The 56,372-nt window shown below is 59.9% G+C and carries 55 protein-coding genes and 5 pseudogenes (1 of these 60 running past the window's edge); 17 read left to right on the top strand and 43 right to left on the bottom strand.

Annotated features, from left to right (window positions below; genetic code table 11):
- A protein-coding gene (locus YUA_RS0135055; protein ID WP_084293073.1) for a PLP-dependent aminotransferase family protein crosses the window boundary here: on the top strand, positions 1-224 show its 3' end. The gene continues 1,303 nt to the left of window position 1, outside the view; 224 of the gene's 1,527 nt are visible here — the last part of the coding sequence; its start codon lies off the left edge, out of view; the stop codon is at positions 222-224.
- 539 nt (positions 225-763) lie between these two features.
- Here the strand turns inward: YUA_RS0135055 and YUA_RS46005 are convergent.
- Together YUA_RS46005 and YUA_RS0135045 are read right to left on the bottom strand one after the other, a co-directional pair.
- Positions 764-1,571: pseudogene (locus tag YUA_RS46005) on the bottom strand (polysaccharide deacetylase family protein).
- A gap of 62 nt (positions 1,572-1,633) precedes the next feature.
- Positions 1,634-1,837, bottom strand: a complete 204-nt coding sequence (locus tag YUA_RS0135045) for a hypothetical protein (RefSeq protein ID WP_027534860.1) — start codon at positions 1,835-1,837, stop codon at positions 1,634-1,636.
- A gap of 1,128 nt (positions 1,838-2,965) precedes the next feature.
- Here YUA_RS0135045 and YUA_RS50530 point away from each other — a divergent pair.
- Entirely contained in the window at positions 2,966-3,121 is a 156-nt protein-coding gene (locus YUA_RS50530) for a hypothetical protein (protein WP_156947478.1), read from the top strand.
- A gap of 167 nt (positions 3,122-3,288) precedes the next feature.
- Here YUA_RS50530 and YUA_RS0135030 read toward each other — a convergent pair whose 3' ends face one another.
- Positions 3,289-5,208: a methyl-accepting chemotaxis protein gene (locus YUA_RS0135030; protein ID WP_051383541.1), complete on the bottom strand. Its 1,920-nt coding sequence runs from the start codon at positions 5,206-5,208 to the stop codon at positions 3,289-3,291.
- Between the two features lie 415 nt (positions 5,209-5,623).
- Between YUA_RS0135030 and YUA_RS50525 the strand changes: the two genes are divergently transcribed.
- Positions 5,624-5,917: a hypothetical protein gene (locus YUA_RS50525; protein ID WP_156947476.1), complete on the top strand. Its 294-nt coding sequence runs from the start codon at positions 5,624-5,626 to the stop codon at positions 5,915-5,917.
- Between the two features lie 181 nt (positions 5,918-6,098).
- Here YUA_RS50525 and panC read toward each other — a convergent pair whose 3' ends face one another.
- From panC to bioB, 7 genes are all read right to left on the bottom strand, one after another.
- Positions 6,099-6,950 carry a pantoate--beta-alanine ligase gene (gene panC, locus YUA_RS0135020; protein ID WP_027534857.1) on the bottom strand — a complete coding sequence of 284 codons (852 nt, stop codon included), beginning with the start codon at positions 6,948-6,950 and terminating at the stop codon, positions 6,099-6,101.
- Between the two features lie 19 nt (positions 6,951-6,969).
- Complete coding sequence (gene panB, locus YUA_RS46000; RefSeq protein ID WP_035972536.1) at positions 6,970-7,833, bottom strand: 3-methyl-2-oxobutanoate hydroxymethyltransferase; 864 nt, start codon at positions 7,831-7,833, stop codon at positions 6,970-6,972.
- A gap of 399 nt (positions 7,834-8,232) precedes the next feature.
- Positions 8,233-9,498, bottom strand: coding sequence for an adenosylmethionine--8-amino-7-oxononanoate transaminase (locus YUA_RS0135005; protein ID WP_027534854.1), 1,266 nt, complete (start codon positions 9,496-9,498; stop codon positions 8,233-8,235).
- A complete protein-coding gene (gene bioD / locus YUA_RS0135000) occupies positions 9,495-10,127 on the bottom strand; it encodes a dethiobiotin synthase (RefSeq protein ID WP_027534853.1) in 633 nt (210 codons plus the stop codon). Before bioD ends, YUA_RS0135005 begins: the two co-directional genes overlap by 4 nt.
- Positions 10,124-11,278: an 8-amino-7-oxononanoate synthase gene (locus tag YUA_RS0134995; RefSeq protein WP_027534852.1), complete on the bottom strand. Its 1,155-nt coding sequence runs from the start codon at positions 11,276-11,278 to the stop codon at positions 10,124-10,126. The genes bioD and YUA_RS0134995 overlap by 4 nt, the downstream gene beginning before the upstream one ends.
- An 84-nt stretch (positions 11,279-11,362) precedes the next feature.
- Positions 11,363-11,716: an aspartate 1-decarboxylase gene (panD, locus tag YUA_RS0134990; protein ID WP_027534851.1), complete on the bottom strand. Its 354-nt coding sequence runs from the start codon at positions 11,714-11,716 to the stop codon at positions 11,363-11,365.
- Positions 11,717-11,719: 3 nt separating this feature from the next.
- Positions 11,720-12,757, bottom strand: a complete 1,038-nt coding sequence (gene bioB, locus YUA_RS0134985) for a biotin synthase BioB (protein ID WP_027534850.1) — start codon at positions 12,755-12,757, stop codon at positions 11,720-11,722.
- A gap of 122 nt (positions 12,758-12,879) precedes the next feature.
- Here bioB and YUA_RS0134980 point away from each other — a divergent pair, with 122 nt between their 5' ends.
- Positions 12,880-13,515 carry a GntR family transcriptional regulator gene (locus tag YUA_RS0134980; RefSeq protein WP_027534849.1) on the top strand — a complete coding sequence of 212 codons (636 nt, stop codon included), beginning with the start codon at positions 12,880-12,882 and terminating at the stop codon, positions 13,513-13,515.
- A 154-nt stretch (positions 13,516-13,669) separates the two neighbouring features.
- Here the strand turns inward: YUA_RS0134980 and YUA_RS0134975 are convergent, their stop codons facing one another.
- Complete coding sequence (locus YUA_RS0134975; protein ID WP_027534848.1) at positions 13,670-14,104, bottom strand: nuclear transport factor 2 family protein; 435 nt, start codon at positions 14,102-14,104, stop codon at positions 13,670-13,672.
- A 1,760-nt stretch (positions 14,105-15,864) separates the two neighbouring features.
- Between YUA_RS0134975 and YUA_RS0134970 the strand changes: the two genes are divergently transcribed.
- The 3 genes from YUA_RS0134970 (at position 15,865) to YUA_RS0134960 (ending at position 18,335) form a co-directional block, all read left to right on the top strand.
- Positions 15,865-16,224: a Dabb family protein gene (locus YUA_RS0134970; RefSeq protein ID WP_027534847.1), complete on the top strand. Its 360-nt coding sequence runs from the start codon at positions 15,865-15,867 to the stop codon at positions 16,222-16,224.
- Between the two features lie 114 nt (positions 16,225-16,338).
- Positions 16,339-17,733, top strand: coding sequence for an aminodeoxychorismate synthase component I (gene pabB, locus YUA_RS0134965; RefSeq protein WP_245285337.1), 1,395 nt, complete (start codon positions 16,339-16,341; stop codon positions 17,731-17,733).
- The gene (locus YUA_RS0134960) at positions 17,730-18,335 is read left to right on the top strand and encodes an aminodeoxychorismate/anthranilate synthase component II (RefSeq protein WP_027534845.1); all 606 of its coding nucleotides are present in this window, start codon (positions 17,730-17,732) and stop codon (positions 18,333-18,335) included. The genes pabB and YUA_RS0134960 overlap by 4 nt, the downstream gene beginning before the upstream one ends.
- A gap of 72 nt (positions 18,336-18,407) precedes the next feature.
- Here YUA_RS0134960 and YUA_RS47290 read toward each other — a convergent pair whose 3' ends face one another.
- The 4 genes from YUA_RS47290 to ald form a co-directional block, all read right to left on the bottom strand.
- Complete coding sequence (locus YUA_RS47290) at positions 18,408-19,193, bottom strand: restriction endonuclease (RefSeq protein ID WP_051383540.1); 786 nt, start codon at positions 19,191-19,193, stop codon at positions 18,408-18,410.
- A 126-nt stretch (positions 19,194-19,319) separates the two neighbouring features.
- Entirely contained in the window at positions 19,320-23,282 is a 3,963-nt protein-coding gene (locus YUA_RS0134945; RefSeq protein WP_027534843.1) for a hypothetical protein, read from the bottom strand.
- A 579-nt stretch (positions 23,283-23,861) separates the two neighbouring features.
- Positions 23,862-24,935, bottom strand: coding sequence for a trypsin-like peptidase domain-containing protein (locus YUA_RS0134940; protein WP_156947474.1), 1,074 nt, complete (start codon positions 24,933-24,935; stop codon positions 23,862-23,864).
- A gap of 328 nt (positions 24,936-25,263) precedes the next feature.
- Entirely contained in the window at positions 25,264-26,376 is a 1,113-nt protein-coding gene (ald, locus tag YUA_RS0134935; protein WP_027534841.1) for an alanine dehydrogenase, read from the bottom strand.
- A gap of 449 nt (positions 26,377-26,825) precedes the next feature.
- On the opposite strand from ald, the gene YUA_RS0134930 reads away from it, so the two are divergent.
- Complete coding sequence (locus YUA_RS0134930; protein ID WP_027534840.1) at positions 26,826-27,548, top strand: LuxR family transcriptional regulator; 723 nt, start codon at positions 26,826-26,828, stop codon at positions 27,546-27,548.
- A gap of 717 nt (positions 27,549-28,265) precedes the next feature.
- Here YUA_RS0134930 and YUA_RS0134925 read toward each other — a convergent pair.
- On the bottom strand, positions 28,266-28,916 hold the full coding sequence (locus tag YUA_RS0134925) for an effector protein NopP (protein WP_305728023.1): 651 nt from the start codon (positions 28,914-28,916) through the stop codon (positions 28,266-28,268).
- An 852-nt stretch (positions 28,917-29,768) separates the two neighbouring features.
- Here YUA_RS0134925 and YUA_RS0134915 point away from each other — a divergent pair.
- Both YUA_RS0134915 and YUA_RS0134910 read left to right on the top strand, forming a co-directional pair.
- Entirely contained in the window at positions 29,769-30,398 is a 630-nt protein-coding gene (locus YUA_RS0134915; RefSeq protein WP_027534838.1) for an acyl-homoserine-lactone synthase, read from the top strand.
- Between the two features lie 59 nt (positions 30,399-30,457).
- Positions 30,458-31,396 carry a LysR family transcriptional regulator gene (locus YUA_RS0134910; RefSeq protein WP_027534837.1) on the top strand — a complete coding sequence of 313 codons (939 nt, stop codon included), beginning with the start codon at positions 30,458-30,460 and terminating at the stop codon, positions 31,394-31,396.
- Here the strand turns inward: YUA_RS0134910 and YUA_RS49175 are convergent.
- From YUA_RS49175 to YUA_RS0134805, 22 genes are all read right to left on the bottom strand, one after another.
- Complete coding sequence (locus YUA_RS49175; protein WP_084293070.1) at positions 31,363-31,608, bottom strand: DUF2274 domain-containing protein; 246 nt, start codon at positions 31,606-31,608, stop codon at positions 31,363-31,365. The two genes, YUA_RS0134910 and YUA_RS49175, sit on opposite strands and share 34 nt — an antisense overlap.
- Positions 31,609-31,614: 6 nt before the next feature.
- Complete coding sequence (locus tag YUA_RS50520) at positions 31,615-32,829, bottom strand: TrbI/VirB10 family protein (protein WP_027534836.1); 1,215 nt, start codon at positions 32,827-32,829, stop codon at positions 31,615-31,617.
- Entirely contained in the window at positions 32,826-33,752 is a 927-nt protein-coding gene (trbG, locus tag YUA_RS0134900) for a P-type conjugative transfer protein TrbG (protein ID WP_245285336.1), read from the bottom strand. The genes YUA_RS50520 and trbG overlap by 4 nt, the downstream gene beginning before the upstream one ends.
- A 65-nt stretch (positions 33,753-33,817) precedes the next feature.
- The gene (trbF, locus tag YUA_RS0134895) at positions 33,818-34,501 is read right to left on the bottom strand and encodes a conjugal transfer protein TrbF (protein ID WP_027534834.1); all 684 of its coding nucleotides are present in this window, start codon (positions 34,499-34,501) and stop codon (positions 33,818-33,820) included.
- A gap of 484 nt (positions 34,502-34,985) precedes the next feature.
- Positions 34,986-36,215, bottom strand: a complete 1,230-nt coding sequence (gene trbL / locus YUA_RS0134890) for a P-type conjugative transfer protein TrbL (RefSeq protein ID WP_027534833.1) — start codon at positions 36,213-36,215, stop codon at positions 34,986-34,988.
- Positions 36,212-36,595: a putative entry exclusion protein TrbK-alt gene (gene trbK-alt / locus YUA_RS49165; protein WP_084293069.1), complete on the bottom strand. Its 384-nt coding sequence runs from the start codon at positions 36,593-36,595 to the stop codon at positions 36,212-36,214. The genes trbL and trbK-alt overlap by 4 nt, the downstream gene beginning before the upstream one ends.
- Complete coding sequence (trbJ, locus tag YUA_RS0134880) at positions 36,595-37,326, bottom strand: P-type conjugative transfer protein TrbJ (protein WP_027534832.1); 732 nt, start codon at positions 37,324-37,326, stop codon at positions 36,595-36,597. Before trbJ ends, trbK-alt begins: the two co-directional genes overlap by 1 nt.
- The gene (trbE, locus tag YUA_RS0134875) at positions 37,323-39,764 is read right to left on the bottom strand and encodes a conjugal transfer protein TrbE (RefSeq protein WP_027534831.1); all 2,442 of its coding nucleotides are present in this window, start codon (positions 39,762-39,764) and stop codon (positions 37,323-37,325) included. Before trbE ends, trbJ begins: the two co-directional genes overlap by 4 nt.
- Positions 39,765-39,773: 9 nt before the next feature.
- Positions 39,774-40,037 (bottom strand): VirB3 family type IV secretion system protein, encoded by a 264-nt coding sequence (locus YUA_RS0134870; protein WP_027534830.1) that lies wholly within the window; start codon positions 40,035-40,037, stop codon positions 39,774-39,776.
- Entirely contained in the window at positions 40,037-40,378 is a 342-nt protein-coding gene (locus tag YUA_RS45990) for a TrbC/VirB2 family protein (RefSeq protein WP_245285335.1), read from the bottom strand. Before YUA_RS45990 ends, YUA_RS0134870 begins: the two co-directional genes overlap by 1 nt.
- Positions 40,375-41,295 carry a P-type conjugative transfer ATPase TrbB gene (gene trbB, locus YUA_RS0134860; protein ID WP_051383545.1) on the bottom strand — a complete coding sequence of 307 codons (921 nt, stop codon included), beginning with the start codon at positions 41,293-41,295 and terminating at the stop codon, positions 40,375-40,377. Before trbB ends, YUA_RS45990 begins: the two co-directional genes overlap by 4 nt.
- A 199-nt stretch (positions 41,296-41,494) precedes the next feature.
- Entirely contained in the window at positions 41,495-41,923 is a 429-nt protein-coding gene (locus YUA_RS0134855; RefSeq protein WP_027534827.1) for a CopG family transcriptional regulator, read from the bottom strand.
- Between the two features lie 6 nt (positions 41,924-41,929).
- Positions 41,930-43,912 (bottom strand): conjugal transfer protein TraG, encoded by a 1,983-nt coding sequence (locus YUA_RS0134850; RefSeq protein ID WP_027534826.1) that lies wholly within the window; start codon positions 43,910-43,912, stop codon positions 41,930-41,932.
- Between the two features lie 32 nt (positions 43,913-43,944).
- Complete coding sequence (locus tag YUA_RS0134845; RefSeq protein WP_027534825.1) at positions 43,945-45,708, bottom strand: DUF3363 domain-containing protein; 1,764 nt, start codon at positions 45,706-45,708, stop codon at positions 43,945-43,947.
- 250 nt (positions 45,709-45,958) lie between these two features.
- Entirely contained in the window at positions 45,959-46,648 is a 690-nt protein-coding gene (locus YUA_RS0134840) for a lytic transglycosylase domain-containing protein (protein WP_027534824.1), read from the bottom strand.
- A gap of 230 nt (positions 46,649-46,878) precedes the next feature.
- Positions 46,879-47,391, bottom strand: a complete 513-nt coding sequence (locus tag YUA_RS0134835) for a S26 family signal peptidase (protein ID WP_027534823.1) — start codon at positions 47,389-47,391, stop codon at positions 46,879-46,881.
- Positions 47,388-47,852 (bottom strand): DUF2840 domain-containing protein, encoded by a 465-nt coding sequence (locus tag YUA_RS0134830; RefSeq protein ID WP_027534822.1) that lies wholly within the window; start codon positions 47,850-47,852, stop codon positions 47,388-47,390. Before YUA_RS0134830 ends, YUA_RS0134835 begins: the two co-directional genes overlap by 4 nt.
- A 295-nt stretch (positions 47,853-48,147) precedes the next feature.
- Entirely contained in the window at positions 48,148-49,029 is an 882-nt protein-coding gene (locus YUA_RS0134825; RefSeq protein ID WP_027534821.1) for a replication initiator protein A, read from the bottom strand.
- A 21-nt stretch (positions 49,030-49,050) separates the two neighbouring features.
- Positions 49,051-49,332 carry an AlpA family transcriptional regulator gene (locus YUA_RS0134820; RefSeq protein ID WP_027534820.1) on the bottom strand — a complete coding sequence of 94 codons (282 nt, stop codon included), beginning with the start codon at positions 49,330-49,332 and terminating at the stop codon, positions 49,051-49,053.
- Between the two features lie 132 nt (positions 49,333-49,464).
- Positions 49,465-49,974: a DUF2285 domain-containing protein gene (locus YUA_RS0134815; RefSeq protein ID WP_245285334.1), complete on the bottom strand. Its 510-nt coding sequence runs from the start codon at positions 49,972-49,974 to the stop codon at positions 49,465-49,467.
- Positions 49,975-50,041: 67 nt separating this feature from the next.
- Positions 50,042-50,236, bottom strand: coding sequence for a transcriptional regulator domain-containing protein (locus tag YUA_RS0134810; protein ID WP_027534818.1), 195 nt, complete (start codon positions 50,234-50,236; stop codon positions 50,042-50,044).
- A 164-nt stretch (positions 50,237-50,400) separates the two neighbouring features.
- Positions 50,401-50,673, bottom strand: coding sequence for a hypothetical protein (locus tag YUA_RS0134805; RefSeq protein ID WP_027534817.1), 273 nt, complete (start codon positions 50,671-50,673; stop codon positions 50,401-50,403).
- Between the two features lie 109 nt (positions 50,674-50,782).
- Between YUA_RS0134805 and YUA_RS0134800 the strand changes: the two genes are divergently transcribed.
- The 5 genes from YUA_RS0134800 to YUA_RS52085 all read left to right on the top strand — a co-directional run bounded on the left by YUA_RS0134800 (position 50,783) and on the right by YUA_RS52085 (position 52,989).
- Positions 50,783-51,064, top strand: coding sequence for a helix-turn-helix domain-containing protein (locus YUA_RS0134800; protein ID WP_027534816.1), 282 nt, complete (start codon positions 50,783-50,785; stop codon positions 51,062-51,064).
- Between the two features lie 229 nt (positions 51,065-51,293).
- Positions 51,294-51,470, top strand: a complete 177-nt coding sequence (locus YUA_RS50515; RefSeq protein ID WP_156947472.1) for a hypothetical protein — start codon at positions 51,294-51,296, stop codon at positions 51,468-51,470.
- Positions 51,471-51,597: 127 nt separating this feature from the next.
- Positions 51,598-51,720, top strand: a complete 123-nt coding sequence (locus YUA_RS52420) for a hypothetical protein (RefSeq protein WP_256375398.1) — start codon at positions 51,598-51,600, stop codon at positions 51,718-51,720.
- Between the two features lie 336 nt (positions 51,721-52,056).
- Positions 52,057-52,494, top strand: a complete 438-nt coding sequence (locus tag YUA_RS52090; protein ID WP_245285333.1) for a hypothetical protein — start codon at positions 52,057-52,059, stop codon at positions 52,492-52,494.
- A gap of 231 nt (positions 52,495-52,725) precedes the next feature.
- A complete protein-coding gene (locus YUA_RS52085; protein ID WP_245285332.1) occupies positions 52,726-52,989 on the top strand; it encodes a hypothetical protein in 264 nt (87 codons plus the stop codon).
- Here the strand turns inward: YUA_RS52085 and YUA_RS0134770 are convergent.
- From YUA_RS0134770 to YUA_RS49160, 4 genes and pseudogenes are all read right to left on the bottom strand, one after another.
- Complete coding sequence (locus YUA_RS0134770) at positions 52,986-53,414, bottom strand: hypothetical protein (RefSeq protein ID WP_156947470.1); 429 nt, start codon at positions 53,412-53,414, stop codon at positions 52,986-52,988. The two genes, YUA_RS52085 and YUA_RS0134770, sit on opposite strands and share 4 nt — an antisense overlap.
- Before the next feature lie 34 nt (positions 53,415-53,448).
- Complete coding sequence (locus YUA_RS50505; protein ID WP_156947468.1) at positions 53,449-53,988, bottom strand: hypothetical protein; 540 nt, start codon at positions 53,986-53,988, stop codon at positions 53,449-53,451.
- 427 nt (positions 53,989-54,415) lie between these two features.
- A pseudogene (locus tag YUA_RS50500) lies at positions 54,416-54,562 on the bottom strand (DUF932 domain-containing protein); the annotation flags it as partial.
- A gap of 1 nt (position 54,563) precedes the next feature.
- A pseudogene (locus YUA_RS49160) lies at positions 54,564-54,982 on the bottom strand (chromosome partitioning protein ParB); the annotation flags it as partial.
- Between the two features lie 114 nt (positions 54,983-55,096).
- Between YUA_RS49160 and YUA_RS0134750 the strand changes: the two are divergent.
- Positions 55,097-55,431, top strand: a pseudogene (locus tag YUA_RS0134750) (helix-turn-helix domain-containing protein).
- Positions 55,424-56,013 (top strand): annotated as a pseudogene (locus YUA_RS52080) (type II toxin-antitoxin system HipA family toxin); the annotation flags it as partial. The pseudogenes YUA_RS0134750 and YUA_RS52080, both read left to right, overlap by 8 nt.
- Before the next feature lie 89 nt (positions 56,014-56,102).
- Here the strand turns inward: YUA_RS52080 and YUA_RS0134735 are convergent.
- On the bottom strand, positions 56,103-56,372 hold a 270-nt coding region (locus tag YUA_RS0134735; RefSeq protein ID WP_027534808.1), incomplete at its 5' end, for a DUF736 domain-containing protein.

The raw sequence follows: 56,372 nt of genomic DNA, 5'->3' as shown, positions 1-56,372 counted from the left end.
ATGTGGTGGCCTGGTTCAAGAAACTCGATGCGGCGCAGGAAGACGCAATCGCACAAAACGCCCGGCACAAAGGCGTCGGCATTTATCCTGTTTCCGGACTATACGAGAATGGGCGAGGAAGCGCGAAACGGCGAGCTGGGTTTGTTTTCGGCTACGCAGCACTTGAAGCAAGACAGATCCGGCACGGTATTGCCCGCCTCGCCAGTGCACTGAGTGAACGATAGCACTTCCGCATCAGGCCCCATGCCGCTCCAAGCGTTGCTTGTCACGCGAGGACAACTGGGCGCAGAGCGCGGACTATGGTCGCGGATTATGATATTGCGTCCTCATCTGCCGCAGCGCGTGTCCCGCCTCAGAACATGTATTTTGGCACAGGTTATGCTAGTTTAGCGGCTACCGGGATTTTGCATCATCCTCCCGGGGCTGGAGCGACGCCGCTCGCACTCATTTCAAGCGAGCGGCGTTGTTGTTTCCTGAGGGGCTAACTGCCCGAAGCACTCCGGAGGAAAGCTCGACCTCCTCTTTCTGGTCGTTGCATCAGAGCGTCAGAAAATGCTCAGTTAGGCAAGTATGTCTGCACCAATTTGAATTGCGAGTGTCCCAATTGAGAACGGCGTCTGGCCTGTGCGACTGGCGATTGTCGCGGGGCGATGGCGATCTCGATGGCGCCTGATGCGAAGAAATCACCGTTTTGCAGCGGACGCAGCCGCACTCTACGCAACCCGCGATTCCGGAGCCGGAACTCAGAGCCGCTCTCGCACCATCAATGAGCTCCGTCGGCGTGCGTCTGAACCGGGGCAGCAGCCGGCACCAAGTGTACGATCCGATAGCCTTGGTCGTGCAGGTAGCGCAGGAACGTGGGCATCATAGCTGTCGTCCGCGGCTGCGGATCGAGCAGCAGAATGATTCCCCTTTTGGTGATCTCGAATTGCTCGATCATCTTCTTCAATTCCTGCTCCGGGGTCATGTTTTCCCAATCGGCCGCCCAAAGATCGGCGCCAAAGACAAGGATGCCACGTGACTGCAGGAGGTCGAGCGTCGCAGGCGTCGAGTCGAAATAGGGGAAGCGAAAGAACGGCGTTGAGGACGTTTTGGTCGACGTGCCGTTTAGCGCCATCTCATCGGCCGCGATTCCGCGATCGATGTCTTCCTTCGCCTGCTCGAAGCTGATCTGAGACATCATCGGATGCGACCAACTATGGTGCGCGACAGTGTGGCCCTCGGCAGCGATATGCAAGCTCGGGAAATTCGGCGGAAGACTTGCCGACGAGGAAGAAGGTGGCCCGCACGTACTCCTGCGTGAGCGCGGCCAGCACCTTCTGCGTGTTTGGGGGCCTCGGCCCGTCATTGAAAGTGAGAGCGATCTCATGGTCGGCTAAGGGCAAGGTCTGCGCAAAGCTTTTTAGGCCGACGGGGGGATAGGTTTTTGCATCGACAGCGAGCACGCGCGACGTTCCAAGCGCATGCTTGCCAGAGCAATCGGCCGCGTTTGCCACGGCAATCCCGGTCAGCAGCGCCGTCGCAGCGCCAGCGAGTCGTGAAGCCGTTTTGTGCAGGCCCATCCTCGGCATTACCGCACGGCCCAGGTGCTTCACGACTTAACGCGCTCACTGGGGCATACCGGCATAGCCACTCACTTCTTGCGATTGTAGGGGCTTTGGTTTGTGGGGCTAAGGGAGATGCCTTCCGATGAGGCCTTCCCGTAGATTGCGGTCTCGGTCCGGCCGAGCTTGAGCCCGATAACGCGCGTGGGCGTGTTGCCTTTTGCCAGCTGTTTGAGCTGCCGGACGTCCTGGGCCGTCCAAGGCTTGCCGGTGTTACGCGTTGACTTGGCCATCGCGGCGACTTTCAATACCGCGCCGAGCGATGGCCAAATGTGCCAGTGCTCGGGTTGTAGTTGCCGCTGGTGCCGTAGTTGTCGCGCTGAGTGCTATTCGGATTTGTCGCCGTGTACGGCTGCACATAAGTCCCATTGCTGCGGGTATAACCCGAGACGCCGTGGTTGTTTGGGTTAGAACCCGTACCGAGGTATTGCGCTTGCGCCGCACCAACGGAACAAGTCAACAAACACGCTGCAAACATCGATCTGATCATTTCCCCTCCGCCGTATACATCCAACGAACTTGGTGTCCCGTTCCAACCATAGTGATTGGCATCCGACCGGCCGGGTTCGCCGGCAGATTCGCATTAAAAGACGCCCGAACGCAAGGCACGTAACCAACCAGCGCACTGGCTTTAGATCAATGCCAAGGCAAGCAGGCTCGAGCAGAGCAGCGCAACCCCACCAGCGGTCAGTGCAAGGAGGCTACCCGAGACGAAGTCGTGATTGGGCATACATCGCTTTCCGTTGCGGCGAAGAACATGAGCCCCATTGCTGCCCTCGCGGTTTGACCGACGAACGCATAAATGATTATTCGAATCGTGTGCACTATTCCTGCTGTTGTCAGGAAGACATGCTTCTTTCCAGCGCGCTGAGGTGACCGCGCGCCGTTTTGCAACCGAAGAGGGCGTTGAGGATCCAGAAGGACGAACCTAAGTCGGTCTGTCTCTGCGGCCCGACATGCTCGTCTGATCTAGAGGTCACGAGGTTTGCACGCCGATTCTCAGACACTCCGGAGTGCGAGGAGATTCATAAATCCGATACTGCTACCGGAGTATGCTTTTTGCCATGCGTGGACTCCATCATTCCGCTCGTGACCTTTGCAATTGCGCTGCCGGTCCATGGCCGCCACCAGGATGGTTTCGAGCCGGGACCGACCGCGCCCATGCCACTCGTCAACGTACCCTAGCCTGCAAACATGGCGCGGGCGCAGAGGCCGGCATGCTTGAGATCTGCGACTGCTGTCCGAGTCCGCGCACGAGTGCCGTTGGGCCAACTCAGCAAACGTGCGGTATGAGTGAGTGTAGATCGGTCAAGTGACGATGACAGAGCGGGAACTATCGCTTTTGGAGAAGCAAGCTGCGGATGCTCTTCGTCGCGCACGGCGACTGCCCGCTGGTGCGAGCCGAAACGATCTTCGTCAGCTCGCAAGGGCGCTTCTTTGGCTGCATCGAAACGGTATGGAAGCTCTGGAGCAAGAGCGATCAAGCATGGAACATGGATCACGATGAGAGGAGCTAGGTGTCATCTCCTGTGCAGGCGGGTACTCCGAGGACAGGAGGCGCGACGGCTCGGGTCGCGCACGTGAAGACGCTTTCGCCCGCACCATTGCCTTAAAGCAGCTGGAGTAGTCTTCGAAAACGCATCGATGTTCCGGCTCCGGCGGCTCGTGCCGTTGAAATGTCAGCTTAAGCCGCCTGGACCCTGCCGAGGAAGCTGCCGAGCTCGCGCCTCAGCCGAGCGCTTTCCCCAGACAGAAGCTCGGCAGACATCAGCACCTGCATCGAGGCCCCTCCTGTATCCATTGCGCCGTTGGTTACTTCAATGGCGCTCGCCGCCACCTGACTGGTTCTGGCGGCCGCTTCCTGCAAATTTGACGCGATGTTCTTGGTTGTTGCTCCCTGCTCCGCGATGGAGTTGACAACGGTCACGGCGATCTCCGAAATGCGGCCGATAATGACGCCGATATCGGCAATCGCGCCGACCGAGTCAGTCGTTGCCGTCTGAATGCCGTCAATGTGCTCGCTGATCTCGACGGTCGCATGCGCCGTTTGCGTTGCGAGAGACTTCACTTCATCAGCGACAACTGCGAAACCTCTGCCGAGATCGCCGGCGCGCGCAGCTTCAATTGCCGCGTTCAGCGCGAGCAAATTGGTCTGCCGCGCAATCGCGGCGATCAGCTGGACCACGCTGCCGATCCGGTCCGCCGCAGCCGCCAAACCGGCCATGCGCTGATCGCTGAGTTCGGCCCTGCGGACCGCTTCGCGCGCGATATTGGCGGCCTCTTCGACCTGCCGGCCGATGTTGGCAATCGTTGCCGCCATTTCGCCCGTCGCTGTCGCGACAAGCTGAACATTGGCAGACGCTTGCTCCGATGAGCTGGCGACTTCGACTGAGAGTTGCCGGCCGTGATCAGCGGTGCAGGTAAGGCTGCGGGCGGAGGCTTCAAGATCTGAGGAGGCAGAGGAGACCGTATCGATGACCTTGCCCACAGCGGTTTCGAATTCGCCGGCGAGCCGAGCGATATCGGCTTTGCGCTGCTCGGCGGCGGTACGATCCTGTTCAGCCTTGACATCGATTTCGGCTTGCGCCTTCTCGCGCGCTTTCAGCTTGAACAGTTCGACCGCTGCGGCCATCTCGCCAAGTTCATCCTTACGGCCAAGGCCTGGCAGCACGACGTCGAACCGACCCTCGCCGAGCTGGCGCATGGCCGCCGTCATCGAAGCGACGGTCTGTGCGACGCGCCGTCCGAACAGCAACGCGAGCAGGCCAACGAGCAACGTTGCAAACCCGATCAGCCAAATCAGCTTCCGCTGAATTTGTTCAGCTTGCATTTCCGCAGCCCGCGAGCGCATGTCAGCGGCGGCCATGATCTTTGCGAGCGCCGGGCTGATGCGGTCGTAGATTTGCTCGAGATCGTCGGCCTGATCGCTCAGCGCCTGCTGCGTCACCATGAAGGACACAAAGCTCGACTTGTATGCGCGGATCAGCTCGAGCAGTTGGGATCTCGTCTCCGGAGGTAGGCTCGCCTGAGCAAGTGCGGTTTCGAATTCCGCCTCCCTGTCAGCCAGTTGATCCCCATCTTTGTCTTCGCCACGAAGGATGAAGTCTTTCTCGTGCCGGCGCATCGTCAGCATCAGGATCGTGAGGCGTGACTGGTTCAGGTCGGCCAGACGTTGCTCGATGGCGTGCACGGCCTTGCGCAGCTTGCCCTGAAATCCATCATCTTCGTTGAAGCCGAGATTGCGTTGCGCCGAGACCACGTTTCGAAAGCGGGTCGCATAGAGATTGATCACGGACCGCAACGCGGTCGCTTCCTTCCGTGGGTCGTGGTCGGGCAGAGCCGACACAAATGCTTCGACCCAACTCAGGTCTGCGAGCTGCTCCTCATGGCTCTTCGCATGCTTCGTGATTGTCATTTCGCTGGGCTTGCGCAGGAAGTCGTTCGTGATTTGTCGTGACACCAGGAAGCTTTGTGACAGCGATGCGACATGACCTTTGAATTTGTTGCTGTCATTCGTCTCGCTCTGGACCAGGCTCGCGTAGTTCAGGGCGGCAGCGCAGAGTGCACCTGTGACAACAACTCCCGAAATCCCGAGCAGTGCCATCTGGCCGCGCAACCCAACGCGAAAGCCCCGGCAACTCCTCAACTGCCCGATAATTCTGCTCGCTACTCCGGTCATTTTACCCCGTGATGAATTTTATGCGCCCGGTGCAGTGCTGGTTGTCGCCGGTCCGACGGGCGTGATCGGTATCGAGCAGAACGGGAGCTGGCCTGCTTTGCTCGTTGATGACTGGCTTGCTAATTTAGATTGATTTCAGAATCCTGAATTCGCGTTTGTAGGCGCACGCTTGTCTTCCAGCAGCAGGGGCACTGCGCAGCCGCTCGCTTTGGAAATCTCCGCGCTTTTGTCAAAAACATAGACAAGTTGGGCTTCGCCCAGTGCGACAGCTCACCAGGCTGTTCAGAGAACGACAATTCGTTATTGTTCACGCCGGCCTCCACATGGTCGGCGCTTCTGAATGCGCTTCGCGGCAGATCTGTTTGAGGTCGCCCAGGGCCGTCTTACCTCTGGGGTCGGTTCGCGCCGCGCCGTGTTCATGCCGAACTGGCTGGTCTGCCGCGATGGACCAGTGCTCGGATCGTATGACTTCACTCCCGAGCCGCATCAAATTGCACTGCAGCCAGATCATTTGCAGCTTCTCGCGCTTGCTGCACCGAAACAATGTCTCAGCATACGCGCCCATGCGGAGTCGGTAGAAATGGCCAGCCATGTCCTGCTCCTATGCCGCGCCGACGAACTGAGACGAGTTTGACCACGTCATTGTTGCCGCCCCGCGCAACGGTCGGGTCGTGAAACGGGGCTGCGCCTAACCCTGCATCGTAACGACATCTCGATGTTGATTAATGCAACTTATCCCAACACGACGCTTAAATTCCGCGTTCGCGCACGTGTTGCCGACGGATTTCGCCGCACTCAATCCGCTCGTGCTGGTGCTAGGAAGTTGGTAACGCCAGTATCACATTGTCGATCAGCCGGGTCGAGCCTACGTAGGCTGCGGCACACAGTGCCGCCGGGTGGCTTAGCGGACTTTTGGCGGCCTTGAACGAATCATGGTCGACAAGCTCAAGGTATTGCAGCCGATCGACCTCGTTCAAATGCCCTTTGGCGATTGCAAGCAGCTTTTCGACGTCGCGTTCTCCTGAGCGGAACTTGTCCGCTGCGGCGAACAGTCCACGGCTGATGGCGCCAGCCCGCCGACGTTCTTCCTCGCTGAGATAGCGGTTGCGACTGCTCATCGCGAGCCCATCCGCTTCCCGGACCGTTGGCACGGTAACGATCTCGATCGGAAGATCGAGATCAAGTGCCATGTGACGCACGACCGCGCATTGTTGAAAATCCTTCTGTCCAAAAAACGCGACATTCGGCTGCACCATGTTGAGCAGTTTGCAGACTACGGTTGCGACACCGCGAAAGTGTCCGGGCCTGAACGCTCCGCAGAGCGGCTTTGCCAGGTCGCCCGGCTCGACGAAGGTCTCAAAGCGTGCCGGATAGACTTCCCTCGCATCCGGCGCAAAGACGATGGCAACATCGGCGCCGCGGCACAGTTTCTCATCGCGCGTCAAGTCGCGCGGATAGGTGCTGAGATCCTCGTTTGGTGCGAACTGAGTGGGGTTCACGAAGATGCTGAGGACGGTGAGGTCAGATTGCGCCCGGCTGGCTTCGACCAGCGCCAGGTGACCTTCGTGCAAATAGCCCATAGTCGGCACGAATCCAACGCGTTGACCGGCCCGGCGGGCGTTTGCAAGAGCGCGACGAAGTTCAGCGACTGTCGTGATTGTCTGCATTTCTTGGCTGTACATCAGGCTAGGTGGGGGTCCAGGTTGCGATCGTCTCGGCAAGGCCCTCTGGAAGCCGATAGGACTCCTTCGGTCCCGGGAATACGCCGCTGCGGACATCTGCGGCCCAGCGCGACAGCGCCTCCTGCAGCAGCTGAAAACCCTCTGCATAGGCGCGAACGAATTTCGGCCGATGACCTTCAGTCAATCCCAGGACATCATGGAATACGAGCACCTGGCCCGCGCAACTGGGACCCGCGCCAATTCCAATGGTTGGTATTGTCAGGAATTCGGTCGCGCGCGCGGCGAGCTCCGCCGGGACCCCCTCCAGGACCAGAGCGAAGCATCCGGCCTCCTGCAGACGGTGAGCGTCGTCGAGCAGGCGCAGAGCATCGTCGGCTTTCCGGCCCTGTACCTTGAATCCACCCATGACATTGACACTCTGCGGAGTGAGACCGAGATGACCCATTACAGGAATTTCGCAATCGACGAGAGCACGGACCATTTCGATGCGCTTCGCGCCCCCTTCGAGCTTAACCGCTGCCGCGCCACGCTGCAGAAAGCCTCCGGCGTTGCGTATCGTCTCCTCAATGCCGAGGTGAAAGCTGAGAAATGGCATGTCGGCAACGAGCAGGGCACGCGCTCTTGTGCGCGCAACAGCATCCAGGTGATGGTTCATCATGGCCATACTGACCGGCAGCGTGTTATCAAATCCGAGGCAGACATTGCCAACGCTGTCTCCGATCAGGATGACATCGACGATGGAATCGGCGATGCGCGCGGTGACCGCATCGTAGGCTGTCGTCATTACGATACGACGCCCTTCGTCCTTACACCGCTGCAGCACTGGAATCGTGACACGTTCAACAGGCTGCTCTGAAATGTGGCTCATCTTAGATCCCGACCGCTCCGCTGCCCGCATCCCGGACTCGGGGCTACCTACGGAAGCTGAGAGAAGACTGTCAATGGTGCAGGCGAAACGAATAACCACATTTCCAAAGCCGGCGGCGGACAGATAGAAACATCTAATGATTGCGCAATCATCAAAAACGGAAACTTTGTTGCCACCATTTCGTTACGCGGACCGACTTTGCAACGCGCCGGGCACCGCCACGTCGGCACGCTACCGCTCTCCGCACATCTGGCGAGCTTGCGCCGGGGGTACAGCGTCGGACATCTCTGCGACAGCGGCTCGGCCCCCTTGCCAAAGCCTCCGGCAGGTTCAGGTTCGGCCAGCATATTCACCTTACGGCCGCAGCTGGGTTCCGTTAGACGCGCTCGAGCCGCACCTTCAAGCCAGCGCATCGGCAGCATCCCTGATACCAGCGTAGATTTGATCAAGATCTGCCGCCGTGACGCAATAAGGCGGCATCACGTAGATCGTGTTGCCGAGTGGGCGGAGCAAGAGATTTCGGCCCTCCAAGAAGGCCTGAAGCTTCGGACCAATGTTTGCCAGATAGCCCGGATCGCTCGTTTCCAGATCGAGCGCTGTGATGGTGCCGGTCCGACGGACGTTTGCAAAGCGCGGATCGGCGCGGAATGGGTCGATTGCATGCTCTTGCATCGCGGCAACCGACGCGACGCGCTGGCGAGATTCTTGATCTTGCCACAGATCCAGACTCGCTTTTGCGGCGGCGCAGGCCACTGGATTCGCCGTATATGAACTGGAATGAAAGAACGTACGCGTACGATCTTTCGAGTAATGCGCGTCGAATATATCCGCACGGCAGAGCGTCACTGCCAGTGGGAGCGCCCCTCCGGTGAGGCCTTTCGAATAGCAGGCGATATCGGGGATGACATTGGCCTGCTCGCAGGCGAATAGTGTTCCGGTACGGCCCCAGCCTGTCATGACCTCGTCGGCAATAAACAGGACGTCCGAGGCCTCGCAGATGCGCTTCATTTCGCTTAGCACCCAGGCGGGGTACATCAACATTCCGCCGACCCCCAAAATCAGAGGCTCCACAATAAAGACGGCCGGAATTTCGTTTCGGCATGCAGCATCGAGCGCATCGAGCGTCGCCTGCTCTCGACCTCTCGCAGGGAACGGGATTGCTGTAACGTCGAACAGTAGCGGCCCGTATGCCGCGTTGAACACGCCTCTAGCACCCACAGACATCGCCCCAACCGTGTCGCCGTGATAGGAGTGTTGCATCACCACGATGCGTATTCGCTGCTTGCCGATATTGTGCCAATAGCCGAGTGCCATTTTTAGGGCTACTTCCACGCTCGCCGAGCCACTGTCGGAGAAGAAGACGTGGTCGAGACCACGGGGTGCGAGTTTCATAAGTTGCGCCGCGACCTCCTCGGCCGGATCGTGGGTGTAGCCAGCGAAGATGATCTGGTTGAGCTTGCTTGCCTGTTCCTGAATCGCGCTCACAATATGCGGATGGCAATGACCGTGGGTCACGACCCACCAGGATGAGATTGCATCGATGATTCGACGGCCATCCCCGGTATGAAGATAAGCGCCGTCACCACGCACAACTCTTGTCATTTCATCTCGAAGCGCGTGTTGGGTGAAGGGATGCCAGATCGACGACTTCTTGGTTGGCATCATGGCTTGAAATCGTCAGCACGAAATGAGCTTTTGAACGCGGCCTGCAGCGTGTCTGGTGTGAGAGGCGAAAGCCAGGGTAATCGCCCCAACCAACGCACCCGCCCCATCTCGCGAATTGCACTCTGAGTTTCGGCATTTCTTTCGCCAATGAATGCTATCCCAAGAATATGGATCTGGCGCTTTCGCAGAGCCTCTATCGAGAGCAGCGAGTGGTTGATCGTCCCTAGTCGCGTGCTGGCGCAAAGCAGGACGGGGAGCCGCCAGCGCTCGAAGATGTCAATATAAAGTGTGTTGCCGTTCAGTGGCACCATTAGCCCGCCGGCCCCCTCGATCACGAGCGGTCGCTCGCCGGTGTTTGGCACGTGGAGCGAATCCGCGTCGATGCGAACTCCGTCGATTTCGGCGGAATAGCGCGGAGAAGCCGGTGTCCGCAGGCGGTAAACCTCCGGCACGATGCGATCGGCTGAGATACTGCCCAGGCGCGTAACGACCTCAGCATCGGTCTCTCCTTCGAGGCCGGCCTGAATTGGCTTCCAGTAGTTCGCGCCGAGGAGATTCGCGAGGCCCGCGCAAACAACCGTTTTTCCGATCCCGGTATCTGTGCCGGTTACTACGATCTGCAGACTCATCGAGACCAACCCCTTATTTCCTCGAACAGCGCATCGAGCATTGCAAGCACGTCATCCTCCACGACGTTGAGTGTTAGTGAGATTCGCAAACGGGCCGTGCCGGTGGGCACGGTTGGCGGCCGGATTCCGCGGATATCGAAGCCGCGAGCCTGCAGTGCAGCGGCCAGGCGCATTGCCCGCGCATTGTCTCCCACGACAAATGGCACGATCTGCGAGCCCGACGGACTTCTGCCACTGCGGATACCGATCTGCCGATGTGTGAACGCAACAAGGCCGGCGAGACGCTGCTGGCGCTCGGGCTCCTGCTGCAGGATTGCGAGCGCTTCCCGCACAGCGACAGCCATCAAAGGTGACGGCGCGGTTGCGAAGATAAAAGGACGGCAGCGATTGACCAGGAAATCGCGCAGCACGCCGGTTGCCGTGACGAGCGCGCCTGCAGCGCCCAGCGCCTTGCCGCAGGTATGCACAACCAAGAGGTTTTCGCGGCCTTTATAGCGAGCGGTAAGCCCACGACCCTGCTCGCCGTAGACGCCGGTGGCATGGGCCTCATCGACCATCAAGAACGCATCGTACTGGTTCGCGATCGCGATCAGCTCCTCAAGCGGCGCGAAGTCACCATCCATGCTGTAGAGACTTTCGACCACGATCCAGGCCCGGCCGATTCCCCCTTTTGCGCGCCAGTGGCGAATTGTGTCTTCGACTGATTGGGGGTCGTTGTGGGCGCTCATCCGAAAATCGGCTCGGCCGGCCCGCGCGCCTTCATGAATGCTCGCGTGCACCAGAGAATCGAGCACGAGCAAGTCGCCCCGCTGCGGCAGCGTTGTCAGGACCGCAAAATTTGCGACATACCCGCCGCTGAAGAAAAGCGCCGTCTCGGATCCAAAGAACTGAGCCGCTTCTGCTTCGAGACATTCGTGCTCCTCGCAATTGCCGCGCAGAAGCCGCGAGCCACCCGCTCCGATCGGTGTGTCAGCCTCGAGCGCCGCCAAAACAGCCTTTTTCATGCGCGGTGCGGACGCAAGCGCGAGATAGTCGTTCGATACGAAATCGACGCCTGCGCGCGGCTTGAGGCTGCGCAGACGGTCGTCTTTTTTCAGCGCATGCAAGGCCGCGGCATAGTCGGCGACTTTGGCCGCATGGATTGAGTTCATTTTTCGCGCTCGGGATCGTCAACAGTCGCGCAACACTTCCATTGGCCGCTAGGGACAATGGCTCCAAGACCGCTCTTTTGGTTTTCAACCTGACCGGATGCGGTTTTCTGGGTCGACCAGCACGACGCTTGGCCTGAACGATTTTGCTTCCGCCTCATCGAAGGAGGCATACGCAACAATGATGATCTTATCTCCAGGCATCGCAAGGCGCGCGGCCGCACCATTCAGCCCTATTATGCCGGACCCCTGGGGCGCCGCGATCACATAGGTGGCAAAGCGCGCTCCGGTGTCGATGTTGTAGATTTCGACGCGTTCGTTGATCAAGAACCCCGCAGCATCCAACAACGCCTTGTCAATCGAAATCGATCCTTCATAGTGCAGATCGGCTTCAGTCACCGAGGCCCGGTGGATTTTGCCCTTCATCATCGTAATCTGCATTGGTCACCTTCGATGGAATTGGCGCGCAGGATGCGCGCGGCGGTGTTCAGTGAGTCCGGACGTGATGCCGAGCCTGGCCAGCAAACTCGTGTCGCGGTCGGCTTTCCGGTTTTTCGTGGTCAACAGCACATCGCCGATGAAGATCGAATTTGCGCCCGCTAGGAAGCACAGCGCCTGCAGTTCATCGCTCATGTATTGACGTCCAGCGGACAACCGCACCACGCTCTTCGGCATCATGATGCGGGTCGCCCCGACTAGACGCGCCAGCGCGATGGGATCGGCGCGCTCTGCGGTGTCATTCACCGGCACGCCCTTGACCTCGTTCCACAGGTTGATCGGAACGCTTTCCGGATGACTGGGGAGGTTGGCAAGCAGGACGAGCATGGCGAGGCGATCCTCGACGAGCTCCCCCATGCCGATAATGCCGCCGCAGCAGACCTTCATGCCCGCCTCGCGCACATGTGCAAGTGTGTCGATCCGGTCCTGTAAGGTGCGCGTGGTGATGATCTTGCCGTAGAACTGCGCCGAGGTATCGACGTTGTGATTGTAGAAGTCGAGACCGGCCCCTGAGAGCCGCGCCGCCTGCTTCGGCGTCAGCATACCGAGCGTGACGCAGGTTTCCATGCCGAGACCCTTGACCGCACTGACCATGTCGCAGACCTGATCAAGATCGCGGTCTTTTGGACTGCGCCAGGCCGCGGCCATGCAGAAGCGGGTCGCTCCAGCATCCTTGGCGAGCTGCGCGGTCGCGACCACATCCGCGCGATTCATCAGGCGGGTGGCTTTCAGCCCAGTATCGTAATGCGCGCTCTGCGAGCAGTAGCCGCAGTCCTCCGGACAGCCGCCGGTCTTGATGCTGAGCAGGCTTGCGGTTTCGACGTGGTTCGGATCGAAGTTGGCCCGATGAACGCTCTGCGCCTGAAACATCAACTCGGCAAACGGCAGGCGATAAATTGCTTCAGCCTCGGTGCGCTTCCAGTTTCTACGAAGGTGCGCGCTGTTGCCTCCGTCGCTTCGCTTCCCGTCCACAGCAGCAACCATAAGAGCCTGCCCCCACTTGCGATCAGTCATAGATAATGCGAGCGATTATCTATGATAACGAGCCTCGACCAATGCTAGAGGATGTTCTAAGTGAACGCATTCGTTTTTCTGGTAGATAATCTATGGTGATGGACGAGAACACGACGGTCGCCGGCCGCATCGCTGACTCGATCGGTGAGCGCATTATCACCGGCGCGCTGCAGCCAGACGCTCCGCTCCGGCAGGATCATGTCGCGCGGCAATTCAATTCCAGTCACGTTCCGGTCCGCGAGGCCTTTCGGCAGCTGGAAGCCCAACACCTTGTCGTAGCTCGACCCCGTCATGGCGTGCGGGTTGCTCCTCTCGACATCAAGTCGGTGAAGGAGATCGCCGAGATGCGCGCCGCGCTCGAGGTCGTCGCACTGCGCAATGCGGCTCCAAAGCTGACGTCGGCCCATTTGGCACGGGTCGAGCTCGCCCTCATTGAAGGAGATAATGCCGAGACAATTGAGGATTTTGAAATGGCCAACCGCGCCTTTCACCACGCGCTTGTTTCGCCCTGCGCGATGCCGCGCCTGCTCGCCAGCCTCGATGGACTGCAGCTTGCAAATTCGCGGTTGGTGTTCGCAATGGCGCGAAGTGCCGGCTGGCGACCGCGGTCCAACCAGGATCACCGGCTGATTCTGCAGGCACTGCGATCCCGCAACGTCGATCAAGCCTGCAGCCTGCTCGCGCGCCACATTCAAACCATTGAGCGCCTTGCCCTTCCCGCCTCCTGACAGGAAGAGGCTTCCGGTCCGTTTACGAAGTTGTCTACGTTGACGCCGATCGCCATCATCACCACGCAATGAAGACGCGATCGCGTCCGGCGTAAGCATCGCGCACCCGCCATCATCGACCCCAAAAGGGAGAGACCCGCTGGCGTCCCTCACCTCAGCTTGTCATCTTCGGGAGATGAATTTGCCGGCCGAGTGCCTGCTCGACGAGATCAAAGGTGTCGACGAGCACACGCATCCTGATGAGCCGACCGGCCTTGAACTGGGCGAACTGCGCCACGCGCAGCGAGATGGACTTGTCGGATTGGCGCGCCGTCAGGGAACAGCGCAGCATGGAGGCTGCGGAATCGACGCCGAGCATGGTAGTCTCGCGGTCGAAACGGCGAATTTGGACATTGTCAGAGATCTCCCGGATGACGCCGAGCGCGGCGCGCTTGCCGTGCCGAGTGCCGAGAAATGGAAACATGTCGGTCGGACCATAGAGCGTCCAGTCGACCTCCTCGTCGAGGAGGGCCTCGATGTACTCAAAATGCCGGTCATTGATCGCGCGATGCAAAGTACGCGAGAAGCGCCAGAAGCTATGCTCCGCCATTTTGGTGTTCCTAAAACTTGCAACAACGGAGCTGCTTCTTGGTATCTGCATCGACGCATCTAGCTCGGCGGACCTCATTGCGGCGGGCTGGGGCCGCCTCCATAGCCCCGCCACGGGAGCGAACCAAACGTCCATGTTCCCTCGCGCACAGTGTTAGACAGCGCTACGGCCATGAGCTCCCCCACCCGCAAGGCTGCAAGTGACATCGAATACCAGCAGGATGCTGCGGCAAACGACGTCATGAGTTCGAGCGGCGAGGCGTGAAGCTTCGAGGCATTCGCTTCGGCACATGACGTTTTCAGCCAGGGCATCAACAGGCTCCTGGCTTCATAGCGAAGGTAGCAATCGTAACCACAGTACGGCCTCTGCGTCGACACGTCCCGCAGGTATCCGGTGCCGAGAACTTCCGCGCATGCGGTACAAGCCGCGCTGTTAAGTGGGGCTCTGTGATTGACCAATACGAACTTCATGATGGTGAGATCCACGCCTTCCCTGAGGTCGGTGCGCAGTTCGCGAGATTGTCGCGCGCTAATCGACGTCAACGATTTCGACGCCGCAGTAAACGTGCGGCACTCCGGACCGCAGTAGGAGGCGCGTCCTCCGGTCGGGCGCCGTCTCAGCCGCCGGTGACCACTCAGGCAGCAGGTAATCGCCGCAACCAATTGCTGTCCGCTTCGCAACGGGACTTGAAGTGCTCAACGCATCTCTTTGAGCAGAGGGCGGTTCGCGAAGAGTAGTAACGAATAAGGCCAAACTTTCCGGCGCAGATGGCGCACCGTTTGACGGTGTTGCGCTGAAGTTTTTGATGGTCTTTGGACATGTCAGTCTCCAATTTCTGCATCTCCCCTTGCTCGTTGGAAGGCTCAGGCTTGCGACGCGTGGCAGGGCGCGACGTAGCTCAATCCGCGCCGCGCTTCGGCATCCATTTCCGCCTACACTCGTTGCCTTGACCTTGACCTGCGCACCTTTCGATCGGGCACCGTCGATAAGCGGAAAGTTTATCTCCTTGCTCTAGAAGAAATTCGCCAATCTCCTTCCTGCCAGCGCACCCATCATGCGATGTTTCTCGATTTGGCGCAGAAATTCATCGTAGAAATCGGCTATTGGTTCGGCATAGCGGCCGCACTGCAGAGGGACGATCGGCTGACATCCGACCAGCTGAGCCCGATCGTAGATCGGTCCAAAGCTGCTTCTGCAACGCCTAGAGTGGCTGCGCACGACCGGGCCTATCGAGGACGACGTCTCGAGCGTGTCGCCCAGGTCGTGGCCGGCCCGATCGCGATGCCGTCTCGACAAAGCTGGAGCGCTCACGTGCCGCGACCATCAACCGCCTCAAAAAGCCGATGTGGGTTGCACCTCATGAGCGGCTATTGGCTCCCGGAAGAGGCGGGTCGTGCTGGTGACTACCGATAAGCGCATGGACGAAGGACGAATTCACGCGGCCCCTTTGGTCTGCGGAGATCCCAACAAGGAGAGCTTGCAAGACCGATGGCGTGTGGCTGGATTTGAGAGCGGTTTCATCCCGACACCGAGGCACCATGACTGAGTACCGGCGGCTCACGTCGTGCGGTCTGAAGCGCGCGCGCTGGCCGCTGGGCCCGGACTGCGGTCACGTGCCGCAAATGGACCCCGCTTGACCACGGGCAGAAGCTCCAGCAGCGATGCCATGGTGGCGATTGCGACGCGCCGCGGTAATGTTGCAGCGGGCTCAATGCCAAGATAGTTATGCGCCTACTTGCGATATCAACCCAAGGCCATTCATGATTCGTCACATCGTTTTGTTTACCGCCAAGGATAAGGCCCGGATCGACGAAATGATCGAAGGCCTGTCAATTCTCACCACAATCCCGCATGCACGCCTGCTGGAGGTTGGTCGCAATCGCAAGACCGACCAGTTCGGCAACGATATCGACGTTGTGGTCTACGGTGAGTTCGACAACGAGAGGGAACTCGCAGCCTACAGGGCTCATGAGCTGTACCAGGAATCGATTAGTCGGGTGCGACCGCTCCGCGAGCTGCGGTTTGCGGCCGACTACACCGTATCAACGGATGCGCGCTTCGCCTCAATGGCAGCAGCAGGTCAAGTCGCTCGGGGCCTCGAGCCGACTGGCGGGGGCTAACCTGACAATCGGCCTGGATGGTCTCCGGGCCCCAGACGAGCGCCTCTCGATTGAGTAGGGATCGCAATCTGAGCACATCTCACAGCATGCAATTCATCGGTGATTGACAGCCCAGTGCACGTCCGCGAGCTGCAGTGGATCGAGCCCGTCACGGCGATGCGACGTTTGGCGCATCGATCGCAGCTTACGTTTCTTGATAGCGCGGCAACGCATGAATTGCTCGGCCGCTATTCATATCTGAGCTGCGACCCGTTCGGTACCTTTATGGTCGCGGACGGACAGGCGAGTTGGAACGAAGAGGCTCTTGAGGGCGACCCGTGGGAAGCTCTTCGTGCCCTTCTCGCCAACTATTCGCAAGAGCATCGCTCCGATCTCCCCCCGTTCCAGGGAGGCGCGGCCGGCTTCCTTGCTTACGATCTAAACAGGACGTTAGAGCACTTGCCGACGTCCGTAATTCCCGGCCAAGGATTGCCCCAATCGCTCCTGCATTTCTATGACGTAGTCGTGAGCTACGACCACCGGCACAACAAATGCTGGATCGTTTCGACCGGATGGCCGGAGCAGGATCCTATTCGCCGCGTAGAGCGTGCGCACCGCCGAGCTGACGAATTTGCATCTCTCCTTGCCCGCGCAGAAACGCCGCGGGATGCATCGTCCGGCAGCGTGGGCGCCTGGCATTCGAACTTCAGCCGCGATGACTATATTGCGGCGGTCAAGCGCGTCGTCGGCTTGATTCTGGCCGGAGACGTCTTCCAAGCCAACATTGCGCAGCGCTTCAGCGCCAGGGTGCCGACTTCCTTCGACCCCCTCACCTTCTACAGCGAGCTACGATCATCAAACCCCGCACCGTTTGGGGCGCTCCTGCGCTATGGCAAGCTGACCGTCGCATCGAGCTCACCGGAGCGCTTCCTGAAGCTTGGCGGAGGCCGGGTCGAAACGCGCCCCATCAAGGGCACGATCGCGCGTTCCGCTGATTGGAAGGAAGACAAACGCCGAGCTGAAGTCCTCGTTGCGTCTGAAAAGGACCGCGCCGAGAACATTATGATCGTCGACCTCCTGCGTAATGATCTGTCTCGCGTTTGCACTGCACCTTCGGTCGAGGTCCCAGCGCTGTGCGACCTCGAATCCTATGCCTCAGTGCACCATCTCGTGTCGGTCGTTACGGGTGAACTTGCAGGAGACCAGGACGCCGTTACCTTACTTCGCGCTTGCTTTCCCGGCGGCTCCATTACCGGAGCACCAAAGGTGCGCTCGATGGAAATTATAGCGGAAATCGAGCGTGTGGCACGCGAGCTCTATTGCGGAGCGATTGGCTTCATCGGCTTTAACGGGCACATGGACACAAACATTGCGATTCGCACTGTAACGATCGACGGCGATGCGGCCGTCTTTCATGCAGGCAGCGGCATTACGGCGATGTCGGACCCCGAGGCCGAATACGAGGAGACGCTCGCCAAGGCGGAGCGCATCTTCGATGCATTTCGTGCTGAACGAAGGGGTGCATTTTGATTGTCATCATCGACAACTACGACTCCTTCGTCTTCAACATTGCCCGCTATTTCCGCAACCTTGGTGAGGAGGCGGAGGTGGTCCGGAACGACGCGATCAGCGTCACGGACCTTGTTGGCCTGAAGCCGCGCGCCGTGGTCATCTCGCCCGGTCCCTGCACTCCACTTGAGGCCGGAATATCCACGGCCGTCGTTCGCGAGCTTTCAGGTCGCGTACCCCTTTTCGGCATTTGCCTCGGACACCAGTGTATTGGGAGCGTTTTCGGCGGACGCGTGGCCCGTGCACGTCGCCCTATGCATGGTCGGTCCTCCACTGTAACGCATGACGGTCGGGGGCTATTCAAGGAGCTCCCGTCTCCACTTCGCGTTGGGCGCTACCATTCTCTTGTTGTTGAGCTGGATGAGGCGTGCGCGCCGCATCTCACGGTGACGGCGCGTTCGGACGAAGGCGAGGTCATGGCGCTCGCGCATCGTTTCCAACCAACATTTGGCGTGCAGTTTCATCCAGAATCGATACTCACGGAACAAGGGCACGTGCTGCTTATGAACTTCTTGCGCCTGACGGAGGATTCCTGGGCGAAGATCGAGCCAATTGCCGGATAGGTATGATCCGGGTCGGCAGCGGCCCGATCCCGTCGCAACCGATGACTCTCGGGCGCGAAGTGGTACACGACTTCAGGCCTGATGCCGACGCACGGCGCTTGCATCACTGGGTTTGACCGCTTTGTCGCGCAGGGCACGGAATTCAGCAAGCGCTTTGCCCCCATATTCAAGGGCGCTCTCCAGAACCTCGCGATATCCCATCGCATTCTTGATCGAATCGGGCACCTCCTTCAAATCAAACTTGTCGCCTAAACTGGCGATGAGCGGCAGCTTTGGGTACGGGAGGTTGCTGCGCGTATGCGAATGCATGGCAAGAGTCTGCAGGAGCCACCCGAGTTCGGTATGCTTTTTCTTGAGAGCCAGGAAAATCCCTTTGTCCTCATCCGAAAGCTCTGGAAACCAGAGTGGTAGGAACGGCTCTGAATGTGTCATGAGACCATTGAGCTCTGCCAACAGCTTTGGAGAAAAACAGTTGATCAGCCACGAGGACTCGAACGATTCCTGAAATTGCTCCCAGGTCACCAATTCGAGATTGGTTGCGTCGGCGGCCATGAAAGAGCCAGCCTGAAATCCATTCATACTGATGATGTAGCCCTTGTGTGCGCCTGTATCGGCGACGACGGTCCTAAATCCGTGGACGACATTTCGGGGAACGGCGGATTTCCAATACTTGCACTCGCAGAGAACGACATAGCGGCGGCCGCGAACTAGCTCCTCCGCATACACGTCGATTTCAACGCTCCCCCTCACGGTGGGAGTAACTCTCTCGACCGCGACGATAAAGCCACATTCCGCAAGAACGCGCGCAACTTCAAACTGGAGATCTTGCCACGTCGGCGGCGTGATCGTTGTTATCATCTTGATCCCTACAACGCGGAAACCATAACAGGTGAGCCTCGACAACAATCGGGCAGTGTTCTCTAGAGAACGACAGCGAGGCACCTCGCCACGTCCGTAAGCCGTTGTGCGCACCGCCCGCAATCATCACTTTGCAATTCGATGCCTGAGCCACTGGCCCACATATCGTCGAATTCGGACGTGACCAAGATCGTCGAGAACAGTCGGCGGTAGAAGCTCACTAGGTGCCAGCAATCTTTGTGCGGGATGGCCGGCGTCGAGCAACCCGAGGAGACCAAGCGCAGCCCCACGGTCACGGCTCTCCAACGCGGCGGCCCCGAGGAGCAGCAACGCGCGGTGCGATTGGGAATGTCCGACTCGCTCAAATATCTGAACTGCATCGGCGACTGGGAGATGCGCGCCCACCAGAACCGTGGCAGAGGCCGCCAGCGGCGCCGGCAATCTCATCAAGCGGTCTGCGGTGATCTTCCCGACGATTTCGAGCTCGACCGTGCTGGCGGTGCTCAATGCGTCAATGGCATCGACGCGCGGCCAACCAAGCGCCTTGTCCGCAAAGAGCGACCAAATCTGGCGTCGAATTGCCGGGCCGCAAAGCCGGGCCGCGGCGCTAAGCGCATCCCGGCGCAGCTGCGGGTCGGAGGTCTCCTTGGCCAACTCGATCAGCTTGGTTCCGCTCTCATCATCGAGCGATCCATACTTGTCTAGCGCGGCCACAGATTCGCGTGCAATCGGATAGGAGTCTGGCTCTTGATAGTGCGGCTCGGCATCCGACCATCGGTCCAGAGTGAGCCGCATGAGTATCGGAAAATGCTCCGCATGGGGCCGACTACTGAGGGCAGTCGTCAAACTGCGGCGAACCCGACTACCTTTGTCACTCGCAAGACCTAGGATCTCGTTGGGGAGCGGATTTGGTAGCTTTGATGCCAGATATTCAAGTGCCTTTTGACGCGCGTCGGCGCGATTATGGTGTAGGGCCAGCCAGACAAGAGGTTCCTCGTCAATCGCAATCGCCGCCTCCGTTGCGGCAGCTGCGTCGGCGCCGTCCTTTGCTTCCGTGAGCCATCTCTGGACAGCGCCGGCCGGCTTTGATCCACTCGCGATCATCACTGGAACGATCACACCTAGCACGGTCGACGCCGCGACAGCGACTGCAGCCTCAAGCAAGGCGAGGGCAGCTGCTCCTACCGGACCTGGCCCTTGCTTCTTGGTTTCAAACGCCTCAAGTAGTTCCCTTGCCTCTGGACAGACTTTCGCCAGTAGCGATTCTAATCGTTCTGCTTCGACACGCGCTTGAACGGCATAAATATCGACCAACAGATGAACGAACACTGAGGGTGACGCTGCAGGCGTCTCCAGGCAATTGATCAAGACTGACGGGGCCGCGGTGCACGCGCATTGTATCAGGGACCTGCGCAAGCCCTCATCATCCGGCTGCGACAAGATCCGTTCCGCCAGAAGCTTCTCCAAGGTCGCATCCCAACACTGACGCGCCGCATTCCAGCCTGCTTCCTCATCGCCGCTCTTGCGGGTCGCTTCCAGAACCGTACGTATTTCGGCTGGAGTAGCCGTAGCGTTGGCGCCAGAGACCTCCAGCGCCCAGTTCCAAGCGAAGTCTGTTAGCCGCGCGTGGTTGGCCAGATCCTGCCAGCGGCCGGCGGTACGCATGGTTTCGATGAAGGTGTCAACGAAGACACCTGATGCGTAGTCCCTATCGTCATCTTGCGAGGCGTAATATTCCTCATAACCTTTGTCGTACTCACCATCCTCAATCGCTCGCCACTCCTTGCCGGTGTTTTCTCGGCGCGATCGCCGTATGGCTGCCAGATCGTCGAGTGCCTCGATCAACACAGCCTCGTATCCCGCGAGATCTCGGACCGCGCCTTCCGCTACTGCGTCGACGTTTCGATCGAGCCCTGTCCCGATCAATTTGTGAGCGACCGCAAGGAACGCGGGTGTAAGACCAGTTGCAATCCGGTCGAGTTTGTTTACGAGGTCGCGGCCATAGGCTCCGTGGTCCTGTGGAAGCTGCTCGCGAATGAAGCGATCGGCGATACGTGCCGAGCGGGGATCAGCCGAAACTCGCTCGTACCAGTCATCGTCAAAGCTTGGCGGTTCCCAATCGTCGATAAAGAACGCACCGCCTCGTCGAACCCCTCTGATAAACCATCGCGCTAGTTCAGAGGGGATAGACCTGCTCGTGCCAACATCTGCCGCCAACTGCAGCAGGGCCTGGAAATCGGCATCAGTGTCAAGCAGGGATTCCTCGAGCCAGTTATCAATCGCGGAGCGGCTTTCGTCCCGTGCCTGGAACGTGCCGTCCATTCCCTCGATCGTCGTCCACAGATCATTGGCTGCATCCAGCGCACGTGCCGCCGTTTCCAAACCCCATGCGCGATGGGCACCCGTCAGTTCAGTGAGCGCCGTAAGAAGTGACTCGAGGGCCGCCTCACTGCGAGACCAGTTCTCCTTTACGAACGTTTCGAACCCCGCGCGGACGCTCGGGTGCGCGAATGAAACCGTACGTCGTGGCTGGCGGAGGTGGCGTGTCGCGACTAGGCGGTCGATCGTCTTTTCTAGCCCATCCGCCAATCCGGCATCGGACCTTCGCAACTGACGCTGTAGTGCGGTTAGCTGGGTGCGATCGATTTGACCTCGCGCCGCGAGCAGGCCCCATATGACGGCAGAAAGGCCGATCTCGTCGGTCGAACCGAGATACTTGACGACGACGCCCTCGACGGCATCTCGGTGGGCTAGGCCGAGCAGGCGTCGAAAGAACGCACGATCCACCTCCTCCGACCGAGGCCCGTCAGCGAGGTTGGTAAAGAATAAGTCCAGCTCAAGCGGGGTCTCCAGGGCTTCGAGCGTATCCTTTCGGAATTTAAGCGCTTTGGGCTGAAGATCGGTCGCGAGCAGGTCCATGCGCTTATCATAGATATGTGCCAGCTCCCCGTTGCTATATTGATCCGCGTTCAGCTCGATCGACCAACGCTTCAACCCGTCGTTGGCGCGGGCTCGGCCGAGCATGTCGCTGCGGGAAGTTACGACATATTGATGCCCAGGACGCGCGTCCCTCAACAAACGTGGTAGTTGCTCTGTCCAGGCTTCAGACCCGCGTCTCAGACTATATTGGCCCCAGGGGTCCTCGACGTAGAAAAGCGTGGGACCGGTATCGATCAATCGCCTGGTAATCGATGGTTCATCATTCGGGTTTACGGAGACAATATCGATTCGTCCGTCGTGCTGACGGGCCATCTCGCAAAGCGCAATTGCAGCCAGCGTCTTTCCTGTCCCGGAAGGCCCGGTGATTACGATCGCATTTCGCTTTTGCAGGAGAGATCCCATTTCATCGAAGTTCGATGGCCTGACGAACCCTACGAGTTCCGCTGCGCTGGCCAAGGATCCGCCGTGGGCGCGGATCGTTGCCAATAAATCATCTCGTGTCCAGACGCCCGGACTGGTCCCACGCATTCTGCGTCGAGCTTCTTGGCAGAGTTGTTCGCGACACTGCATCTGACGCGAGTGTGGGACGCGAAGCAATTCGCTCAATATATGGCCGATCTCCAACTCAATTAATCGTTCGGTAGCGCCGCCTCGGATCGCGATGCGTCCCTCTGGAGCATAGGGCAGTGTCGTCCTGAGTGACGGCGGAAATTCCTGTGGGTTCGGTTGCTCCTCAAAGTCGGAGACGAGTAAATTCCGGGCGACGCCTTTGGCGTCAGCGTTGGTGACCAACAGAAACCGCGCGTCCGGATCATCGAGATGATGCTTCGCCGGCGTTCTCCTCTCTCCGTGCTTTAGCAAGTTGTCGAAGTCCTCGATAGACCAGGGTTCACCCCCGCGGTACTTCACTTGGACAACGAGCTTGTAGCCGCTCGCAAGGTTCGCGCTCGGTACCACCCGGCCGGGTTGGTTGGGTGTTAGGTCCGCTTCCAGATCCTCTTCATTCGCAGGTTCTAACGTGATGCGCGTCGCCGATTTCGTAATCAGCAGCAATCGCAGCGCCGCTAGAACCGATACGTTGAGCTGATACTCGTAGCCGGCTTGGGCTGCGGTCGCACCGCTTGCTGAACTAGATGTACCTTGTGACAAGAGAGAATCTCGACCTTTCATTCAAACTGCATCGGCGAGCTCGAAAAACTTATCCATTTAGCCTGTCGCGCCGCCTCCGGGATCGTCGCGGCAACATCCGGTATAAGTTATACAAGTGTCCCGGTGCGCAAGTATAGCGATTGCCTTCCGGCCGAGGCCCGATTGAGGGCTGAAATTTCGGTCAGAACAAAATGACGGACGTCTTAGCCGAATATGCGCCCCGAGGTAGCATTGGAGGTGCCCAATGCAGCCAAAATGGTCGCCAACGGATTGGCTTAGAAGACAGCTCATTGTGGGCGTGAGAACAGCGCGGGGTACGACGCATTGGTCTATGTTGATTTGTCCGGCAGATATTCATGGCTCATAGAGTCTCGCCCACGGCCAACTTCGCTGAAGAATTGGGGAGACAGGGCCGGCGATCGGTCTCCATGCTACTCGTAACCTATGCGTCGGTGCTGTCGGTGCATTCGGTCGCGCCGTCCTTGCTTACAGACAGTCAGAGATAATCCAAAACGAGTGGTCCGGACCTGACGGCTGGTTCGAAACGTAGGGTCGCTCGCCGCCTTCCGACCGTACGCGCTATTTGCCGGAGTCCTCCTCGGAAATTACTCTACGCAGCCGGTATATGGCTTTTTTTTGCTGCGTTGCCCCACGTCCCGCTTTGAACGACGCAAAATCGTCGTGTACGAATTGAGTTGTCGCTACTGGAGATCGGGGACTTACTGACAGCGCTCCCGTCGCATCATCTCGACAAACTGCAATTCGTTCTTCGCTGCCGTCGGTAGGGATCCTGCCTTCGGCAATCAGATCGATTAATGGGCGAGAGGCGTTCATGCGTACGGGACCCATCGTGAGTCCGAAGCGGAGCTGGTGGAACAGCATCGGGTACAGTAGTGATGCAACACTCGTGGGCTGGTCGAAAAAAGCTGTTGCAGTTGCCGAATTGACGCCGACGACGACACCGTCGGTGGTCATAACAGGACCCCCGCTTTGCCCGGGAGAAATTTCTTCATCAAACGCAAAACAGGCACCCTCAACGAATCCAGACGCGAATTTTTGAGTGAAGATACGCTGCACGGTGCCTTCCACAACCGTTAGCTTATGGCTGTAGTCGCGCATCAGATTGAATTTTCCACTAGAGAGGTCGGCCAACGGGATCCTGTCTGGCTTCATCTCAGTGTATCCGATGCTCCAAACGCTACGGCCGATTTCGGGAACGTCAAAGCTCAAGCGATTGACCAATGTCGGAAATTCGCTCTGAAACTGCGGGTACCCGATCACAAGGTCGCTTGGCGGTGCAGCCTCGACGGTTTCAAGGGGCCAAAAACTGAAAGCTATGCCGCCTTCGGTCGAGCGCTGGTGAAGAAGCGAGAAGCCTGCCTCTCTGAGTTCGACCGAGGCTCGCAGTTTCTCAGTGAACAGCAAATGGTTGAGACGCTGCTCGCGCTTCCAGGCTTCGCGAACATTATGGGCGGCGGACACAGCAAAACATAATCCGCGCCCAATAGTGAATGCCGTTCCGATGGGCACCAGATGGTCATCGTGAGAAATAAAGAGCGGCAAGACCCCTTGAGAAAGAGGGTGTCCCCACGATGGTAGTTCCCATCGGCGTTGTTCCGGATCTGTCCGGTATTGCCCGATGTCGATCGTCACCGACGTTGTTTTCATTCCAAGTGCCGTGGCTCGACCTTCATGCCGAAGCGCTCATATGCGAGATGGAGTTCGCGATGGCTTCTACTGTCGATGCAAACAGTGCAGGGTTAGCTATAGCTGACTTAAGCTTATCGTGCCAGTCCGGATGGTCGACGCCCACGATGAGATTTTCGAAACACCAAGGCCGCGGTGACGGACGAGATATCCGGACGATATCCGCGCCGGCAAGGACTCGCGCACAAGGTGCCATTCCTCCCGCAAAAAAGGGCCACTCCGAAGGAGTGGCCCAAGTCAGGGAGGAAAACGCCCCCTAAGGAGCCTCTGGGGATCAGGCCGCGGCCTGGTCGATGGGTGAGAAGGGTAGGCCCAGGCTCTCGGCCACGGCCTTATAAGTTAGCCGGCCCCGATAGACATTGAGGCCTGCGCGCAAATGCGGATTTTCGAGCACGGCTGCAAATCCCTTGTTGGCGAGAGCCAAGCCAAAGGGCAGCGTGGCGTTGTTCAATGCCTGGCTTGAGGTGAGCGGGACAGCTCCGGGCATATTGGCGACACAATAATGGATGACGCCGTCCACCTCGTAGGTTGGATCCGCATGCGTCGTCGGACGCGAGGTCTCGAAGCATCCGCCCTGATCGATGGCGACGTCCACGATGACGGAGCCCTTACGCATCGAACTCAACATGCCGCGACTGACCAGCTTCGGCGCGCTGGCGCCGGGAACGAGCACCGCCCCAATGACAACGTCCGCTGCAAATACTTCCTCCTCAACGGCTTCTATGGTCGAGAACCTGGTGCGAACGCGCCCCTCGAATAGTTCGTCCAGTTCGCGAAGCCGGGGAATCGAACGATCGAGGATCGTGACCTCGGCACCCAGTCCCACCGCCATCCGTGCGGCATGCGCACCAACGACCCCGCCTCCGATCACAACGATACGGGCCGGCTGCACACCGGGCACGCCGCCGATCAACAGCCCCCGCCCGCCTGAGTAGCGCCTCAGCGCCGCACCCGCTGCTTCGATCGCAAGCCTGCCCGCAACCTCGCTCATGGGCGCAAGCAGCGGAAGCCCGCCAGCCGGACCAGTCACCGTCTCGTAGGCAATGGCGGTACATCCGGACTTCATGAGGCCCTTAGCCTGCTCCGGGTCCGGCGCCAGATGCAGATATGTGAAGAGGATCTGGTTCTCTCGCAGCTGAGTCCATTCCGAAGGCTGGGGCTCCTTGACCTTTACGATCATCTCGCTCGATGCGAATACATCGTGAGCGGACCCAAAAATCGTCGCGCCAGCCTTGCGGTACTGGTCGTCTGTTGCGCCGATGCCAGCACCGGCCGTGGTCTCGATCAGAACGCTGTGGCCTGCGGCTACATATTCGCGGACAGCCCCAGGAGTCAGACCCACGCGGTATTCGTGCGTCTTGATCTCCTTGGGAACACCGACCTTCATTTGGAATCTCCTTTTGGACGGCCCCCTTTCTAGTGGGAATCGCGGTGCAAACTTGCGAAAGTGGAGCCAAGTCGCGCTGAAATTCCGCGATTTTCTGAGCAACCACGCAGGATTTCATAGAAGCGAACGAGACCGGCACCGCAACCGTCGATGAGCAGCCGCAAATGGTGGATGACCGGACCAATTCTCGTGACGAGCGGAAACTATTTGCCACTGCGATCGCGCGGCTAGGGGACCCGCATCAAAACAATCACAAGATATCGAGCACTACTTGACCTGAACCGACTTGATCTCATCATTGGAGGCAAGCGATCAGCTTTCGCCCGCGTTCGCGCATGATCCTGAAAGACGTCCCAGGACTTGTCCGTGCGCGACGAAGTGACTCGAACCCGAATGTGAATTTGTTGATCGAGGCCAAAGTCATACGAGTGTCTACAGTGAGAAGGACAATGCGTTACGTTTTTCAAGCTTTCGTCGACCAACTCATCGAAAGCACTGACGTCGATGACCTTAGGCTTGGAATGGCCGAAACTGCCGCCGCGCTCGAGCTGTCTTCTTTCGCCTACCTCGTTTTGTCTTCCAGACCAGGTGCGCAGCCCCTTCTGATTTCGACCTATCCATCAAGTTGGACTTCGCACTACGTCCAGCAGCAGTATCATCAGTTCGATCCTGTGATTATGCAATCTGTTCGCCGGGACAAGGCCTTTGAGTGGGGCCTTGGTCTCGGACCGGAAGCACATTCGGAGCCTGCGCGTCAGCTTTTCGAGGAGGCCGCCCGATTTGGCATTCGCTGCGGCTTCACCGTTCCGATTCACGAGGGCGGCGTCGCGGTTGCCGCGGTCACATTTGCTGCCAGCGAACGAGGCGCGTCCTTTGGACGTTCCGTACGCCGGCATGCTCGTATACTTCCCTTTATAGCAACGACTTTCCATGCACACGCGCAACGTAAGCTGCGCGCCCGCGATCAGATTGATGGTGTCACGCTTTCTCGGCGGCAAATCCAATGTCTGGATTGGGCCGCTCAGGGCAAGTCGTCCTGGGAAATTGGCCGGATCATGGGCATCTCTCACCATACGGTCGCGTTTCACCTGGACAACGCCAAAGCCAAGCTGGGCGTTCGATCGACGACCCAAGCGGTCGCGCGATTTATTGCGGCTGGTCGAAAGATCTAGCACTGCTTTGGCAGGTTGTTGGATTGGGCGCTTTAAGGAGGTTTCCCAATCGATCTTTCAATGATGTTTGGATGGCCGGCTTTTGGCGGGCTGGCCATGGCGGAATGGAGGCGAATTCTAACGCTGGCTCAAGCTCTTCCTGGATGGCTTGGGTCATAGGAACCGGCAGTGGTGATCGCAGGAGCGTTCAGCCGATGGCAGATGCTTTGCTATAGGCAACTGGGATCTGTTGCTGGCCTCGCCTCAACCAACAGTGCCCGCCGTACGTCACGCCATCGCTGGTCTCATCGTTCCGGCATCGTCTTAGCGGCGTCCATACCCAGAAAACAAATCCTGGAGACGAACCTTGGCGCAAATCCATTCTGCGACCTACTTGGCGCGCCCTGATTCCTTTGGACCCGAGGTGATTCAGCACACACGGACCAGCAGAGGACAGGAAGATCTCAGTAGAGGGCCGCAATTCTAGGTCGCGGGCAAGATCGCGCCGACCCGTTCTGCACCTTCTCACGAGGCAGCGTTCCCGCCTAAATTTAGCGCGCTTGGCCGTAGCGAGGTATTCCCTATGGAGAGACCCAGGGCACATCGTGCGGCGGATGAGCAGGCGCGCTCAAGGCGCGCATTGCCGTCTCCGCGTATGGTTTGCGAGCTCTTCGAAGATCGAAAAACAGAGTAGATCGATCAGTTTCTCAATCCGCGGCGGTTTCGATCGCTCTCCGATCACATGTAGTCATCTTCATACTCGTACCCCGACCTTGCTACAATGGCATCATCGCGCTCGCCGTCCTCCGCTTTAGCCAGATAGAGTTCAGGCTTGTTTGCGCGCTGCCACTCACCTGCGCTGTTCGTTGTCCATTTGTCGGGATGCTGCGTAGGATCAAGGACCATGTTGCAGTCGTCGACTTCGACGAAGCCCAGCTTCGCCGCGCGGGCTTTCGATTCTTCACTAAGTGGAAACCATTTGAGCAACGGTTCTTCGCCCTCGCGCGCATCCCGCCTAAGTTGATGCTCGAGCAGAATGTCCCCTGCGTTCTCAACCAAGGGGTGGGCAAGCTGCAGATCGACGACGGATGTGATGTGAGTTCGCCCGGGAAACAAGTCCCTCCATCTGTCGTCGTGGAGCTCGGCCATACTGAATCCGCCTTCCGTTCGTAGCAGCGCGGCAGTTGTGTCTCCAAGTTTGTAGCTGTAGTAGCGCGCGTCCTCCGAATCTCTCGTCGTGCCGTAGTCCATTGCAGCCTCCCTGACGTTTTCAGCTCGCTTGGACACGAAATGCGAGTACTCTTGAGGATTCTTGGCGATGCGCCTTATTTCCTCATCATTTTGGAAGGCCTTTGCTTCTCTCCGAAATGTCGCCTTGTCGATCGGCACAATCGGAGGTTCGCTCACAAGCGAATAAGACTGCGCTGCAGAGGAGGAGCTAGACTCTGATGCGCCCAGGTCCATATTGGCGAACCTGTCCGCGAAATCTCCTGAATCCGATTGATCCTCGTAGGATGTCCACGAGTGTGTTGTGTCATATCCAGCAATTCGACCATACATAAGGATTCGCCCTCCTAAAGGCGCAGAGAATCTTGTGTTGATTCAGGCCGATTGGGCCACGCAGAAGTCGATAATCAGGCTTTCTGACCGCAAGCTGACGGGCTTGGAACTACAGCGAGAATATCGGCTGGTTCACGTGCTGGAGACAATCGAAGTCAGCTCCAGATACAACGCGTAATTATTCACGCTCGAAGAATTGGCTTTGAAGAGTCGGGCGGCCAGTGACCAAACGGCAATCGCTTCGCGCATGACGGATCGGGAGACCTTGTCCGGAATAGCCGTTCTATTGCCGAGTTGGACGAGCAAAAAAGACCTTCGGATGTAAACCGATGGAGTAAGGCAGCCTCAGCTGGCGGCTTTTTCATTTTGGCATATCCTCGGAGCCGGAATACAAGCACCACGGTGCGCTCATCGTGGACGGCCATGCGCCCCCGGCTCCCTTAGGCCCTCCGAACGTGGTCTCACGACTCCTCCCGAACGGATCCAGCAGATGCCTCAATCGGCAGAAGAACTGGAACAGCCGATGATCGCCGCTACGAGCTCGAACGGGTGGCGCTATGCAGCCAAAAGGTTCTGAGCTAGCCAGTCGGATCTCGTTATCACACCCTCCTTAACTGAGGAGGCTGCACATCCTCAGCAATTCGCCTTCAATACCCGCCCTGCGGCTTTGGAGGCACGATTATGATGCAGATCATCACACAGGAATTCTATGGAGCCTTTGCTGAAGACCTTTGTGAGATGCACAGACTTAGATACCGGGTTTTCAAAGAGCGACTCGCATGGGACGTTCAGACCAGCGGAGACATGGAGATCGACGAATTCGACGCACTCGGTCCCGTCTACCTGATTCAGCGATCGAGCAATTACAGCGTTCAGGGGTGCGTGCGACTGCTTCCATCGACTGGACCAACCATGTTGCGTGATACGTTTCCTGTACTGCTCGATGGGGCGCTTCTCAAAGCGAATCCTTCAGTCTGGGAAAGCAGCCGCTTCGCGCTGGATGTTGACGCTGAAGCGCGGGGAACGATGCGCGGGCTGACCAGCGCGACTTACGAGCTCTTCGCCGGCATGATCGAATTCGGCCTTTCGAGGCAGCTCACAGAAATCATCACGGTGACCGACGTCCGGATGGAGCGCATCTTGCGACGCGCCGGGTGGCCTCTGCGGCGGGCGGGCCAGGCAAGGTCATTGGGAAACACCCAAGCAGTTGCTGGCTATCTCGAGATTTCAGCAGCCGCACTATCCCGGGTCCGCGACACCGGAACACTCCGCTCACCTGTGCTCTGGGAGCCGGCGCTGAAAGCTGCGTAGAGGGTACCGTATTTCAGCCGTTTAACCTCCCAACTATTAGCGACGCTATCTCAACAGACATGTCTCATCCTGTCCAATCGACCAATATCAGTCTACATCACTTGCGATCCGCGGTCGCTGCGGCCGACTGCGGAAGCTTTCGGCAGGCCGCCGAATTCCTGGCCGTGCAGCATTCGGTGCTCAGTCGCTCGATCAGTCAATTTGAGCACCTGGTCGGAGTGGCTCTCTTTGACCGTTCGACTGGCGGGGTCGTGCCAACGCGGGCCGGGCGAACGATCCTGCAGATGTCGCGAATGATCCTTGAGCAGCTCGACACTCTGGTCGCAACGGGCCGCTCGAGCGGCCGCGGCGAGGCGGGCCACCTTTCCGTGGGTTTCTGCACCTCCATATCTGCAGGCAATCTACGTGCCACTCTCGCAGAATTCAGGAAGCGAGCTCCCATGGTCGCACTCACCACAGCCGAACAGTCACGAACGCGCCTGATGGATTCTGTTCGCATTGGCACGACCGATGTCGCCGTTGTGCCTGGAGGACGTACGCTGGCCGGTCAGAAGAGTCTGCCGGTTTGGAGCGAACGCATTCTCGTTGTGCTTCCAAAGGATCATCCTCTGCTCCCCCGCAACGTTATCTACTGGACCGATCTTCTCAACGAGACGGTTCTTCTAAGTCAACGCGATCCGGGAAGCGATATAAAGGAGCTGCTGGTTTCAAAGCTGGTTGCCAATGAGAGGCGGCCAAAGATCGAGCGGCATGATGTCAGCCGAGGCATCATCAAGAGCCTTGTCAGCTTGGGGCTTGGAATAAGTCTGGTCCTCGAAGCTGACGTGGGAGCCAACTTCACCGGCGTGGTCTATCGGGAAATCCAGGACGGTTCTGGACCAAGCCGTATAGGCTTTAACGCGTACTGGCGTAAGGACAACGAGAACCCGGCGCTTATGCTCTTCCTGGATCTCTTGGCCGAACGCTATCCTTCACCTCCCTCACCCATTGACGGGTGAGAATGACGCCGGAGCTTTCTGAACCCTCGATCAGTGGCCATAAATCGCGCCAGCATCGGCGCGATCAGCTTGGCAGGGTCGGCCGAGTGGCCCGTCTCACGCGAGAGGGTCTCGGCATAGGCAACAAGATCTCGATGCACGGACGCCGGCAGATCGAGACTGATCTTGACGGGCTTTTCATCTGGGATTGCTCCGATTTTAAGTTTTGGCATGTGCAATCACCCTCTATATGGCTCCAGAACGAGATCACGGTTGATGTTGACACGAATCGGAAACCCGGGCCGGACAGTTAATGTTGGCTGGATATTGAGACTGCGCCGAACCACTTGCTGTCCAGTTTGGTTGAGCGAATCCGCCGCGCCATGGCGCAACGCCTGAATGATCGCACTATCGTTGCTGTTGGTATCGGAGCCAGCCCCAAGTTCTGTGCCGACGGCCAGGAAGGTCGAGAGTGCGGCTGCCTTGAAGAGCTCGCCCCAATGATTGTCGACCTCGTCTTCAAGACCTGCATACCCTGACGGGTCCGCGCCGGGTTGCCGCTCGAGGACGATGGAGCGCCCGTTGGGCATGATCAGCCGCGTCCAGACCAGCAACACACGTGACTGGCCGAAGCTGATCTGGCTGTCATAGACACCTATGAGACGCGCGCCCTGCGGGATCAGCAGAAAGCGGCCCGTCGGCGTGTCGTACACGTGCGCGGTGACTTGTGCCGTGATCTGTCCCGGCAGATCGGAGCGGACCCCCGTGATCAGCGCTCCGGGAATGACCGTTCCTGCCTGTACCACATAAGGTGAAGCAGCTTTCGTGATTCGATCCGGACTCGTGGTCCGCCTGTCCACGGCAGCATTCACGAACGCAAGCTTCCGGTCCTGCGCGCTCTGCGCAGATCCATCCTCGTTGTTTAAACTCGGCGCAGCTGGGTTTGCGCGATCGACAGCTTGCCCAACGCCAACCGGATTTGAGGCCTCTCGCGCATTCGTGGAGGCAAACAGACGGCTGATGCGCGCGGCCTCTATCTCCTGGTTCTCCCGTTGCCGTTCCTGATCGGCCATACCTCCCGCGGTGCCAGCTGGCTGCCCCTGAGCAGAGAGGATCGGACGGCCAAGATCGCCTGGAAGCGGCGGTCCCAACTGTGGCACCTGGCGTGGCACCTTCGCGTAATCCTGCGGAAGCGCAGTGATACTCTCCGCAACATTGTGATGGTCAGTGCTGTAGAGCTCTTCTGGCCTGGGACCGAGTGCCTGATTTTTCTGCAGCGCCCAGAAGGTCGCACCAGCAACAAGGACTACGACCAGGGAGCTGCCGGTCAACAGGACCTTGCGCGAAAGGCGGGTCACGCGCGGGTATTCTGGCCGGAGCCGAAACAGCTCTGCCTGCTCCTGAGACGGCCGCTGCGTGCCAGCCGGTTGTTCTTCATCCTGACGGTCGGTCATGTCGAGCTCCCGTCGGTCCGAACAATTCTGACCTTCTGCTGGTGCTCTCCGCCCAGGCGGAGTTCGGCGGCTGCGAACAGCCGATCGACAATCAGCAGATTGCCATAGGCCCGATAGTTGACGATCTCGGTCGTGCCGTCGGGGCCGAGGGCAAACAGGGGCGGCATTTCGCCCTGTACGATGCCTTGCGGAAATTCGATGTAGACCTTGCGACCATCATCATAGGCCGCAATAGGCCGCCAGGGAGCGTTGTCACCTTCGATTCGATAGCGGAACCGGCGCTGCGTGATGTCGGGCAAAGCAGGTGTCAAAGGTGCTGATTGTCTTTTCCCCTGCCGATCTTGCGGGTAGTACCACGCAACCAATGGCATATAGGGCTTTTCGCGCGCGCGAAGCTCGATCAGATAGGTGCGCCGATCCGTGTTGATGACGAGATTCGTTTCGATCGACGCGCGCGTCGGCTTGACCAGGACATGGACGCGGCGGGTATCCCCGCTTCCGTTCTCGGTATCCCCGACGACCCAACGCACCGTGTCACCGGCCGCGATCGGGCCGGCCCCGACCAGCTGTTCGCCCTCCTCCAGCGCGATGTCCGTGATTTGACCCGGCGCTGCGTAGACCTGGTACAGGGCACCGGGACTGAAGCTGTAGATCTGCGCGGCGTTGAAATACCCCCGTTTCCGTGGCTGGACGCGAGCTGCACCGTTGGCGGCTTCGACCCTGTCGACCGGCTCGGATTCCTCCTTTGCCCCCGATTTGCCGCCGAGCGCCGGCTTCCAGGCGGGCGGGACGTGAAGTGGACGGCTCCGATCATCGACATCGGCTGGCGCCGGCGGCAGTGGCGGCACGTCGGCGTCATAGGTGATTTGGGGCGGAATGTAGGTCGAGCAAGCGCCAAGCATGCACGCGAGGACCGCGAGCATTGAAACGGCCGCCCTGCCCGATGACCTTGGCGAGACGCTGGTCGCGACTTGAGAGGATTGCGGCGTCATTGCCCGAGCTCCTTCGACCAGCTGATTGCGTTGACGTAGACGCCGAGAGGATTCTTGCGCAACCGATCGGCATCGCGAGGGGCCTGAATGACGATCGTCAGAATGGCGGTCCAGCGCTCCGTTGAACCAAGCGATCCGTTCTCGTAGCCGCGCTCGATCCAGGCGACGCGGAAGCTTTCCGTTGAGGCGCGGATCACGCTCGCGACCTCGACTGAGACTTGCGTCTTTCCCAGCCTTGCAAAGGGATCGTTGCTCCTGGCGTATTCGTTCAGGGCGGCGGCCCCGCGGTCAGTGGTGAAGTCGTACGCCCTGAGCCAGTTCTGGCGCAGGACAATGCCGTCTGCCGGCAGACCGCGGACGTCCTCGATAAAGCGAGCCAAGTGATAGGCAATCTGCGCATCGCTGGGTTCGAAATCGGACGTCGCGGGAGCTACTCTTTGCGCCTGGCCGAGACGATCGACTTCGACGACCCACGGCGTGATCGTTCCTTGCGTTGATTGCCAGACCAGCCCTCCTGCCAGCCCACACGAGAGCGTCAGGCAGCTGAATGCCATCAGCCGCCAATTTCGGGCCTGCACACGTGCCGAACCGATGCGCTCGTCCCACGCTTGCGCCGCCTTCTGGTAGGGCGTCACCGGCGCGGGCGTTCGCCCGTAGTGAACCGAAGACCTCTTGAACATCAGTCATTTCCCCAAGAAACGGAATTGAGAGTTGTATTTTGCTCGACGGCCAGGCGTCGAGTGCGGAGGGGCGCGATCACGTCGCTTGCTCGACGCGCACGACGCGTCTGAACACGCAAAGGCAACGCGAGACACGGCAGGCCCTGCATTGCCGTCTGCGAACGCTTGAGCTCAAACCCCGTAGGTCAGGCAGCAAATGCACGAGAGGCAGCGTAAGGAAGGCGTCCGGGCGATCTTGCATGGCCGACATCTCGAACACTCGTTGCCGCTCGTACAGTGGCGCTCTCACTGACGCGGACTGGTCATGTGTGACCTGCCAGAGAAGCGCGGGTGTCAGGCTCAACGAGAGCGCTTGAGAAGCCAGCACCAGAGCTTGCCAAGCCGGACCATGCCAGGCGCGCCGACCAGGGCGCGCGCTTGAATTTGGCTGGTCAGTCCTGTGGCCATTTTCGCACGGCTTCTCAGCAAACGGGCACTTTGACATCTAGCGCCCTCCGTCAGACAGATCGATCGAGCTGCCACTTCCACCATGGTCTCCCGACCGAATGGCATGAGTTGCCGCCGAAACTCCATGGCTGATTGTCTGCGCGCGCTTCATGCGCTGCGCCCAATCCGGCGGACCTTCGCCCGAGCTAGCTGAGGTGGTGTTGGTCGACTGGCTGCCGCCATGGATCGCCGCGGAGGCTCTGCGCAGCGGACTGACAGAAGCTGAAGCAGCAGCCTCGGCAACACCACCGACGCCGCCGCTCCGGTAGGCGGCCGCCGCGCCGCTTGCGATCGCGCTGCCGCCCCGCGCCGCACCTGCGATCGCTCCGCCGGCGAGGCCGACACCGCCGGCAGCCAGACCGGCTCCTGCTGCAGCCATCCCGCCGGCCGCAAGTCCCGTACCGACCGCGCTGCCCGCTCCGAGTTGTGGACCACCAGATACCAGTCCGTTCGCGATTCCGGGTCCAAAGATTCCAAGACCCAGAAGCGACAATGCGGCCAAGACCAGCGTCATCGCGTCTTCGATCGTCGGCTGGCCGCCATTGAATCCGGAGGTGAACTGGGAAAACAAGGTCGAGCCGATTCCGACGATCACGGCCAGCACCAGCACCTTGATGCCGGACGACACGACATTGCCAAGGACCCGTTCGGCTGCAAACGCCGTCTTGCCGAACAGGCCGAACGGAAGCAGCACGAACCCTGCCAGCGTCGTCAGCTTGAACTCGATCAGCGTGACGAAGAGCTGGATCGCCAGAATGAAGAAGGCGAGCAGGACGACGGCCCAGGCGAACAGCAGGACCACGATCTGGACAAAGTTCTCAAAAAAACTGATGTAGCCCATCAGGTTTGAGATCGAATCCAGGATCGGCCGGCCGGCATCGAGTCCGACTTGTGCGATTTTTCCAGGGTGAACGAAATCGCCTGCCGAAAGGCCTGTACCTGAGGCCTTCAATCCGAGACCGGCGAAGCTTTCGAAGACGATACCGGCGAGACTGTTCCAGTTGCCGATCAAATAGGCGAAGACACCGACGAACAGGGTTTTCTTGACGAGCCGCGCGACGATGTCCTCATCCGTGCCCCAGCTCCAGAACAGGGCGGCCAGGGTGATGTCGATCGCAGCCAGTGTTGTCGCAAGATAACCCACCTCGCCGCCAAGAAGCCCAAAGCCATTGTCGATGTAGCGGGTGAAGGTCTCGAGGAACTGATCGATAATTCCCGTGCCCGTCATTGATTAGCTCCCTCGGGCGACGCGACGGAGGAATCGCCTTGAGGCATTCGGCTCTGATCTTTCGGCGCTGACAGCACCGGCGAGCTGGCTCGATCGTTGACAGTGGGACTGATCGAGCTCACCCCTTGGCCGAGAAACCGGCGCCGGTTCTCGGCCCAGATCCTTTGGCAATCCTGATACGCTGGAGAATGCTCTGATGTCACGGTACGGCAGCGGGTGAGATCGGATCCCATGGGGCCGCTGGCGGTTGCGCTCGATGGCTTCGGACCCATGATTTTGTCCGGACCGCGTAGCTGGATCGTGCATGCGACGATGAGTGCCGCTCCGCCAACAACCGTGATGGCGAGCGACAATGCTCGGAATGCCTTTTGATCGCTCATCAATGAAACATCTGCACGTTGGAGGATTGATAGCCCTGGCCGCTGGTCAGAAAGCGCCGAAGCTGCTCGCGAGCTTGGTCCTGAGCCGCGGCGCGTCGGGCAGATTCCAGAGATTGAGCCCTGCCCTGCGCCGCCACCGCCGCGGTCAAGTCGGCGAGCTGCTGCGCCTGCAGTGCCAGGATCTGGTTGCCGGCTTGGGTGGCCTGCAGGGCCCCGCTTGCTCCCTGGCTTGAGCTCACCAGTGCTGAGGTCTGAATGCGGTTTGTGTCGAGATTTCCGACAACGCCGGCTTGCACACGAAGTGCATCCTGAAACGCCGCGACCGAATCCTGCCAACGCGATTGCGCACCTGCGAACAATCCTGAATCGGATTGGCTGCTGGTTGCTGGCGCATAGGTGGTGGCAAAGGCCCGATCGATCTGCTGCACGTCGTAGGCGATGCGCTGGGCCTGGTTGAGAAGCTGCTGGGTGCGTAGAATGGAGCTCTGGAGCTGCTGCAGCGAGGAATATGGCAGGCTCGCCAGGTTCTTCGCCTGGTTGATCAACATCTGCGCCTCGTTCTGCAACGAGGTGATCTGATTGTTGATCTGCTGCAGCTCTCGTGCTGCGGTCAGGACATTCTGGACGTAATTGTTGGGATCAAAGACGATCCATTGTGCCCGGCCAGGCGCGGTTGCCAGAAGCCAGACAGCAACAATGCTGATCGCCAGACCGAGACGACGACGGCTCATTGCGAATTCTCCAGATTGCGAAGATTGGGAATGAGGTCCACGGCCCAACCGGCTCCGCGGTGCTGGAGCCAAGCAGGCACAAAGGCCTCGCGGCCGTGCTCTGTGAGCAATCGATCGATTGCGGCCTGATCCGTCTTGGAGGATGCAGCCGCAAAGGCGAGCGCGACTTCACCGAGCCCGAGCTCGAACATGCGATTGCCGCGACGGGATTGGCAGTAGTAGTCCCGTTTGGGCGTCGCGCGGCTCAAGAGCTCGATCTGGCGATCGTTGAGCCCAAAACGGCGATAGATCTCGGTGATCTGAGGCTCGATCGCGCGCTCGTTCGGCAGAAGCAATCGCGTCGGGCAGCTCTCGATGATGGCAGGAGCGATATCAGATCCATCGATGTCCGACAAAGACTGCGTGGCGAAAACCACAGACGCGTTCTTCTTGCGCAGCGTCTTCAACCATTCGCGGAGCTGCCCGGCAAAGTCCGCATCATCAAGCGCCAGCCAGCCTTCGTCGACGATCATGAGCGTCGGCCTGCCGTCGAGGCGGTCGCCAATGCGGTGGAACAGATAGGCCAGCACCGCCGGCGCCGCGCCCGTTCCAATTAGTCCTTCGGTCTCGAACGCCTGGACCGGCGCCTCGCCAATTCGCTCGAATTCTGCATCGAGCAGCCGCCCATAGGGCCCACCGAGGCAATAGGGTTGCAAAGCGCGTTTCAGGGTCGTCGACTGGAGCAGAACGGACAGCCCTGTCAGGGTCCGCTCCGGCAGGCGCGCGGATGCAAGGGAGGTCAGCGCCGACCATAAATGATCCTTTGCCTCCGGCGTGATCTCGATCTTCTCGCGGGCAAGGATCGAGGCGACCCAGTCCGTGGCCCAGGCCCGTTCCGCGGTATCGTCAATCCAGGCCAATGGCTGCAACGCGACCGGCTCGGACGCAGCCTGCGACAACGCGCCGCCGAGATCGTGCCAATCGCCACCCATAGCGAGGGCTGCCGCCCGGATTGAGCCTCCAAAATCAAAGGCAAAGACCTGAGACTGGGGATAGCGGCGGAACTGGAGCGCCATCAGCGCCAGCAGGACCGACTTGCCGGCACCGGTCGGACCAACCACAAGCGTGTGTCCGACGTCCCCGACGTGAAGAGCGAAACGGAAGGGAGTTGACCCTTCCGTCTTGCCGAAAAGCAGGGGCGGAGCCTTGAAATGGTGATCCCGCGCCTCGCCGGCCCACACGGCCGACAGCGGAATCATGTGAGCAAGGTTGAGGGTCGAGATCGGCGGTTGCCGGATGTTGGCGTACACGTGTCCAGGCAGGCTGCCGAGCCACGCTTCGACGGCATTCACCGTCTCGATCATGCAGGTGAAGTCGCGCCCTTGAATGACCTTCTCGACGAGCCGCAATCTCTCGTCGGCCGAGCGCGCATCTCGGCCCCAAACGGTAACGCTCGCCGTCACGAACGCCTCGCCGATCTGGTCCGAACCTAGCTCCAGGAGTGCCGCGTCCGCATCCATCGCCTTGTTGTGAGCGTCGGTATCGAGAAGCGAGGAGGCCTCGTTGGTCATCACCTCCTTCAGGATCGCAGCAATCGACTTCCGTTTGGCGAACCACTGGCGCCGGATTTTCGTCAGGAGCTTTGTGGCATCCGTTTTGTCGAGCATGATCGCCCGGGTCGACCAGCGGTACGGGAAAGCGAGACGATTGAGGTCATCGAGAATTCCGGGCGTGCTCGCTGTCGGAAACCCGACGATGGTGAGAACACGCAGATGTGCCGCGCCCAACATCGGCTCGAGACCACCGGTCAAGGGTTGGTCAGCGAGCAGCGCGTCGAGATACATGGGGATCTCGGGCACACGAACCCGATGCCGTTTGATCGAAATCGTCGAATGCAGGTAGGTCAGCGTCTCCTCGTCGCCGAGCCAGGCGCATTCGGGCATGAAGCCCTCGATAAGCTGCAGCACGCGATCGGTTCGGTCGGCAAAGCCGCTGAGAACTTCGTGCGCGTCGGCACTTGGCGTGCGACTTCTGCCTTCATAAAGAAGCCGCTCTGCCCTCGCGGCATCCTCCGCCGGCGGCAGGTAGGTGAAAGTCAGGTAATAGCTCGAGTCGTAATGGGCGCCCTCTTCCTCAAACTGCGCGCGGCGCTCGGCATCAACCAGCGCAGATGCGACGTCCGGAAATGTGTCCGGTGGATACACGCCTGCGGAATGGCGCTGCGCCTCCACGAAGACGGCCCAGCCGGATCCCAGACGGCGCAGAGCGTTGTTGAGACGACCGGCCACGGCCACGAGTTCGGCCGGGACCGCGCTGTCCAGATCCGGTCCGCGGAATCTGGCGGTTCGCTGAAACGAGCCGTCCTTGTTCAGGATGATGCCTGCATCGACCAGGGCCGCCCACGGCAGGAAATCGGCAAGCCTCGTGCTCGACCGGCGGTATTCCGCGAGATTGATCATGGGAGAGCTCTAGATGTTGAGATGGGCTGGGACGCGCAGGTGACGGCGCACCACTTCGACGAATGCGGGGTCCCGCTTGGCAGCCCAGACAGCCGCCGCGTGGCCAATGGCCCAGAGCAGGAGACCGGCGATCCACAAGCGCAATCCGAGCCCAAGGGCTGCGGCGAGCGTCCCGTTAACGATGGCGACCGACCGGGGTGCTCCGCCCATCAGGATCGGCTCCGTCAACGCCCGATGCACCGGCGCGATAAATCCTGCGACAGGCTCGTCCATCACACCACCACGCCGCCGCCGAATGAGAAAAACGACAAGAAGAAGCTCGAGGCTGCAAACGCAATCGAAAGCCCGAACACGATCTGTATCAGCCTGCGAAAGCCGCCCGAGGTATCACCGAATGCGAGCGTCAGACCCGTGACGACGATGATGATGACGGCGATGATTTTGGCGACCGGTCCTTCGACCGACTGCAGGATCTGATTGAGCGGTTGCTCCCAAGGCATGTTGGAGCCGGCGGCCCAAGCTGGCGGACTCATAGATAGGACCGCACCCAGTGCGGCGATGGAAACGCTCCAATGCGGAACTCGGTTTCGATTGCTCATGTTTCGATTGCTCATGTGAAGTCTCCTGCTGGTGAAAGGCTGTAATCCCCGGCCGGTCCGAGGCCGTTGACGCGCGCGAGTTCGGCAAGCCGGCGCTCGGCACCACGCCCGGACAGGACCGCAATGACGTTGATGGTTTCGGCGATCAGGGCGCGCGGCACGGTCATCACGGCTTCCTGGATGAGCTGCTCGAGACGGCGTAAAGCGCCGAGCGCAGTGCCCGCATGGATGGTGCCGATCCCGCCAGGGTGACCGGTTCCCCAGGCCTTGAGCAGATCAAGAGCCTCAGCGCCCCGCACCTCGCCGATGGGAATGCGGTCTGGACGCAGTCGAAGTGAGGAGCGCACGAGATCCGAGAGCGAGACAACGCCATCCTTGGTGCGCAGCGCGACCAGATTCGGCGCTTTGCATTGCAGCTCGCGGGTGTCCTCAATCAGCACGACCCGGTCACTGGTCTTCGCGACCTCAGCAAGCAATGCATTTGTGAGTGTGGTTTTGCCCGTTGATGTGCCGCCAGCGACCAGGACGTTTTTGCGCGAGGCGACGGCCTGGCGCAGTGCCGTGGCGTGATCGGCCGTCATGATGCCCGCCCTGGCATAGTCGTCGAGCGTGAAGACCGCGACGGCAGGCTTGCGAATGGCGAACGCTGGTGCCGTGACGACAGGCGGCAACAGGCCTTCAAACCGCTCTCCGGTCTCGGGTAGTTCAGCAGAAATACGGGGCGCGGCGGCGTGGACCTCGGCTCCCACATGATGCGCCACCAGGCGAATGATGCGCTCGCCATCGGCGGCGGAGAGTTGTTCACCTGTGTCAGTCAATCCGCTGGAGAGCCGGTCGATCCACAGTCGGCCGTCAGGGTTCAGCATGACCTCGACGATCGCATCGTCTTCGAGATAGCGCGCAATGGCGAGCCCCAGCGCGCTGCGGAGCATCCGCGCGCCACGCGAGATCGCCTCCGATTGAAGAGAATGGATCGCCACTGCTTGCCCCCACCGATCGAGGGCTAAAACATCGCCCTCGGATGGGGATGATTAGAAAAACACCAACGATCTTCCTGCAACCAGGCGATCATCTCCGTCGTAGTCTGGCGTAGAAAGAGAAAGGCCTGAGCAGCCAGCAAGGCCGGCGCAATCAGTTGCTGGAATCCTCGGGCGCTCCACGAACGATATCGTCCGGAATCTCCCGCAAGAAGCTTTGGCCCTTTTGCAGGCGGCGGCCCAATGTCTCGACGAAGCCTTCAAAGCGCTCACGTCCTTTGATCTGTGCGGCGGCCTGGGCTTCGTTCGGCAAGGGAGGCGTGATCGTCAGCCAAAATCGAACAAACAGAGCCAACGTCTCGGCCGTCAGCCCGACATCCCGCTCAAGTCGCTGCACTTGCCGGGACAAGCGGTCCAGCCGACGGGCGAACGCCGCCTCTTTGCGATCGACTCCATCCGGTGACATAAACGAGATGACGGCCGCCTCGACAATGGCCGATCGTGAGAGATTTTTGCGATCGGCAAGGTCGGAGATCTGCTTCAGAAGCTCCGGGGGGAAATACACGTTCATGCGGTTGCGCATGGGACCTCAGAGATCAATGCCGTCGTTCGGATCAAGCGCCGCCTGGCGGGCCACGCCCCGCATCTGCTGGCGAAGAATCCGGGCTTGACGCACGGCCTCATCGTCGTCGTCGAGCACGGCAAACTCTTCTGTCGGCGTCACATCGGTTGTCTCTTTGACGATAGCGACGTGGTCAGGAAGCTCGGGTTCCCGGCGCAGACCGCTGTTGGCGGTATCGGTTTCGGACTCTTCGGTCTGGGCGGTTACGTCATTCCGCACGGGGAGCTTGAGGCTGGACCAACTATCTTCCCGGGAAGGCCGCCCCAGGCTGGCCGGCACTGGCGGTGAGAGAATGCGCTCGGTAAGACGTCTGTCTTCGTAGTAGCGCACTTTCTTGGCTCGGATCGGCGCCGTCCCGGCCACCATCACGATTTCGTCGGTGGGAGGAAGCTGCATCACCTCGCCGGGCGTGAGCAAGGCGCGTGCGGTCTCCTGCCGCGAGACCATCAGATGGCCAAGCCACGGATTCAGCCGATGACCGGCATAGTTTTTCATGGCTCGCATCTCGGTCGCAGTTCCAAGCGCGTCCGAAACGCGTCTTGCGGTCCGCTCGTCGTTTGTTGCAAAGCTCACGCGGACATGGCAATTGTCCAAAATCGCATTGTTGGGGCCGTAGGCCTTCTCGATCTGGTTCAACGACTGCGCGATCAGGAAGGCCTTGATCCCGTAGCCGGCCATGAACGCGAGCGCTGACTCGAAAAAGTCGAGACGCCCCAGTGCCGGGAACTCGTCCAGCATCATCAGGACGCGGTGGCGCCGGTTCTTGGCTTGCAGATCTTCGGTGATGCGACGACCGATTTGATTGAGCACGAGACGTATGAGCGGCTTCGTCCGGGAGATGTCGGACGGAGGCACGACAAGATAGAGCGTCGTCGGACGAGCATCGGCAATCAGATCCGAGATCCGCCAGTCGCATTGGCTTGTCACCTGCGCCACCACTGGATCCCGATAAAGTCCAAGGAACGACATCGCAGTCGAGAGCACGCCTGAGCGTTCGTTCTCGGATTTGTTCAGCAGTTCTCGCGCGGTTGAGGCGACAACCGGATGTGGACCCTGCTCACCAAGATGCGAGCTTGTCATCATTGCCTTCAGCGTGATCTCGATCGGGCGCTTCGGGTCCGACAAAAAGGCCGCGACTCCGGCGAGCGTCTTGTCGGATTCTGCGTAGAGGACGTGCAGGATGGCCCCGACAAGCAGCGAGTGGCTGGTCTTCTCCCAGTGGTTCCGCTTGTCGAGCGACCCTTCCGGATCGACCAGCACGTCCGCAACGTTCTGGACGTCTCGAACCTCCCATTCGCCGCGGCGTACTTCGAGAAGTGGGTTGTAGGCAGACGATTTTGGATTGGTCGGATCGAACAGCAACACCCGGCCATGTCGGGACCGAAACCCGGCCGTGAGCTGCCAGTTCTCGCCCTTGATGTCGTGCACGATTGCCGAGTGTGGCCACGTGAGGAGGGAAGGAACAACGAGGCCAACGCCCTTGCCGGACCGGGTCGGCGCAAAGCAGAGCACATGCTCGGGTCCGTTGTGGCGCAGGTAATCCTCCGCCAACCTGCCAAGCACGACCCCGTCCCCACCCAGGAGTCCGGCCGCCTCCACCTCCCGCGGATCGGCCCACCGCGCCGACCCGTAGGTCTGGACATTCTTGGCCTCGCGCGCCCGCCAGACCGACATCCCGATCGCGACCGCGATCGAAACGAAGGTCCCGGAGGCCGCGATGAATGCACCTTCGACAAAGACCTGAGGGGCATAGGCGTCGTAGACGAACCACCACCAGAAGAAGACGGGCGGGTAATAGACCTTGAAGCCCGACAACTCGAACCATGGCCGCCCTAGCTCCGGCTGATAGGCGAGCCGCCAAGCCGTCCACTCGGTCGCTCCCCAGATGGCCAGCAAGACGATCAGGCCGACGACAATCACCTGCCCCCACAGGATTTTGGTTCCCGACATCCCGAACACCTTTCGAGGAATTGACAAGATAGCTACAGGCTGAGGTCGCGCTTCCGGCCGAAGCTCCATTCGATCCCGCCGCCCTCCTTCGCGGTGCCGGCAACGTGCTGGCCCAACCTTTTCTCGAGCTCGCGCGACCAGGGCACCAGCTGAAATCCGAGCCCATCGTCGATCATGGCGAAACGCCCCGAGGCGAGCGTCAATCGCTGACGACATATGCCCGCCACGTGCTCGCCGGAGGCGCCCTTCACGTGAGGCAGGCCGGTCTCGGCCGAGATTCTTGCTGCCACCTCGTCCAGCTCGCGTCGACGCAACGTGTTGAGGAGATCACGCTGGAAGGTGATGCGCTGACCCTGCCGCCGCGCCAGACCTTCCCGAACCAGATGCTCGGTGCGAGCTTCGAGAGCCTCGCGCGTCTCGCGACCGAAGCCGCCCATGGCGAGAGGCATGGGGTTGGATTCAACCAGCCGGTGGTCGAGCCAGGTGGCGCCTTTCGCGGCGACCTGCTCGCCAAGGTCGAGATCAGAACGGGCCGCAAGGACCAATGTCGGGCGCGGATCATCCGCCGGACCGAAGCGCCGGACCTCGACGATACCGCCGACAGATGGCACATGTTCGAAAGCTTCGATTCCTCGGAACCGGACGTGGTGCGCGCGCCCGTCTGTTCCGTCGATCAGGGCGTAGGCCTCGCCGGTAAGTTCGTCATGCAATCCTCGATCGACCAGTCGTCCGATGATCTTGGAGCTTGGCTGTCCAGCTTCGATAACGTAGTCGGACACGCCACGCGCTTCCCCACGCTCGCTGAAGGCGCGGTGCATAGTCTTGATGATGTCGCCGCGCATGCCAAGGTCGCGCAAGCTACGCTCGGCCTCGAGCCCCACCATCCATTCCCCTGGCGCAGCGGATGCAGCAAGGCCCATCTTCTCCAGGTGTTGAAGGCGGCCGACCATCAGGCGCCGGATCTCGGGATCGGAGCTGCCCGGATTCTCAGGACGAAGATCGATATAGCCGGTTTCGTCGGCTGCCAGCCGAATCTCGCGTTCGAGCCGCGTCCATCGCTCTGCAGTGACTTCTCTCTCCAGCGAGCTGCGGATTTCATGCTCCGGTCTTGGACCCAGTTCGATGGCGACCAACTCCTCGGCACGTGAGCGCAGGCCGCGGCTGATGTAGTCGCGGGAGATCACGAGGTCTGCGCCTGTCTCATCGACTCCCCGAACGAGAAGATGGACGTGAGGGTTGTCCGTGTTCCAGTGATCGACGGCCACCCATTCGAGCCGCGTTCCGAAATCGATCTCCATCTGCTTGGCCAGATCACGGGTGAAGGCCCTGAGGTCAGTCATGTCGGCGGCATCCTCGGGCGAGACAATGAATCGAAAATGATGGCGGTCACCCTGGCATCGTTCTGCGAAGGCCCCGCCGTCAGCTCGATCGCTGCCAGCATCGAACATCTCGGCCCGTTCGCCGCTCCGGGTTACTCCGTCGCGCTTGAGATATGAAAGGTGAGCCGTCAGCGGCGCCGAGCGGAACGAACGTCCCTCGTGACGCACGATGCGCGCCTTCACCACAACGCGCCGCGTCGGGCTGAACAACCGGCTGCGGCCAAAAGCAAGCCGGCCGCGGCCAAACGTCGAGCGCCCATAGGCCGCAGAACGCCTGCCAAGCCCAACCTGACCCGACGTATGTCCAGCTTTCTTCGCGGCACGTAGCACCTGGTTGATGAAGCTCTTCGGCTTGGGCGCGCGGGTGCTGCGGATGCGCCCGGGCCGAATGCGCAGATCGCTGTCGCGCACGGTCATGGCCGGACCTCGAAAGGCGCCAACGCAGCTACAGTGCCGAAAATCTCCTTGATTGCGCTGTTCGAAATGTACGGCGCGGCACGCGCCCCGACCGACCGGCACGCCAGAACCCAAGCCATGCCAATGGCTTGCGGTTCGACCGGCGAGCCCCTTTTATCTCGCCGTTCTGCTGTCGTGCCTTCCCACGGCCATCGCCTTTCCGCCCATTCCTCTCCAAGGCACGCTAATGCATGCGAGCTTACGCGTTCGCTCACCGCTCACCTCCCATATCGGATCTCGCAACAAAAAGCCCGGTGGCCTCGGGCACAATGGCTGAAAGATCGTGAGCAGAGACGGCGATCGGAGCGCGATTCGGCGTACGGCCAAGGCGTGCCGAGGTTGAGGTCTTTGAGCTCTCGGACATCACAACGAAGAACGTCGCTGCAGATGGCCGCAAGTTAGCGACGAGCCGGGAAGCGGCAAGGTAGCTGCCGATCATCGGCGCAAGCCTCGCCAAATAGGCCTGTGCTTCAGCCGGCAATGCTCGACCGGCGAGATGTTCTTCGTAGCGAGCAGGGCCCGCATTGTAGGCTACCAGAAAACCCGGCGAACCGAATCGGTCGTGAAGTTCCCGGAGATAGGCCGCACCAGCAAGGATATTGTCGTGGGGGTCGTAGGGATCGTTGCCAAGCTGATATCGCAGGCGCAGCTCGGCCCAAGTCTGCGGCATGATCTGCATCAGCCCCACGGCACCTTTCGGAGAGCTGGCGCGCACGTCTCCAGCGCTCTCGACTTCCAAGACTGCGCGTATCCAGTACACTGGTAAGCCGAAGCGGCGCGCGGCCTCGTCAATGATCGGCGCAAACGGTTCGCTGGTTTGAGAGCTCGCTGTATGCTCTGCTGATCGTGTCTCGGCGAAAACCGCAGCGTCACTGACCGTCAGCGCAAGGAACAACGGCACGACGGAGCGAAGGCTTGTTTCGACCGAACGCCAGCATGCTCTCGTGTTCGTGCTCCTTCCGGGTAAGATCGCTTGGCGCCGGCCCATCGGCCGCCCGCGGACAAAGTCCGGGGCAGGCTCTGGACCGGCCGTGCGCGCGACAGCTCCGCGATCGTTGGCCGGGACGGAGGAACGGTGCAGCATTCGGGAGAACAGCGGAACAGCAGATCGGAATTCCAAGACGCGCACGCTCAGTCCTCCCAGGTCCACACAGGGAGCGCACGCCCAAGGACGGCGGATGCCGGCAGAAAGCCGAAGTATCTTCCGTCCAGCGAGTCGGCGGATTGCCAGTTCATGACAAAGAGTTCGCCCTCGCCGACGACGCGGCAACCCTGCCATTTCGGAAGCGGACGGCCGCGGCCATCGCGATCTCGTGCCTCGCCCATTTCGATCGCGTCGACGGTAACTGCGAGCCCGGTTCTGCAGACGGTCTGCCCCGGAAGCGCCAGCACGCGTTTGAGCATCGGTATCCCGGTCGGCAGATAGCCGCCCACGTCGAGGAAGGTTGCAAGCGGCTCCGGCGGCTGAACGGCGAGCAGCTCCGTCACGAACAGCTTTTCCGCAGGTTGCAAACGATACAGGCCGATTGGCACGCTGTCAGATGCATTCCAGACGTAGAGTGGTGCCAGGTCGAGTACCGTCGGCGCGAGAAGCGCAGCAGCGCCACCGAACAGCGCGATCAAGGTCTTCCACGGACCTGTCATCGCATTGTCCTTTGCCGTTGAAGCCACGCCTGGTGTCTCGCTTTCGTGTAGGGGCGGGGGTTTTCATTGACCGACATGCGGTTATGAACGTGATGCCAGTAGTCGGGCGCAGCGTCCGCGGGATCGATCTGGAGCGCCTCGACAGCGTCGATCAACTGAAGCACCCGTTCGACCTTGGGCCAGCCGGATAGGCGCAGGAGAATGTCCCCGCCGGGCTTCACATAGGGCACCGTGGAGCATCGTTGTCCCGGTGCCACCGCGCGCAGAATATCGATCCGTGAGATTGCCGTTCCGAAGTCGTTTGATGTCCAGCGTACGAACGCAAAGATGCTGCCGGGCGCAAAGGACAGCACGCGTCGGCGGCGATCGAGGATTCTCTCCTCGACGGAGTGGCCGAACCGGATGCGGTTCTCAATGCGCTTCTCGAGCCAAAGGAGTTCGACTTCGGTGAAATTGTTCATGACGTACTCCGAGTACAGAGAGGTTCTGATTGCCTGACGGAAGCGGAATTGCGACAGCGTGTCCTCGCCCTGGCCCTCACTGTGGCGAGGCAGAACAGGCGGACTGTGCTGGTTATCCTCAGAGGCCTGAAGGCGCGGTCCGTTAGAAGAAATCCGAAGGATTTCTGGTTAGAAGAGTTACGGCCGCTGGAAAGCGCGAAAGGACAAGGACATGGATCCGCTTCCGGTCCCCGATAGCACGAGGATCTGGTCCCTGATGGCACGGGGGTTGCGGTCCCCGATAGCACGAGCTGATTCACAGATTGCCTCCCGATTTCGGAAGGAGATCGCGCCCGCGAAGTCTCTCGGTGAATGGATTGATGGGCGCGGGCGCGAACTTCAACCGCTCGGCGCCGTCGCGATCGCGCGTGAGCACGAGTTGGTAGCCAGGCAATGCCTGGCGCTGGACAATCTGACGCACGTCGTATGCAAAATGCTTGAGAGGCGAGAGACTGCCGGACTTGGCATGGAGATGCACAAGATCGAAGCTCCAGCCGCCCTGCTGCCGGCCGCCATGCTTGCGCACGAGGCGGTAAAGCCAGCGCTCAAGTCCGCCCGTCAGATCGAAATACGCGCGATCAATCGTGAGCACGAGCGCGTCATCGATCACGCCGGAATAGAACCAATCGGGCAAGATCAGTTCGAGCCCGAGCGGGCGTCCGTTTGCGTCAGCCGTCTCCTTCCATTCGTTGATCCAGGAGAAACGATGCCGCCGTCGTTCCGCAATTTGGCGGATCGACGTCAACACGGTCGTTGACTGCAACCTGTCGAGGCCAGCCTTCAGCCGGTCATAGTCGCGTGCGCTGGTTCCGCGGCCGACGAACGTCAGAATCTCATACGGCGTTGCAGCCATCAGGCGCGACGTCTTCAAGCCGGCGTCACGGGCTTCGACGATCTGGGAAGCGGCCCAGATTAAAACGTCCGCATCCCAAATGGTTGCCATGCCGTGTTCCGGCACCGCTTCGACCCGAATTGCGATCGCACCGGTACGAAAATCGATCGGCACAATGCGTTTTGTTTTCGCGAGCGAGAAGAATGGATAAGCCATCAGATCCTGCGCGTCGCGGGGCGCGAGATCGCCGGGCAGTGCCCGGAAGAGTTCAAGCCGGTTGCGCTCGGAATGGTGTTTGCGTCGCATGACCATCGCTCTCAAACAGGATCAGCGACGTTCCTGGCCCGCATAGGGGCGCAGCGTCGGGTGCTTCTTTGCAGGCAGCACAGTCCCCTTGCCGGGATCGGAGGTCGAGGTTTTGGCGCCGAGATCGGCCCATGCTTTCAGGTCATCTACGGCGTAGACGACACGGCCGCCAATCTTCCGATACGTCGGTCCGGTACCGTAGGTGCGGTGCTTCTCAAGCGTGCGACCGGAAAGGCCAAGATAACGCGCAGCTTCCGATGTACGCAGGAAGCGCGGGGGGAGGCCGGCCATCGGATCGGGCATTTGAGGACTCCAGGATGACAGCGCACCGCGGATGGCGGCGTCGGCGTGTGTGCGGTCATCATGGAGAAGCAAGTTCTCGGAGGGGGATGCCGAATATCGGGGGGCCGATTTTCGGCACCCCGGAGGACGGCGCTACTCGTCCCTGCGCTCGGGTCCCAGAAGTTTGCGATATCCTCCGCGAACGAACGCGAGGCCGCTTTGTACGAGACGGATGGTTCGGCTGCGCAAATCGTGCGTTTTCCAGGTACGATCGGGGATGCGCTTTTCGCCGAACAGAGCCTCTGCAATGCTGCGATAGGTCGCGCCGGCGAAATACGCGGCAACCGCGCGAAGGGCTCCGCATAAGCGTACGCGCCGCTGTTTGGACAAGCGATGGAAGGCAGGTCCTGGCGCGCGTCCATTCATCGCGCGCCACAGCCGCGTGGCAGCGTGCGCGCGCGCTTCGAAATCCCGGTCGATTGGTAACTCGGCTGCATAGTGGGCGCCTGCGGTCAGCGGCTGTTTCGACCAGATGCGATGCTCAACCGAGCCGATGCACAGCACCGCATGCCAACCATCGGCGGCGCGGCACACCCGGCCGGCAGCAAAGTCGAGCAGCGGCTGAGATGCTGATTCGTGAGAAGCAGCCAGCGCGGTTGTCACCGGGACAACGGACGCTAGAACCTCAGGTGTCCAAAAGATGACCTGTTCTTTGGAGGACTTTTGCGGGTCATGAGCGAAAGCAGATACCCCACATCCTCCTGAATTCCTCGGTCACTTCGCCATCTGGGCTATTCGCAATCATCGCTTCGTAGTCGCGTTGATAGTCCACGTTCATACGAAGGCCTTCCCAGGCGATGTGAGTGATCTCGGCGTTCTCCAGGCTCTTAAACGAATCTGGCGATCGCCAGTCGAATTCAGGCATTGCTTCCGTCCCATTGCACGCGGCTAACAAGGATTGCGGCGCATAATTATGAACGATGCGGTTGTAGGAAGCCCCTAGTTTGGCACCACGTGGTGCATGAGAATGACCACTGGTTAGCGGGAGAAAATCGTTTCGTCTGCAGACTTACAGTCGGCAATTTTCTTCTATTTTGAGCCGGTGCCGCGCAAGAGGCGTCCCTGCTGGGTCACCCATTTAGCGCGCGCAAGATGACTCTGATATGCGGTCCGCGCACGGTCCGGCTCTCGCTCCGGATCGATATGGAGCACGATACGAGCCACCTCCCGCCAGTCCGCTCCCTCACCCTCCGCCTGCAGAAGGCGAATGTACGTGATGACATGCTGTTCGTCATAGGTCGTCATCGCCGATTCATTTGGCGCCGCGTCTGCAACGTCGGGGTCCACTGGCGGTCTATTCATGTAGCATACGGCAGTTCATCGAAGCCTGAGCCCATCTGCGGACTAAACTATCGAAATAGATCGGTTATAGCCAGTGGTTTGATGGCCTACCAAATGGCTGCTTTTGCGCATGAAAGCTCGTGCGCTTGTGGCCTGGAATGTCCGCCGGATCCGCGTCGATCGCGGCATTCCGCAAGAGCAATTGGCATACGATGCCGGGATCGATCGCTCATACATGGGCGGTCTTGAACGGCAAGCGGAGAACCCGACGATTGATCTGCTCGACCGATTGGCGGAAACGCTTGGTGTTCAGTTATCGGAATTCTTCCTTCAGCCGCCGAAAGGAGCGACGACGCCCAAAACATTACCCAGGGGTCGCAAACCGATTCGATCGATTCGCAAGAAGAAGTGACTGTTTGCGGGTTTTATTTGGGAAAGGCTGGATGCCAAGTGCCGAACTTTTTTAGTTTGTTCCTTTGTTATCGCGGGTACTGTCCGTATTTAACCCCTAGTGTCCTAAGTTGAATTGGGGAGTGTCCTATTTTCGAATCGGGCGCATAGTCAGCGCATGCCACACATGGAGAATTGCAAGGCGATCTTGCGCAGGCTGATCGCCAAGGCAGACCCGAACGGCATCCCCCTTGGCTGAGCGGGCGGTCAATGAGTACTTTGAGGTGACGCTGGAGAAGGCCAGAAAGAGCGGGCTGCGCTTGCTCCAACTTGACGTTCTGGAGCAGCGAAATGCGGTCGTCGGCACTCAGCACGACTTTGCCCAAGCCGTAAACGACTACATCGAGCAGAAGCTCAGGGGCGAATAGACCCACCGGAACATATACCCCCGCATTGCAGAACCGAATTCATTCGACGTCGTCCCAGAAAGGGAATTCACTGGTTTCTCTCATAAAAGCCGCTGGTTGCACTCCAACGCAGGAGGAAGCCCGTAGCATGATCAGAGAACCAAAGGTCGATGCGTATTCGGTCCCGGCAAGGGTCTGTTTTGCCATTGCGGTGGTTGGCGGTGCGGTGCTGCTCGCGGTGGCGATCACGAGCATTTACTTCATGCAGTAAGGCTGCCTTAGTGGGCCGGCAGGAGCACGTTATCTCAGTTGGAACACCAGGGCATCGAATACAGCGTAGTCCAAACCGCCAACCCCAAGGGCTGGAAATGGACGTTTCAGCTCCCCGGACGCAAGCCAAAGAGCGAGACCACATTTAGCCGGGATATGGCCGTTCGATCTGCCGAGATGGCAATCGACAAGGCGCTCAAAATCGCGCGTTCGAGTACGTGAGGCCGCCTCAGTGGGCGGCCTCTTTCATCCCTGGTGATCGCAATCCTTCCAACGCAATGCGTGGGCCGCTTTCAGAAGCGGCGACCAGTCATCGCCTTCGGCGGGAATATACGCCTTGGCGGGCGTAGTTGCCAGAGTCGCCGAAGCTATCCCTTCAACCCGAAGGATCAGCTTCGTGAACGAACTTTCCCGCGAACAGAAAATACTCGTCATCTCTTGCCTCACCGAAGGCCAGAGCATCCGCGCCACTGAGCGGCTTACCGGCATCCACCGCGACACGATCATGCGCCTTGGCGAGCGCATCGGGCGCGGCTGTGCCGAATTGCACGACCGGATGATGGTTGGCGTCCGCGTCGGCCGTATCGAGCTTGACGAGATTTGGGGCTATGTCGGCAAGAAGCGGAAGCGCGTTGAGCGGCGCGAGATCAGCCACAAGAGCGATCAGTATTCGTTCATTGCGCTGGGCTCTGCCAGCCGCGCCATCACTACCGCACCGGCAAGCGCGACAGCGAGAATACGGACCTGTTTACGCACGATTTGCGCGAGCGCTTGATAGGTGAACCGGAGATCAGAACGGATGGCTTCCACCCTACCGCGTAGCGATCCGCGACGCCTTCCGCGGCAAGGCGCATCATGGCGTTGTCGTAAAGACCTACAGCGTAACAAACCTGGCCGTAAAGGATGCAGCGCGGCGCTACAGCCCGGCTGAGGTAATCGCAGTAGAGCGCGAGACGGTAAACGGCTCTCCACCAGCTACGTTGAGCGCCAGAACCTCACGCTGCGGATGACGCAGAAGCGGTTTGCGCAGCTCACCAACGGCTTTTCAAAGAAGCTCACCAACCACGCTGCGGCGGTCAGCCTGTACGTTGCCCACTACAACCTCTGCCGGGTCCGCGAATCCCTCACGACCACGCCAGCGGTCGCTATTGGCGTTGCTGATCGGGTTTGGACGTTAGGGGACCTGATCGATGCGGTGCTGCCGCTGGAGCCGAACAAGCCGGTTCGGGTGAAGCGCAACTTTCGAGTAATCGAGGGCGGGCGGAGCTAGCCGCCTCCCTGTGATTTCTGAAATTCAGTCCAGCATTCCCCGATCGTGGATCGGACTGTTGCCTTGTACGGCTCGACCGTATCCAAGAGTCGAGCCAGTTCCTTGACCGATTGCGGCACACGCGCCCGCGGCTTTGTCCGTTCTTGAACGTGCTCCCGCGCTTCATGAACGGTCAGCGCTTGAAGCTGCCGGTGGATCTTTGATCCGTCCGGAAGACGGATCAACGCCGTCTTCCGCACGGCAAATTCTACAAACATTTCCAGTTGAGCCGCTGTTGAGCCTCCCGCGCGAACAGCCCCGACGTGCCCCACAAGTTTCATCAATGCCATATAGACGAGGTCGAGATTTTCCCTCGCAACCACGTCCGCATGCTGTTTAATGAATGCAGAAACGATCGATTCCGAGGTTGCGCCCTTGACAGCCATTTTGGCCTTAAGGGAAGCTAACAAATTCTGCACCTCAGGCGCGTGTCTCTTTCTCACGACTATGCCACTCCTGTGCGAATCGGGAGAGCCAGCATAGCGCATGGTCTAGATGCAAGCCAATTTCAGGGCCATCTAGCATGACGCTTCCACTGGCAATAACATCCGCCGGATCATCGTGATTCGCAGCTAGGGCGGCAATGGCTGTCTGCAAGCGCAGGATATGGTCGTAGCGCCGAGATGCAGCGGCGCGTCTTGCCTTGATCCCGCGCAAGGCCACGCGATCGGCTTCATTCAGTGCTGGCTGTAGCGATCCGTCGTCAGCTTCCACCCTGCCGCCAAGGAGTCGCCCAATGGTCGCGGCCTCAACTGTACTTGGACGCCTATGATGCTGGAGAAGGTAATCGGAGTAGGCGTTCTTTCCATGCTGTGCCTCAAGAGCAAGCGCCTCAGAAACAAGCAATTGTCGAACTCGATTCGCTTCCGACGCATCTCCAAGCGGGAGAATTACGGCATTCCCATCCCGGCTATCATTGGAAACGACGTGAAGCATCCTATTATGAGTTCTGTTCTTCATGATGCCACCTCCCGGAATCCTTAAGCCCAGCGTTAACCAGCGCCGCCCGCACGCCAAGTGTTGCTCCGCAACAGTGGTTTGCGATTTTCAAGCGGCCGCAGCCACCTCCGGACAACGCAAGCAACGTGCCTATTCGGAAAATTGAACGCCACGAATAGGTTAGCTGGAGAATGAGACCGCAACATGCCCGGCGAGAATTGCCGAGCGCGGCAATCTTTGCCCATTTTGAGGTGTCCTAATCTGCCAACGCGACTGTCCTAATTAGGACAGCGCCTTATCGCGAGCTGGGCCGGAGGCCCCGCGAGCGTCGGACGCGGAGATGTGCCATCACCGTCGATGCGGCTAGCCCGATCGGCGGCGATGCATCAGGCTCAATAGCAGGGCCGCGCAACGGACGACAGGTTCCGCGGCCCATCTCTTCAGATTGCGTGCTCATCAAACGCTTCGCGTTGCCTCCCAGTTCAAGCCTCGTATCCTGATGAGGCTTGCCGCGAGCAATTGCGGTAATGCCCTTCACAAAGTCAAAGATGCTTTCCAGCTTGCGACGTTCTTCGCCAAAAACGGTTTCGATGATGTTCAAGGGTCAGATCGCCATCGCGATAGACCTGCATCGGTTTCGGGGAGGCCGCGCCGAGCCGCAGGACAACATGCGAATTCGTGCGAAGCGGGCGGCGATTTCTTCCGCACCAAAACCTTGCTCTTTCGCCAGCTTCTTGAAGGCCTCGAACTGATCGGCGGGATGCACATTTTCCCGCGTGACGTTCTCGTCTACGCTGCTTTCGTGCGGATCATTTGCAGTGTCGATGATGCAGCGCATGGGCTCGGTCTTGTTGATCTCCTTCCGCTTCGCTCTCAGAAGCCGGTCTGGCCGTCTGAAAAACCCCGTGACCGCCCTTCTCTGTCCAACTCCGGTTCGACCACCAGATTCTGCAAGATTTCTTGGCGGCGACCTCGCCCCTCAAGGTTCGATCGCCGCCTCACTGTGCGGGGGTCTTGCGCCTCGGACGAACGCTGAGCCGTCCCCAGACTGAGGTAGCAGCCCTGATAACCAGGAAATTTGTAATCTTCGTGCTTCATATTCGCGAGATATGTAGCGCGAAGGTCTCAAATGCCTACTCCCCACAATCCCCCTGCCGCCGTTCGGGGGCACTGCGCAAGCTCGGCGCGGACATCCATGATGCCCGCCGGCGTCGGCGGTTGCCGATGGCCGTCGTCGCCGAGCGCGCCTTCACGTCCCGCTCGACGCTGCCGAGAGTCGAAGCCGGCGACACCGACGTCAGCATCGGCATCTATGCCGGCGTTCTCCAGGCGCTCGGCCTGCTCGACGGCCTGATCAAGGTCGCGGACATCAGCAACGACAGCGTCGGCAAAGCGCTCGCCAGTGCCGAGCTGCCCAAGCATATCCACCTCAAATGCAAGACCGGAGCCTCACGCAATGGCTGACGTCGAGGTGCATATCGATCTCGGCGGCCGCACGCGCCGCATCGGACTGGCGAGGAGCAACCGTGCTCGAGGCTCGGAGACCATCCTCTTCGAGTACGATGGCACATGGCTTGATGACTCGGACCGGTGTCCTTGGAGCTCGCCCTTGCCCTAAAGCGCGGCGCCTTTGCTTCTCCTGCTGGCGACTTTCGGCTCCATTGGCGACTCCGCGCCTGACACCCGGGCTCGCCGCCTCATGCAGCGCGTTGAAGGCCGCCTCGCCGACCGCGAAGGCCGCGCCGTTCGCACGCTTGCAGAACGCCACTATTTGCTCGCCGTTGCCGACGAAACGCGACTTGGCGCACTTCGCTTCCGCTGGATCGGCGACGAAACTTTCCAGTCGCCGACCCGTGCCGGTGTAGCAGCCCTCGTCGAACTCGGGCGGCTGCTCCCGAGTGCATTCTCCGCGACGAGAAAGCCGACGAAGATCTCCAGCTCATCTTCGCACCCGGCTCCTCCCTCGTTCGCGGGCGGCCGAAGGCCTCGGTGATCGACCAACACGGCAATCTCTCGATCGCCCAGTTTCCAAAGGAAACCGACGACTAACCGCAGCAGATCTATGGGGCTGAACTGCCAGTTAGTCCGAATTGAGAAGCCCCGCCCGGCGGACCGGACGGGGCTTCTTGGCGACCTCAGTCGCCGTTCTTGCGCGGCCGCGACCAGATCAGGCTGAAGCCGTCGCCGTCCTCGTCGTTGAACAGGTTCGCGTAGATCGGTGCGTTGAACGAGGGATCGTCGAGCTTGAGCGAGAGATAGTCGCGGCCCTCCTCGGAGCGCTTCGACCAGGCGGCCCCGATCTCGGCCCGGCCGACGAAGACGCGGTGGCTCGGGGCGTTCTCGTTGGTGCGGTTGGCCTCGGGCACGATGCGGACGCCCTTGGTCTGCAGGCTGAGGGTGACGAT

Origin of the sequence: Bradyrhizobium sp. WSM3983 (genome assembly GCF_000473045.1) — a bacterium.
Lineage (GTDB): Bacteria > Pseudomonadota > Alphaproteobacteria > Rhizobiales > Xanthobacteraceae > Bradyrhizobium.
This window is presented reverse-complemented; position numbering and strand designations above follow the sequence as displayed.

What these genes read in the sequence shown, in the direction of transcription:
- YUA_RS0135045 (WP_027534860.1), bottom strand. Translation starts at nt 1,837, where the DNA reads ATGGCCAAGTCAACGCGTAACACCGGCAAGCCTTGGACGGCCCAGGAC.
- YUA_RS50530 (WP_156947478.1), top strand. Translation starts at nt 2,966, where the DNA reads ATGCTCTTCGTCGCGCACGGCGACTGCCCGCTGGTGCGAGCCGAAACG.
- YUA_RS0135030 (WP_051383541.1), bottom strand. Translation starts at nt 5,208, where the DNA reads ATGGCACTGCTCGGGATTTCGGGAGTTGTTGTCACAGGTGCACTCTGC.
- YUA_RS50525 (WP_156947476.1), top strand. Translation starts at nt 5,624, where the DNA reads ATGCGCTTCGCGGCAGATCTGTTTGAGGTCGCCCAGGGCCGTCTTACC.
- panC (WP_027534857.1), bottom strand. Translation starts at nt 6,950, where the DNA reads ATGCAGACAATCACGACAGTCGCTGAACTTCGTCGCGCTCTTGCAAAC.
- panB (WP_035972536.1), bottom strand. Translation starts at nt 7,833, where the DNA reads ATGAGCCACATTTCAGAGCAGCCTGTTGAACGTGTCACGATTCCAGTG.
- YUA_RS0135005 (WP_027534854.1), bottom strand. Translation starts at nt 9,498, where the DNA reads ATGATGCCAACCAAGAAGTCGTCGATCTGGCATCCCTTCACCCAACAC.
- bioD (WP_027534853.1), bottom strand. Translation starts at nt 10,127, where the DNA reads ATGAGTCTGCAGATCGTAGTAACCGGCACAGATACCGGGATCGGAAAA.
- YUA_RS0134995 (WP_027534852.1), bottom strand. Translation starts at nt 11,278, where the DNA reads ATGAACTCAATCCATGCGGCCAAAGTCGCCGACTATGCCGCGGCCTTG.
- panD (WP_027534851.1), bottom strand. Translation starts at nt 11,716, where the DNA reads ATGCAGATTACGATGATGAAGGGCAAAATCCACCGGGCCTCGGTGACT.
- bioB (WP_027534850.1), bottom strand. Translation starts at nt 12,757, where the DNA reads ATGGTTGCTGCTGTGGACGGGAAGCGAAGCGACGGAGGCAACAGCGCG.
- YUA_RS0134980 (WP_027534849.1), top strand. Translation starts at nt 12,880, where the DNA reads ATGGTGATGGACGAGAACACGACGGTCGCCGGCCGCATCGCTGACTCG.
- YUA_RS0134975 (WP_027534848.1), bottom strand. Translation starts at nt 14,104, where the DNA reads ATGGCGGAGCATAGCTTCTGGCGCTTCTCGCGTACTTTGCATCGCGCG.
- YUA_RS0134970 (WP_027534847.1), top strand. Translation starts at nt 15,865, where the DNA reads ATGATTCGTCACATCGTTTTGTTTACCGCCAAGGATAAGGCCCGGATC.
- YUA_RS47290 (WP_051383540.1), bottom strand. Translation starts at nt 19,193, where the DNA reads ATGATAACAACGATCACGCCGCCGACGTGGCAAGATCTCCAGTTTGAA.
- ald (WP_027534841.1), bottom strand. Translation starts at nt 26,376, where the DNA reads ATGAAGGTCGGTGTTCCCAAGGAGATCAAGACGCACGAATACCGCGTG.
- YUA_RS0134930 (WP_027534840.1), top strand. Translation starts at nt 26,826, where the DNA reads ATGCGTTACGTTTTTCAAGCTTTCGTCGACCAACTCATCGAAAGCACT.
- YUA_RS0134915 (WP_027534838.1), top strand. Translation starts at nt 29,769, where the DNA reads ATGATGCAGATCATCACACAGGAATTCTATGGAGCCTTTGCTGAAGAC.
- YUA_RS0134910 (WP_027534837.1), top strand. Translation starts at nt 30,458, where the DNA reads ATGTCTCATCCTGTCCAATCGACCAATATCAGTCTACATCACTTGCGA.
- YUA_RS49175 (WP_084293070.1), bottom strand. Translation starts at nt 31,608, where the DNA reads ATGCCAAAACTTAAAATCGGAGCAATCCCAGATGAAAAGCCCGTCAAG.
- YUA_RS50520 (WP_027534836.1), bottom strand. Translation starts at nt 32,829, where the DNA reads ATGACCGACCGTCAGGATGAAGAACAACCGGCTGGCACGCAGCGGCCG.
- trbG (WP_245285336.1), bottom strand. Translation starts at nt 33,752, where the DNA reads ATGCTCGCGGTCCTCGCGTGCATGCTTGGCGCTTGCTCGACCTACATT.
- trbF (WP_027534834.1), bottom strand. Translation starts at nt 34,501, where the DNA reads ATGTTCAAGAGGTCTTCGGTTCACTACGGGCGAACGCCCGCGCCGGTG.
- trbL (WP_027534833.1), bottom strand. Translation starts at nt 36,215, where the DNA reads ATGACGGGCACGGGAATTATCGATCAGTTCCTCGAGACCTTCACCCGC.
- trbK-alt (WP_084293069.1), bottom strand. Translation starts at nt 36,595, where the DNA reads ATGAGCGATCAAAAGGCATTCCGAGCATTGTCGCTCGCCATCACGGTT.
- trbJ (WP_027534832.1), bottom strand. Translation starts at nt 37,326, where the DNA reads ATGAGCCGTCGTCGTCTCGGTCTGGCGATCAGCATTGTTGCTGTCTGG.
- trbE (WP_027534831.1), bottom strand. Translation starts at nt 39,764, where the DNA reads ATGATCAATCTCGCGGAATACCGCCGGTCGAGCACGAGGCTTGCCGAT.
- YUA_RS0134870 (WP_027534830.1), bottom strand. Translation starts at nt 40,037, where the DNA reads ATGGACGAGCCTGTCGCAGGATTTATCGCGCCGGTGCATCGGGCGTTG.
- YUA_RS45990 (WP_245285335.1), bottom strand. Translation starts at nt 40,378, where the DNA reads ATGAGCAATCGAAACATGAGCAATCGAAACCGAGTTCCGCATTGGAGC.
- trbB (WP_051383545.1), bottom strand. Translation starts at nt 41,295, where the DNA reads ATGCTCCGCAGCGCGCTGGGGCTCGCCATTGCGCGCTATCTCGAAGAC.
- YUA_RS0134855 (WP_027534827.1), bottom strand. Translation starts at nt 41,923, where the DNA reads ATGCGCAACCGCATGAACGTGTATTTCCCCCCGGAGCTTCTGAAGCAG.
- YUA_RS0134850 (WP_027534826.1), bottom strand. Translation starts at nt 43,912, where the DNA reads ATGTCGGGAACCAAAATCCTGTGGGGGCAGGTGATTGTCGTCGGCCTG.
- YUA_RS0134845 (WP_027534825.1), bottom strand. Translation starts at nt 45,708, where the DNA reads ATGACCGTGCGCGACAGCGATCTGCGCATTCGGCCCGGGCGCATCCGC.
- YUA_RS0134835 (WP_027534823.1), bottom strand. Translation starts at nt 47,391, where the DNA reads ATGACAGGTCCGTGGAAGACCTTGATCGCGCTGTTCGGTGGCGCTGCT.
- YUA_RS0134830 (WP_027534822.1), bottom strand. Translation starts at nt 47,852, where the DNA reads ATGAACAATTTCACCGAAGTCGAACTCCTTTGGCTCGAGAAGCGCATT.
- YUA_RS0134825 (WP_027534821.1), bottom strand. Translation starts at nt 49,029, where the DNA reads ATGCGACGCAAACACCATTCCGAGCGCAACCGGCTTGAACTCTTCCGG.
- YUA_RS0134820 (WP_027534820.1), bottom strand. Translation starts at nt 49,332, where the DNA reads ATGCCCGATCCGATGGCCGGCCTCCCCCCGCGCTTCCTGCGTACATCG.
- YUA_RS0134810 (WP_027534818.1), bottom strand. Translation starts at nt 50,236, where the DNA reads ATGCCTGAATTCGACTGGCGATCGCCAGATTCGTTTAAGAGCCTGGAG.
- YUA_RS0134805 (WP_027534817.1), bottom strand. Translation starts at nt 50,673, where the DNA reads ATGAATAGACCGCCAGTGGACCCCGACGTTGCAGACGCGGCGCCAAAT.
- YUA_RS0134800 (WP_027534816.1), top strand. Translation starts at nt 50,783, where the DNA reads ATGAAAGCTCGTGCGCTTGTGGCCTGGAATGTCCGCCGGATCCGCGTC.
- YUA_RS52420 (WP_256375398.1), top strand. Translation starts at nt 51,598, where the DNA reads ATGATCAGAGAACCAAAGGTCGATGCGTATTCGGTCCCGGCAAGGGTC.
- YUA_RS52085 (WP_245285332.1), top strand. Translation starts at nt 52,726, where the DNA reads ATGACGCAGAAGCGGTTTGCGCAGCTCACCAACGGCTTTTCAAAGAAG.
- YUA_RS0134770 (WP_156947470.1), bottom strand. Translation starts at nt 53,414, where the DNA reads ATGGCTGTCAAGGGCGCAACCTCGGAATCGATCGTTTCTGCATTCATT.
- YUA_RS50505 (WP_156947468.1), bottom strand. Translation starts at nt 53,988, where the DNA reads ATGAAGAACAGAACTCATAATAGGATGCTTCACGTCGTTTCCAATGAT.